The sequence below is a fragment of the Brevibacillus fluminis genome (assembly GCF_052072235.1).
GTDB lineage: Bacteria > Bacillota > Bacilli > Brevibacillales > Brevibacillaceae > Brevibacillus_D > Brevibacillus_D fluminis_A.
The window spans coordinates 1507501-1565171 of the sequence record NZ_CM125436.1 but is presented as its reverse complement, the minus strand read 5'-3'; the positions used below and the strand labels follow the sequence as shown (position 1 = coordinate 1565171).

The window sequence follows — 57671 nt, the reverse complement described above, 5'->3', positions numbered from 1 at the left end:
CCGGACTGGTCACCTTCACCACATCGCCGTGGCTGTTGTAAGAATAGAAGCCGCCCTTGCCGCTGCTTGCGTCGTTGCGGAACAACAGCTCGTTGCCCCAGACGTTTGTGGCTTTCACGACTCCATTCGCATTGAGTTCCTCGATCACCTTGCCGTTCAGATACACGTAGCGGGTTTCCTCGCCGTTGGCCTTTTTCGTGGCGCGCAGGCCGTCGTTGTTGTAGGTGAATTCTACGCTTGGCGTCGTGGTTCCCGTTGGTGTATACGACTTCAGTCGGTTGAGTGCATCGTACTTGTACGTGCCTGCCGTAGAGGCGGGCAGCTGCGTGGATTTCCACGTTTTGCGGTTGCCAAGTTGGTCGTAGCTGTAGGTTTTCTCCTCGCTGGCGAGCGTTTCCTTTTTCAGGCGGTCGACTTTGTCATAGTTGTATTGCGTCGTGACGCTGTTGCGGGTTTGGCTTGCCTGATTGCCGAACCCGTCGTAGGTATCGGTTTCGCGCCAGCCGTCGTTGTGGATGGTTTCCGTTACTTCGCCGAAGGAGTTCGTCGTCGTTTTGCGGGTGCCGCCCGGATAGGTGACCGTTGTGGTGGCGCCGGTCGGGCCTGTCGTGTAGGCATAGGTGGCGGTGCCGGCAAACAGCGAGCTGGTAACCGTCTGCATGCGTCCGGCGTTGTCGTAGGTGTAGTTGACGATGGCACTGTTGTTGTAATTGAGTGTATCCAGCAGGTCGTCGCCGTCGGTGTAGCCGAGCGTGTAGGTGCGGTTCCATTGGGTGAATTGCTTCATCCGCTGGAAGGCATCGTAGCTGTAGCTGATGCTGGTGCCGTCGCTGTTGGATTGGCTTACAAGCTTTCTTGACGTCGGGTCGTAGGTGTAGTTTTCCTGATAGACATTGACCTGCGACGGATTGGTGATGGTCAGCGAGTCGACTTCATAAAACGGCGTGTATTGGTACCGGTACGTATTGCCCTGCTTGTCTTTGTAGGTGGCCACATCGCCGCTGTTTTTGTAGGTGTATTCTTTCTTCAGGCTGCTGCCTGTGTTCGTTTCGCTCAGCAGCCACGACAGTTCGTTGTAATGATAACTGCTTGTGACCGTCCCGTTTTCCGTCACGGTGACCAGATTACCCAACGAGTCGTAATCGTAGTTGTAGACGTTGGCTTCCGGGTCGGTGATGGTCAGCGGCTTGCCGCGCAAATCGTACAAATAGCTCCAGACGCGGGAGTCGCCGGCGGCGTTTTGCATGGTTTTTTGCGTGACATGGCCAAAAGCATCCCGGCTGTACGTGGTTGTCAGCGTCTGTAGTGCATCTCCGGTTTTGTCTACGTTGCGTTCATTTTGGCCATAGCGGTCCATGATTGTGGTCAGTTCGCGGCCGTTCGGCGCTTTTTCCCGCGTAGCAGTTTCCGGCAAATAGGTGTCCGCGCTGTAAGAAGCGTTGACGCGCGCATATGTTGTCGTTCCGATCGGGTCGGTTGCGGCGGAGACGGCTCCGTCTTCGTAGTAACTGTAGGACGTTTTGCGATTTGCCAGCGCATACGGATAGACGGCGAGCAGGTGCATGGCGTCTGCTGCATACTCGTTCCACACCAGCGGGCGGCTGCTTCCGTCTGTGCCAACTTGCTGCTGCAGTTCAATTTCTCCATATGGCGTGTACGTCGTTTCCAGTCGGGATTGATCCGGCAGCGTCTTGATGATTTTCCGCGCGTTGTCCAGGTACGTGTAACGGGTTTCGCGGCGTTGGTTATCGCTGCTGATGAACGTTTCTTTCGTTTCGCGATCCAAAATGTCATATTCGTACTCGGCTCTGCTGCCATCCGGGTAGGTTCGGCTGAGCAGGTTGCCGACCCCATCGTAGTCGTAGCTGAATTGCAGTTGGCTGACTTGCCCGTTTGCCAGCTGAACGTTCATCCTCATGCTGGTTGGGTAAAGTCCCCATGCATCGTAGCTGGGGTATTGGCGCGTCAGCGTTTTGGCTTCCGCTCCCTTGCTCGTTTCCGTCACGGCCGATACCAGCTTGTTTTCATAGGCGTACGTGCGGACAAGCTGGTCTTGATAGCGCATGCCGGGATAGGAATCGGTTATCGTTTCCGTTTCGAGCAGTTGGTCCGCATTGTAGGTATAAAGTTCTTCGTGATAGTGTGACGAATTGTTTGCGGCCTGTTTTTTCAGCCGCATGAGTTTGCGATATTCCCCGGCCGCGACACTTTCGTACTCCCAGTTGGTCACGTTGTTTTTCGGATCGATTGCTTGGATTTGATCGCCGTATACATTGTACGCGAGCACTGTCTCATTCGCGTATTTTTTCAGCTCGGCGCTCGTCGGGCGCTGGCTCGTTTTGTGCAAGAGGTAATCGTAGACGCTTTGATTCAGCGATACGCCTGCGGGGGCGCTGGCCGGATCGAGAAATGTGTATTGATAGGACGGCTGCGTGTCGTTTCCTTGGTACATGTTGCTTACGTATGTGACGGGATTGTAGTGATACTGCTTGCTCCCGGCCGCAAGCTGCGTGTTGCCAGCCTCTTTTGCCTCCGTTTTCACCAAAATGAGCACGTAGTTCCCTTGGTCGTTGCCCTCGTATGTTCGCTCGATCGTGGGTGCCAGAGCCGAGCTTTCCTTCGACACGACTCGCTGCCCGTTTCTGTCGGCGGCACCGGCAAGCCGCGGAATTTTTGCTTTTGGCACTTTCCAAAATTCCTTGCTGATCATTTCATAGCTTTTGGTGAACAGGCGCTCGGAGGTGCCTTTATTCAGTGGATCGGCCTTCGGGCTGTACATGTAGTTCACCGTTGTCACGGGATTGTAGCTGACGTAGGAAAGCGCATGGTCGTCCTGATACAGCCGGACTACGCCGCGATTGAGCGGATTTTCCGCCGCAGCATTGTAGGCGCTGTATGAATAGGCCAACGATAGCCCTTGCAAAGGATACGTGACTTTTCGCAAGAGCAAATAGGAAAGTGTCGCCCGCTTTGCACGGTCCTGATCGACATAGTCCTGCGACTCGATACCGCCATAGTTGAGCGCCTCGGAAATTTCGTAGTGTTTCTCCAGGTTGAATTCCGCTTTGCCGATCACGTTCGGGTCGTGGTACTCGTATTGCGCCACCACTTGATCCGCTTGGCCGGATTGGTGCGAGACTTGCGTTACGTCCGAGAGCATGGCGTAGTTATTGTTCGTTCCCATGGTGAGACCATAGCGGACGTGCTTGACAATCGTGCCGTTTACCATCACTTTCGCGTCGGTAATGAACCCGGATGTTTTTTCCAGCAAAATTTTGCGGCCGATAGAATCGGTAATCTCGATCGGATCGGAGCTGCTGTCCGGCAGCTTGTACACGATGCGATCGCCGAACGGGTTGGTTTTCGTTACGATCAGGCCGGATGGCTCTTCCGTCCGCTGTTCGAATTCATACAAGTATCCGTCCTTTTTGAGCCGGATGCGATCGCCGTACCGGCTGGCAGTGAAGGAGATTCCTTGATAAGGGTAGTTCACCCAGCCGAGCGAGTATTGGTCAATCGGTGACCATTCCAGATTGGTCCCGTCGTCCAGCTCGATGAAATAACGGGAATCATACGTCGACAACAGCTCGTCCTTTTCCTGATAATACCCGGGTCTACTCCGCTCCACCGTTACCTGATGCGTCACGCGCTCGTATTTGGGCAGGTTGAAATCCCATCCGTTCGCAAACGGCGCATATTGATCCCGTCTGGCATTGAACGCTTTGTTGCCAACGGAATCGTTGTACCCCGGCTCGGTGATTTTGCTGTTCATGGAATGGTAGCGCCGTTGCAGGACAAAATCCATGCCATGCTTTCCTTCCAGCACAATATCCCGCTCGACCACATTTGCCGCCCGGTACATGTCGTCCACAGGCTTGGCGGTATTCCCTCTGAAATAATGCAATTTTTGGTCGCTCTGCGTATATTTGATGTCGGCGGGCGGCGTACTGGCGCCGTTTACCCCGTCATCGGTCCCGGGCGGCGGCGTTTCACCTGTGCCAGGATTCGGCTGATCGGGAGCCGGTGGGGTTACACCGCCTGTTCCTGGATCTGCCGGCTGGGCGGGAGTCGGTGGGGTTACGTCCCCTGTTCCTGGATCTGTCGGCTGATCGGGAGCCGGTGGCGGTACGTCCCCTGTTCCTGGATCTGTCGGCTGATCGGGAGCCGGTGGCGTTACACCGCCTGTTCCTGGATCTGTCGGCTGATCGGGAGCCGGTGGCTTTACCCCGCCTGTTCCTGGATCTGTCGGCTGGGCGGGAGCCGGTGGCGTTACACCGCCTGTTCCTGGATCTGCCGGCTGATCGGGAGCCGGTGGTGTTACACTGCCTGCTCCTGGATCTGTCGGCTGGTCGGGAGCCGGTGGCGGTACGTCTCCTGTTCCCGGATCTGTCGGCTGGTCAGGAGCCGGCGGCGGTACGTCTCCTGTTCCCGCAGCTGTCGGCTGGGCGGGGGCGGGCGGCGGCGTTACGTCTCCTGTTCCGCCGCCTCCTGTTTGATCCGGGGGCGGCGTGGTGCCATTATCCCCTTCCGCATTCCCCGGCTGATCCGGTGGCGGCGCGGTGCCGTTGTCTCCTTCCGCATCCCCCGGCTGATCCGGCTGCGGCGTGGTACCGTTATTCCCTTCCACATCCCCCGGCTGATCGGTTACAGGCGGCACATCTTCGCCCGCTCCTTCCTCCTCATCGATCTCGCCGGTCCATTTTTTATAGGTCGTGCTGATCAATGGCGCATATTGTTCCAAATAGCCGAACTGTTCAGGCGACAGCCCGGCGATTTCATTCATGACGTCTGCATCGCTCCAATTCAGCAGTTCAACAATTTCATCCTGCGACAGCAGGCGCTGCAGATTGGAATAAAAATAAGCGCAAATTTGCAATGTCGTGCGCTCAAACGCGCTGTTCATATCGATGACATCTTCTACCGGGAGCTGATCCCATGTCAGCTCGCGAATTTGCTCGTCGGACAAATCGGGGCGGAGCGACGGATCGCGCTCCTCATCCTGTGCGCCGGCCAGCTCGTCCGTCATCCATTCAACGGTTTCCGCGCTGCCGGACTCGTCGCTGCTTTGTTGCTCATACGGCATGTCCAGCTCTGTTGCCGACTCGCCGGCAAACATGCTCGTCACCACAAGGCTGATCAATAAATAAACCGTTACAATTTTTCTTATCATCCTATTTCCCCCAAAAACGGTTCTCGCCGATTGCTGCTTGCAAAACCTACTTCTTGATCTCGATCAAATTTCCGTTGTCATCGTATTTGCACTCGAATTTGATGACGCCATCCACTTTTACGTACTGCAGTCGATTGCGCGTATCATAGACATATTCGTACGTTCCCGGAACGGCGGCGTCTGCGAAGTCGAAGGTGAACAGCCCGCTGGTCACATCTTTGGTGGCCCCGGATATTTTGGCCTTCAATACGGTCACAGAGGCGTTGTTCACATCGTTTGCATTGCTGTGGCTGGTTGCTTTTCCGGTAAAAGCGATGGTCATTTGCGTCCCGCTATCCCGGGTCACGACAATTCCCAAACCGGCCGGCAGATTGTTGACCACCACACCGCCGGAGAGATCGGCGGCAAACGTGCCGTTCGTCAACGTGATCACCTGTTTCTCCGCAAAGCTGCCGTCATTGGCCGCAGCTTCTTTGATGATCAGGCTGCCCAGCGTTAACGCTGGGTCGGAATCGCGGAAATCAAACAGGAACGTCCCTGTCGTCATATTCGCGATAGCCCCGGTAATTTTGGATTGCAGGATGGTGACGGTTGCATTCGCCACATCGTTGGCGTTGCCATAGTTGGCAGCTTTGCCGGTAAAGGCGATGGTCAACTGCGTATTGCTGTTGCGCGTCACCGTGATCCCCAGGCCTGCCGGCAGATTGTTGACGATCACGCCACCGGACAGATCGGCGGCAAATGTGCCGTTCGTGACGAAAACGCTGAGCGTGTCCGTAATGCTGCCGTCATTGGCCGGCGCTTCTTGAATCACAGAGCTGCCCAGCGAGAGCGTCGGCTCCGGATCGAGGAAATCAAATGTAAAGTTGCCCGATGTGATGGCAAAATTGGCCCCGGTTATTTTGGCCTGTGCAATCGTGACGGAGGCGTTCGTCACATCGTTCGCGTTGGCATGGTTGGTCGCTTTGCCGGTAAAGGCAATCGTAATCTGGGTGTTGCTGTTGCGCGTCACCGTGATCCCCAAGCCTGCCGGCAGGCGATTGACGGTAACACCGCTCGACATGTCGCTGGCGAATGTCCCGTTTATCACCGTCACTTTTTGCGTGGCGATAAAGCTGCCGTCATTCGCGGCCGCTTCGGTGATAACGCCGCTTCCCAGCTGGAGGGAGATCGGATTGTACACCGTCGCCGTCAGTCTCGCATGAACGCTTCCGTTGTTGTAGCCGACGATTTTGACATAGTACGTCACTCCGCCGGTCAGCGTCGGATCGACTTGGGAAAAAGTCGTTCCGCTCGTATCGTCGTTGTACGCGATCTGATTGGTCAAAGCCGCATCCGTGTAGACATACAGCTGTGTGTCGTTTGTCCCGCCGCTGCTTGTCCCGCCGTAATAGCCGGTAAAGATGCTGTACGTCCCTGAGCTGGCCGGTTTAAAGGTAAAAACTTTGCTCGTGCCGGCCGGTGCATCGACATCGACTGGGGAATTGAGCGAAAGTACGGGCAATGGTGGCGTGTAGACCGCCGCTGTGAGCCGTGCGATGACTTTATGGTTATAGTTGCGAGGCGCGACTTTGACGTAATAAGTAACGCCGCCCGTCAACGTCGGCGCCACTTCCGAAAAGTAAGTTCCGTTCGCGTCATCGTTGTAAGCGATCTGATTCGTCAGGTTCCCATCGGTAAAAGCCAATGTCGTGTCGTTCACGCCGCTTGAACTCGTTACCCACAAATTGTATAATATGAAAAAATATACTTTTTCGCACACAAAAGCCCTCTTGACAAACGTCATCAGTCGACGCTCATCAAGAGGGCTCGCTCACGCCTGCTGCCCTTCAAACAACCTGAGCAGCTCCGCCTTCTCCCAGCTGACAAAATGATCCTCCCACAGCACCTGGACCCGGCCGCCATCTACATGCAAGACGACGCCCACAGCCCCGTCCAACACGAACACGACATGATCGCCCGCGTTGAACATACCATTACCCCAGCCTAAAGATGATCCCGTGACCACCCTTAGGGTACTCCCACTTGATGTTTTGGTGCGGGCAGCCGATTCGGCAGCTGCCGCACTCGTGACAGCCCTCGTAGCCGACATGCATCCGGACTTCCTCCCATTTGTATACCTCCGCCGGACAAAAGATCGTGCAAATTTTGTCCGGGCACTTGTCCATGCAGATGTCTGCGTCCAGCACATGCAAATGCGACTTGGTGTCGGCCTTGAAGCGGATCAGGTATTGCTTTTCCTCAATGGACTCGCCTTTTCCTTGCTCGCTCATCACTTCATCACCCTCCATGCTTTGAACAAGTCGCGCGCGATTTTGAATTTTTCGCCGGTGGTGCCGATATCACGCCAAATTTTGCGCTGCTTCTCCCATTTGGAGCTGCCGTCTACGGTAAACATCTGGCTTGCGGCCTTGTTCATCATCGGGATGTATTTCTCGAAATAATGCGGATATTTTTCGAAATGGTGTGTCGCTTCCTTGTACTTTTTCAAATCCTGGCCGACAAAGCTCTCCAGCATGCGCTCACGGTAACGGTCCAGCATTTCCTCGGAGAAATTGCTCGCTGCTTTCGCTTCCAAAATGGTTTCAGCGGCGAGCACGCCGGAAGCCATCGCCATATTCGAGCCTTCCCGGTGGATGGCATTGACCATCTGCGCGGCATCGCCGACGACCAAAACGCCATTGCCGACAACTTTTGGCATCGACTTGAGGCCGCCCTCGGGAATCAGGTGGGCCAAATATTCCTGCTGCTCGCTTCCCTGGATGTAGTTTTTGATCATGGGATGCTTTTTCACATATTCAAGCAGCTCATACGGCTTGATCTTGTGCTTGATCAGACCGGACAGCATCGCGCCTACGCCGATGTTGAGGCTGTCCTTGTTGGTGTAGAGCCATGCGGTGCCGAGAATGCCTTTGGTCGAGTCGCCGAAAATCTCCAGCGTGCAGCCTTGGTTTTCTTCGAGATTGAAGCGGTCCTCGATGATTTTTTTGTCCAGCTTGAGCACTTCCATGACGGCCAGGGCGACTTCATCGGGACGGAACTCCTTGTGAAAGCCGAGCGATTTGGCCAAGAGCGAGTTCACGCCATCTGCCAGCACGACTACGTCGGCGTACAGCTCGCCATCCGGCCGGTCCGTTCGCACGCCGACCACCTTGCCATCCTCGACGATGCACTCGAGGACGACGGTTTCGTTCACCAACAGCGCGCCTTGCTCCACCGCTTTGTCCGCGAACCATTGGTCGAATTTGGCGCGGAGCACCGTGAAGTTGTTGTAAGGCTCACGCCCCCATTCCAGCCCTTTGTAGCCAAAGGTGACCGCCGATTCCTTATCCAGCATGACAAAGCGCTGCTCGACGATCGGCCGTTCGACCGGCGCTTCCTTATAAAAGCCGGGGATGATGTCCTCCAGCGTCTTGCGGTACAGCACGCCGCCCATCACGTTTTTGGAGCCGGGGTACTCGCCGCGCTCCAGCAGAAGCACACTGGCCCCGCCCTTCGCCAGCGTATAGGCGCAGGCTGTTCCCGCTGGGCCTGCTCCGACGACAATCGCATCAAATTTTTCCGCCATACTGCACCTCTTTCTGCAAGACTTGGGCAAAGCATTGGGTCAAAAGCGGAACGATTTCGAATGCATCGCCGACGATGCCGTAATGGCACGATTGGAAAATGGCCGCATTGGGATCTTTGTTGATGGCGATGATCAAGCCTGAGTTCTGCATGCCGACGATATGCTGGATCGCCCCGGAAATGCCGATGGCAAAATAAATTTTGGGCGTGACCGTCACGCCTGTCTGACCGACCTGATGATGGTGCTCGATCCAGCCCGCCTCCACCGCATCGCGGCTGGCTCCAACTGACGCGCCGATCAGCTTGGCGAACTGGTCGATCATCTCGAAGCCTTCTTTGCCGCCCAGCCCTTTGCCGCCTGCCACGATGATATCGGCCTCGTCGAGCCGCACCTTATCCGATGCTTCCCTGACGATTTTGAGCACCTTTGTGCGCAAATCTTCCTCGCGAATATACAGCGATTCGGCGATGATGTCGCCCGTCCGCTTTTTGTCGGGCGCGAGCGCTTTCATCACTTTTGGCCGCACGGTCGCCATTTGCGGGCGATGCTTTTTGCACAAGATCGTTGCCATGATGTTGCCCCCGAATGCGGGACGGCTCGCCTCCAAAAGGCCGGTCTCCACATCCACGTCCAGCATGGTCGTATCTGCGGTCAACCCTGTCGCCAGGTCGGTCGCTACGGCGCTCGCCAAGTCTTTGCCCGTTGATGTTGCCCCATAGAGGAAAATTTCCGGTTTGTGCTTCTCCACGCAATCGATGACGGCTTTCATGTATGACTCGGTGCGATAGTCGTGATAGATCGGGTCATCGTACAAATAGACGATATCGGCGCCATACTCAATGACGACAGGTGCCAGCTTGCCAACCTCATCCCCGATCAAAATGCCTGCCAACGGGACATTCCTCTTGTCAGCCAGCTTGCGGCCCGCCCCCAACAGCTCCAGCGAAACAGGCGCGATCACGCCATCGCGCTGCTCGATAAACACCCAGACGCCCTTGTACGCTTGAAGGCTCATCGCGCCCCCTCCTTCATCCCGAACAGCTCTTTTTTCTCCCACAAAATTTCCAGCAATCGCGCGACTTGTTCCTTCGCTCCGCCTGCCAGCATCTCCCCGCCCTTCGGTTTTTCCGGCGGCCATACTTTGGCGACGATCGTCGGGGAACCTTTCAGTCCAAACAGCGTCCGATCCACATCCTCGAGGTCGTTGACCGACCAGACTACCGGCTTGTAGCGCGCGGCCCGCAGCATATTCGGCATGGTCGAGTACGGGATGTCGTTGATGTCTTTTTCCACGGAAAACAGGCACGGCAGCGTGGACCGGATCACCTCATAGCCGTCCTCGAGCTTGCGGTGAATGACACAGTACCCTTCTTCCTTGTTGACGGACTCCACCTTTTTCACGTTGGTCAACGGAGGGATGTCCAAACGGCGGGCAATCCCGGGCCCCACTTGGCCGGTGTCGCCGTCGATCGTCATTTTGCCGCAAAGGATCAGGTCGATCGGTTTGATTTTGCTGATCTTTTCCAGCGCCTTTGTCACGGTGTAGCTGGTCGCCAGCGTGTCCGCTCCGGCAAATGCCCGGTCGGTGACCAAATAGCCTTCGTCGGCGCCAATCTCGATGCATTTTTTGATCGCCTTGACCGCTGGCGGCGGTCCCATCGTCACGACGGAAACGGTGCCGCCATAGCGGGCTTTAAGCCGGACCGCCTCCTCTACGGCATGGGCATCATACGGATTCAAGATGGCGGGCGCGCTCGAACGGTCCATCGTGTTGGTTTTGGGGTTCATTTTGATGATTTTGGTATCCGGCACCTGTTTGATACAGGCAACGATATGAAGCATATGTGCATCGCTCCTTTCGCCACTGGTTCAGGCAAGGTTGTCTCTTTTTATTTTCTACTGTATGGGGGGGAAGGGGGGGTTATGACTGTTTTGCTTCCTTTTGGGGGCTGTGGTTGGCTTTGGTGGAGACGAGGGGCATAGCGAAAAAAAGCGGTGCTTCGCTGTTAGGCTGCCCGCAGGGAAGCAAGGGGTGTCCGGCTCCGCAGGCAAACGGAACCGCGCCCCAATGCCACTCGCTGCGCGGCGGAAGCGTCACAAAGACGATGTGGGGCGCGAAAGCCGTTCCGTTTGCCTGCTCCGCCTGGGTGGGCTGCCTAAAGGCTACGCTCCGCTTTTTTTCGCAATGCCCTTCGCTTTGGCGTGAAAAAAATACTTTAGTGGGATTTGGAAGTAAAACAAGAGGTGGGAATGGAGGAAAAAGAAAAAGACCAGACAAAAACAAATTCACCCGCCGTTTCGAGGGTGATTGTTTCGGTCTGGTCCGTAAGTTCCGGCGGACTGGCATGAGCTGCCCGCCACTGGAACCCCGACTTCCCATTTTCATCTGATGTGCGTGTTTACAAAAATCATGACCCATATTCACTATACAAAACTTCGTTTGAGTTTTCAATAGAATCTGATTTCTCAAGAAAAAGAAATATTTCGTTTGCGCTGTAAAAGGCAACCTGTCCGTTCAAACTATTTTATCCATTTTAGGGGTGGTATTTTTTATTCGAGAATGATAATCTTTATCATTATAAAAAACGAAATGGGAGGACAGACGATCTTGAATACGCAGACTGATACGCAGCTGGTTCAGAAAAGCCGTCCTTTTACCGCTGTGTCCATCATAATCGGAGGATGCGTCGCGCTTGCTTTCAGCCTGGCTCTTTCCATTTCTTTGGGGGCTGCCGACATTAGCCTGGGCACCGTCTGGGACGCGATTTTTCATTTTACCCCTGATGTCACCCAGCATCAGATCATTTATGAATTGCGCCTGCCGCGGGCGTTTGCCGGGATGCTCGTCGGTGCCGCCTTCGCTGTCGCGGGTTCGCTCATGCAAGGCATGACGCGCAATCCGCTCGCCGATCCGGGACTGCTCGGAATCAATGCGGGGGCCGCGTTTGCCTTGGCGATCTGCTTCGCCTTTTTCCGCAACCTCATGTTCAACGAGCTGATTCTCATCTCGTTTCTCGGAGCCGGCATTGGGGCGGGACTCGTGTATGGCATCACCTCTTTGGCAAAAGGAACGCTTTCTCCCGTCCGCCTCGCGTTGGCCGGCGCTGCGGTAAGCAGCTTGCTGGTGGCGCTTAGCGAAGGGATCGCGATCTCGTTTCACATTGCCCAAGACCTTGCCTTCTGGTATGCCGGAGGTGTAGCCGGGACCAAATGGGAGCAGTTGCAGATCATGACGCCGTGGATCATCGCCGGGCTGATCGGCTCCATTGCCGTCTCACGATCGGTGACGATGCTGAGCTTGGGTGAGGAAGTCGCTGCCGGGCTCGGACAGCGCACCGGCTTGATCAAGCTGGTCATCATCCTGCTGGTGCTCGTTTTGGCAGGGGCATCGGTTTCCGCTGTGGGCGCCATCGGCTTCATCGGCCTGGTCATTCCCCATGTGGCACGCTATTTGGTGGGCGTCGATTATCGCTGGATCATTCCTTGCTCGGCCGTTTTGGGCAGCTTGCTCATGGTGCTGGCCGACATCGCGGCGCGCATGATCAACCCGCCGTATGAGACGCCGGTAGGAACGTTGATCGCGCTGATCGGTGTGCCGTTCTTCCTCTATCTCGCCAGACGGGAAAGGAGAGAATTGTCATGATGATGCCGGAGATGGTGACCCGCAAAAAAACCGCGCGTTTTATCACAATCATGGTGATTTTCGCCGCGCTGATCGTACTCGCGTTCATCAGCAGCATGAATACCGGCTTTATTCGCCTCTCCCCGCTTGAAGTGATGCAGACGTTGTTCGGCGGCGGCACGGCTAAGCAGCATTTGATTTTGTTTGAATTCCGCCTTCCGCGCATCGTGCTGTCGCTTTTGATCGGCGCTGGCCTGGCGACTGCGGGTGCGATTTTGCAAGGCATTTCCCGCAATGCGCTGGCTGATCCGGGCATTCTCGGGATCAATGCAGGCGCGGGGCTGATGGTGATCGTCTATCTTTCGTTCTTCCCTGCCAAAGAATCGGCTTCCGTCGCGCTGATGCCGTTTCTTGCGTTGGTGGGAGCTGCGGCAACCGCCGCTATCATTTTTCTTTTGGCTTACAAAAAAGGGCAGGGCACGACGCCGGTCCGCCTCCTTTTAGTCGGGATCGCCATCGCAGCAGCCATCTCGGCCGCTACCGTCGTCCTGTCCTTGCGGCTCAATCCGCAAAACTATCAATTTGTCGCCACTTGGCTGGCGGGCAGCATCTGGGGCTCCAACTGGACGTTCGTTTTGTCTTTGCTGCCGTGGATTGTGGTGCTGATTCCATTCGCGCTCATGAAAGCGCGTGTGCTCAACATCCTCAATCTGGGCGACCAGCTTTCAACCGGACTCGGCACGTCCATCGCGCGCGAGCAAATCTGGCTGATCGCGGCTGCCGTCGGACTTGCCGGCTCCTGCGTGGCTGCCGGTGGCGGAATCGGCTTCGTCGGCTTGATCGCGCCGCATATCGCGCGGCGCCTGATTGGGTCTGCGCATCAATTCCTGCTTCCGATTTCGGCCTTTGCCGGCGCCTTGCTGCTCCTGGTCGCCGACACGCTGGGCCGCACCATCATGCAGCCAACGGAAATTCCCACGGGGATCGTCGTCGCCGTCATCGGCGCTCCGTACTTCTTGTATTTGCTCGCCAAATCGAAGGCATGATTCGATAAAACCATCCGAAAGGCAGGAGACTGATTGATGAGCGATCAGCGACTTTACACAGAAGGACTGCATATCGCCTATTCCGAGCGCACCATTGTGGAGAACCTCAACCTCTCGATCCCTGCGCATAAAATTACCGCACTCGTCGGTTCCAACGGCTCGGGCAAATCGACGATCTTGAAAACGATGGCCCGCATCATGAAGCCAAAAGGCGGCACCGTCTTCCTCGATGGCAAATCGATCCACAGCCAGTCCACCAGGGAGGTCGCCAAACAGCTTGCCATTTTGCCGCAAAATCCGACTGCGCCGGAAGGCTTGACCGTATCGGAGCTGATTTCCTACGGTCGCTTTCCGCACCAAAAAGGCTTCGGTTCGCTGAGCGCCGCGGACAAAAAAATCGTTCAGTGGGCGGTGGAAGTGACCGGCTTGAGCCGATTTTACGATCATCCGGTCGACCAGCTTTCCGGCGGCCAGCGCCAGCGCGCATGGATCGCAATGGCATTGGCGCAGGAGACCGATGTGCTGTTCCTCGATGAGCCGACCACCTTTCTCGACATGGCCCATCAATTGGAGGTGTTGCAGCTGCTGCAGCAGTTGAACCAAGAGCAGCAGCGCACGATCGTCATGGTCGTCCACGATCTGAACCACGCCACCCGCTATGCCCAGCACATGGTGGCGATCAAGAAAGGAACGGTGGTCGCGGAAGGTTCTCCTGCGGAAGTCATGACCCAGCATGTATTGCGCGAGGTCTTCAACATCGAAGCGGACATTATCCCGGACCCACGCACAGGTGTGCCGCTGTGCCTGCCCTATGAGCTGGCGCATTCTCGAATAAAGTGAATGAAATCCTAATCTTCATACACGTTCCTCGCTCCCATCTTATATTTTCAATGATTCATTTTGGTTTGATCGGCGCATCTATTCAGCTTTCTTCAATAAAAAAAGCTATTTGAATGGGGCGCCGAAATAGACATGCCAGCCAAATGGCTGACCCGTCCCACCTCGCAGCCAAGCGACAGCATCACAATTGATTGACGGTTAGATTTGTAGCCTGGACCACCTGCGCAGTCCCCGTCTGGAAGCAGTAAAAAACCTGTCGGATTCGTCCCTGACAGGTTTGAAAGGTTTGCGATTCAATTTTCGCGAGACCATGATCAAAACTCGATTTCACCTGTGACCCGAAGGGCTTGCAGCGTAATGAACAGTTGATAGTGCAGCACGGGATTGCGCAGATCCTGGCCAAGCAGTGCTTCCACCTTTTGAATGCGGTAGCGCAGCCCGCTCATCGATAAAGACAGGTCACTTGCTGTCTGCTCCAGGTTTCCTCCGTTTTCCAAAAAGACGTAGAGCGTTTTGATCAGTTCCGCGTATTTGTCGCCGCTTCCATACAACGGACCTAACAACTGCTGCGCCAGCTTTTTGATAGCGCTCTCATTTTTGCTGTTGATCAACAGCCCTACGACGCCCAACTGTTCGAACAAAACGGTTTTTCGCTTTTGCGGAGTGGTCATCCGTAGGGCAACGATCGCTTCATCGTAAAAGTCTGACGCCCGATCGATCTGTTCTGCGCCCGAACTGATGCCGATCTGAAAGCCGCAGCGCGGAAATGTTTCCGATAGGTAGCCGTTAAACCGGGACATGCAGGAGAAAATATCGCGGATCTCAAGTGAAGCGGTTTGCACCAGCAGGACGATGTTGCCTGCCCGCTGGCCGATCAGCACGTTCCATTTCTTTTCCTTACAGTAGTGGAGCGTCGCTTCCATGACCTCATTATGGAGGAGCAGTTCGTTCTCCATTTGCATCGCGTGAATTTTCAGAACCAGTATATGGTACGGCTGGTCGAGATCGAAGTGGAGGTAGCGGCCGCGCTTGAGAATTTCCTTTTTCGAGGCGAATTGCCCTTGCAGCACCTGCTCCAGAAAATGCCCTTTCATCCGCTCCTCAGCCTCGAGGCTGGTCTTCTCATTCAACAAGTATAGCGAGCAGACGATCGCGATGCGCTCCAGAATCATCTGGTCAATCTTTTGGTAATCGTTTCTGTTTTTCACATAGATGAATGAGCAGTAGCCGGAGATGTTTTGGCGCAGCAGGATGGGAGTGATCAGCCGCGAATGGGCGTTGGCTACGATTTTGCTTGTCAGCGGAAATGACCCGCATTCGGTTTTTTCCCGCAAGCGGAGCCGATTTTTGTTCGTGTTCCGAAAGCTGTTGAAATCATCGTCAATCGCCGTGAACTCGTCGCCCGAGAGACCAGCGTAAGCGAACGGGCGAAAATGGGCATCTTCTATGATCAGGGGAATCCCGGTCGTCTCGTAGACGACATTGGCAATCGACTGCAGGTCATTTCCGTTGCTGATTTCCTCTGTCAGCTTTTTGTGAATGTCGGAGATGCGGGAGAGCGTGTTGCGTTCTTCCAGCAGCTTTTCATAGGTGATCTCCAGCTCCTTCACAATCGGCGTGTCCGCAAAGTATTGCAACAGGTCGTCCACTTCACCGTTCCACAGCGACACCGATTTTCCCACCCAGCGGCACTCGCTGTCGCCCATTCCGGAACAGGAGAGTTCCTTCAAGATCACGGTGTGGTTGCAGATGGCGGAAAGGTAGCCGCTCGCATAGCCGACCAAGGAATAGCAGACCGGCGTGTCGGAGATGCCGAACCGGGCCACGTGCTCTTCCGCTTCATAGGAATTGATCCAGCCCCCTTCCATATGAACGGATTGCACCGTAGAATCGCTAGCTCGCTCGACATGCAGAAAGGTGGTCCTGACTTTGGCGTGCCCCTTGATCATGTGCAGCGCCGGGCCGGTAAAGATCACGTCCTCCACGGAGGGCAGGTTCATGTTCATCGCCTTTCTCGCATCCTTCACGCCCAGATCCCACCCATAACGGATGAGAAAGCCCTTCATCCTCTCCAAGCCGAGATTGGCGATCAAATCCCTGCGCAGTGTGCCAAAGGCCGATGCGGAAACGACGATGACCCGTTCATCATTCATGCAAATCGTTCCATTCTGATCCGATACAGACAGATGATCATGTAAGAGATTTTGCTTGGCCAATCGTCTTCACAGCCTTTCAGAGTCGTCATCGATTCTACTAGTCTGCGATTTCTAACACCATGTGCCCAAGCGGATACGTTCGACAAGCGAGGGCATACCCTTCTTTGCGCGCTTCGGGCGGAAGCATTTCATGCGATGAATTCCCCAGCCTGTATTCGCCTTCCAGTACCTTTATTTTACACATGCCGCAGCCCCCGCTACAACATCCATACGGAATGGCGATGAGGTGACGCCTGGCAGCCTGCAGGAGATTGCACTCTTTGTCACATGTGAACGTGTTTCCGTGCAAGGTAATCCGAAACATCGCTCTTTCACTCCTTTCATCCGTTTGCGAGAAACAGGAAAATCGGACTGAACTTTGTTAATACGCCTCCAAAAGACAGTCCGATGGTTTGATTTAAAAAGCTGTACTTCAGCTGAGCGCGAGGCAGACGGTTTTGGCTTCCGTAAAGAATTCCAGGCTGTGGTGGCCGCCTTCGCGCCCGATTCCGCTCTTCTTGAAGCCGCCGAATGGCGCGCGCAGGTCGCGGACAAACCAGCAGTTCACCCAGACGGTGCCGGCCCGTACCTTATGTGCGACCCGGTGTGCCCGCTGCAAGCTTTCGGTCCAGACGACAGCATTGAGGCCATACTCTGTGTTGTTGGCGATCTGGAGCGCTTCTTCCTCCGTGTCAAACGGGATCAGCGTAACGATCGGGCCGAAGATCTCTTCCTGGCAAATGCGTGCCTGCGGATTTTCCTGGATGTAAATGGTCGGTTCCAAATAATAACCGTTGCTCAAATAGTGCGGCAACTCGGGTCGCTTGCCGCCGAACACCAGCTGCGAATGTTCCGCTTCCGCAATGTTGATGTAGCTCGTAACTTTGAGGTAATGCTCCTCGCTCACAAGCGGCCCCATATTGGTGCTGGAATCTTGCGGATCGCCGACTTTCAGCATGGAAGCTGCAGACCGGAAGCGCTCTACGAACTCGTCGAAAATACTGCGCTGGATAAGAATGCGCGAACCGGCAAGACAGACTTGGCCGGAATTCAAAAAAGCGGCGCGGATTGAGGTCGGAATCGCTTTCTCCAGATCGGCGTCCTCGAACACGATGTTGGCTGCCTTTCCGCCCAGCTCGAACGAGACGCGCTTTAAGGTATCGGCTCCGTTTTTCATGATTGCCTTCCCGGTCTTAGTCTCCCCGGTGAAGGAGATGAGGTCGACCTCTGGGTGCGTGGTCATGAATTCGCCGGTGGAGCCCGGCCCAAAGCCTTGCACAATGTTGACGACACCATCGGGAATCCCCGCCTCCTTGGCAATTTCGCCAAGCAGCGAAACGGTCAGCGGCGTTGGCTCCGCCGGCTTGATGACCGCGGTGTTTCCGGCAGCGAGGCACGGCCCCAGCTTCCACGTGGTCAGCATGAAGGGCAAATTCCACGGCGTGATCAAGGCTGCGACGCCGACCGGCTCATAGCGGGTGTAGTTCAAATACGCTTCTTCCATCGGGTATGTTTCACTGCCGTGCTGCTCCACAAAATCGGCGAAAAATTTCAGATTGTGGGCAGCACGGGGAATTTCAAATTCGAATGCGACCGGATAAGGCTTCCCTACATCCAGCGCTTCCAGCCGCGCAAGCTCTTCCTGCCGCTCCATGATGATCTCGGCCATGCGGCGTACTTTCGCGCAGCGCTCCTTGATCGTCATCGTCCGCCACGGCCCTGTTTCAAAAGCGCGGCGGGCAGCTTGGCACGCCCGATCCACATCTTCCCTCGTCGCTTCGTGAACGTCGGCGATGATCTCCTGCGTCGCCGGGTTATGGACAGGAAACGTTTTGTTAGCCGCCGAGGGGACGTACTCTCCATCGATGAACAGCTTGACCTCACGCCTTTGCGCGCTGGTTTCTCTCATCATCTCTCTCACTCCCGTTTGTTTGATTGACGCTTTTTCACCGATTCCCCGGCAATCCCCCAATGTTCCGGGGGCATCTCGTTGATCATCACGCGGATGGTCTCGATCGGCACCTCCAGAACGTGGGCGGTCGTCTGTGTGATTTCATAGATCAGCGTCTCTTTCTTTTCCGCAGAACGTCCTTCCAATAGATTGATTTGAATAAACGGCATCGTCAGACCACCTTTTTTCAGTTGGTAAACACGACAGTCACGCTGCCCATTCCGTCGATGCTCACGGTGACCGTATCGCCCGCCGCAATCGATGTCGCTTCGCACAAGGCCCCGCTCAGCACGATTTCGCCCGGCCGGATCGATTGGCCGCTTTCCGCCAATTTGTTCGCCATCCAGGCAATCGCTCGGGCGGGGTGCCCCATCACGCTGGCGCCAGTGCTGGTCGCAATGACCTTTCCGTTCTTTTGGAACACCATCCCCGAAAGCCGCATGTCTATCTCATCTGGCTTGACGTGCACCTCGCCGAGCAGATAACGTGATGAAGACGCATTATCCGCGATGACATCGGCAAGCGTGAAGGAAAAATTGCGGTAGCGGCTGTCGATGATCTCCAATGCCGGCATCACGCAGGCGGTCGCCGCCAGCACTTCGGGCACCGAGACGCCAGGCCCTTTCAATTCGCGGTGAAAAACGAACGCGATCTCCGGTTCGATTTTGGGATGGATGAATGGCGCTAGCGTGACCGGATTCCCTTCTGAAAGGCGCATGCTGTCCAGCAAAACCCCGTACACCGGTTCATGAACGCCCATCATCTGCTGCTTGGCCTGACTCGTCAGCCCCAATTTCCATCCGGTGACCTTGGCAGCCTCCGCTTTGCATTTCAAAGCAATCAACCGCTCCTGAATCCGATAGGCCATGTCCGCATCAAGCTCCGGGTACAGGTCGACAAACTTGTCAACCTCAAAGGCTTCCTTTTCCGCCCGAAATAAGACGGTTGCTATGCTCTCGATACTCTCCTTTTGACGCAACGATGTTCGCCCTCCTGTTCGCGTCATGTGTTCCTTTCAGCGCTTCGCTCGCTCGGTGTTCTGGCGAGTTTTGCGGCGATTTCGACAATCATGTCCTCCTGGCCGCCGATCGCCTTTCGCTTGCCCAATTCGACCAAAATGTCGCGTTCATCCACGTTAAATTTGCGGGCGGCATCCTGAGTATGGAGCAGAAAGCTGGAATAGACGCCCGAATAACCCATGATCAGGCTTGCGCCGGTGATTTCCTGCGGCCGGGGCATGAATTTGGCGACCACCTGATTGGCCGCGTCCATGAGCGGATAGAGCGCAACTCCCGTATCATAACCGAGCCGGTCAAACACGGCTGCCATGACCTCTGTCTGCGTGTTACCGCTGCCAGCACCGAGGCAGCGAAGACTGCCATCCACATAGGTGGCCCCTGCTTCCACCGCAGCGATCGTGTTGGCCATCGCGAGTGACAGATTGTTGTGCCCATGGAAGCCGATTTCGCAATCCAGCGTCTGGCGCATCGCACCGATTCGCTCCTTCACCTCGTGAGGCAGCAGGGCCCCGGCCGAGTCGACGGCGTAGACGATCTCGGCCCCGTAGCTCTCGAACAGCTTCGCCTGCTCAACGAGCTTTTCAGTGGGAGCCATGTGCGCCATCATCAAGAAACCGACTGTTTTCAGACCGAGCTTGCGCCCAAGCTCGATATGCTGCTTCGCCACGTCCGCTTCGGTGATGTGCGTGGCGACCCGCACCATTTTGGCGCCTCTGCGGGCCGCTTCTTCCAAATCTTCTTTTAAGCCGATCCCGGGCAGCAGGAGCACGGAAATTTTCGCCAGCTGGCACGATTCGGCCGCAGCGGAGATGAGCGCCATTTCATCGACAGCAGACAGTCCGTACTGCAGCGAGGAGCCGCCCAGGCCATCGCCGTGAGACACCTCGAAATACTCGATCCCCGCCTGATCAAGACCGCGCGCAACGTCTCTGACCTGCTGCTCCGTAAACGCGTGCTTCATCGAATGGCTGCCGTCGCGCAGCGTCACATCAACCAAATGAAGCCTTGCATGTGTTGCGTCCATCGCTTTATCTCCCCTCGATTCCTATGTGTGAAAGAGCAACCGCTTTTTGGCCATCTCTTCGCCGACCTTTGTCGCTGCAGCCGTCATAATGTCGAGATTGCCGGAGTACGGCGGAAAAAAGTCTCCGGCCCCCTCCACTTCAAGAAAGACGGTGATGCGGTTCCCTTCAAAAATCGGTTCGCCGATCAAACGGTAACCAGGGACATACTGCTGAACCGAGGCGACCATTTGGTGGATGGAGCTGACGATTTCCGCTTCTTTTCCTTTTTCCGCCACCAGTGCATGAATGGTGTCCCGCATGAGCAGCGGCGGTTCGGCAGGATTCAGGATGATGATTGCCTTGCCCTTTTTCGCGCCGCCGATAATCTCGATGCCTCTCGCGGTTGTCCGGGTGAATTCGTCGATGTTGGCCCGCGTGCCCGGCCCCGCGCTTTTGCTTGCAACGGCTGCCACAATCTCGGCATAGTCGACGGCAGAGACGCGGTTGATCGCATGCACGATCGGGATGGTCGCCTGTCCGCCGCACGTAATCATGTTGACGTTCGGCGCCTCTACATGCTGGCCCAGATTGACCGATGGGACGACAAACGGGCCGATCGCAGCAGGTGTCAGATCGACAACCTGCTTGCCGATTTCACGCAAGGCCTTGTCATGTCTGAGGTGCGTTTTGGCCGATGTCGCGTCAAAAACGATGTCAGCTTGCTCCGGGTGTTCCAGGAAGCCGGAAATTCCGTTGTCGATGACGGGATAGCCGCGTTCTTTGGCCCGCTTCAGGCCTTCCGACTCAGGGTCTATCCCGATCATAACGCCCATCTCGAGCCAGTCGCTCCGCTCGATTTTGTACATCAAATCGGTTCCAATGTTGCCTGAACCGAGAATGGCCGCCTTCATTTTTTTCATTCAACCCTTCTCCTTCCTTCGCCAAACGAAACGGACACGCAGCCGATGTGTGCGAACTCGGCGGTATACGTCTCCCTCGCTTTCACGGGAACTGCAGCCGTCAGTGCACCGGACAATACCACTTCGCCCGCTTTCAGCGCGATGCCGAATTCGCCGAGCGCATTGGCCAGCCAAGCTACAGCTCGCAGTGGATTGCCCATCACCGCAGCGCCTGCCGCCGTGGCGATTTGTTGGCCGTTTCGCGAAACCACCATCCCGATGTGCGCCAGATCGAGGTTTGCGAGTTCAGTCGACTTTCCGCCCAGGATCGCACGGGCGGAGGAGCCGTTGTCCGCGACCGTATCCGCGAACTTGATTTTCCAGTCTTGAATCCGGCTGTCGATTAGTTCAAATGCAGGCACGACATAGGCGGTGGCCTCGATCACGTCTGCCTCTGTGATGCCGGGACCTTGCAGATCGCTTTTCAACACGAACCCGATCTCTGACTCGAGCTTCGGCTCGATGAATCTGTCGATGTCGATCGTATCCCCGTCCACATGCATCATCGTATCCAGCAGATGCCCGTAATCAGGCGTCTTGACACCGAACATCTGCTGCATGGCCTCGCTGGTCAGGCCAATTTTCTTCCCGACGATTTTGGCGCCTTGTGCGACTTTTTCCTGAATTTGCGCGATTTGAATCTGGTATGCATCCGTAACCGAAATCGCGGGGTACGCCGTGGAGAGCGGCTCGATCGGCACGCGGCTGCGCTCCGCCACAAGCAACCGGCCCGCGATTTCGCTATGCTTGATCTGCTTCATCGCTTTACCCCATCCTTCTATGTGAGCGCTTTGGAGAACGACTCCACCATTTCCCTGCGATGATAAAAGATGCCCGCCGCGATCTGGTCTTCAGTCCAGGTGATCGTCGGGAAATCGGCGTAAGAGATGTAACCGCTCGCGAACGCCTCATTGCGGTTGCCGGACGGATCGAAGAAATACACAGTCTGCCCGCGGGTGATGCCATGGCGCGTCGGCGTAATTTCAACGGTCACCTTGTTTTTGGACAAGATGTCGGCCGCCTTCAGCACTTCATACCAGTTGTCGACGTAGAAGCCGGCGTGGTGGAACTTCTTATCCGGCCCTTTGACAAAAGCGAGGTCATGCGCTTTGTTCGTTGCCGACAGGAAGCTGCCGATCATCGTTTCGCCGTCGACCGTGACGACTTTTTCGCATTGCCGGAAGCCGAGGGCTTCGACGAAGAAGCGGGTGACCGTCTCGAGATCATGGCCCGTCAGGAGGGCATGGTCCAGACGATGCGGCGCGATGCCGCGCAGCGTGTCCGGCCACGGAGCGGGATTGAGTACACCAACCGCGGTGCCCACATGCTCGATCTCCGTATACAGCTCGACATGGTGGCCGGTCGGAATCTCAAAGCGAACGGCTTCCCCTTCCGCAAGCCGACTGCCCCGCGACACCCGTTTCAAGGTGCAGCCGAATTGCTCGATGTTCTTTTCCAGCTTCTCCAGGGCGTGAATATTGGACACTTTAAATGCCATGTGGTCCATGCCCGGGGAGTCCGCTTTTTGCAAAATGATGCTGTGGTGGTCGTATTCGTCCCACGCCTTCAAATAAACGCGTGATTCATCCCGTCCCATCTCTTCCAATCCGATGACCTCGGTGTAGTACTTCACGGATTCCTCCAAATCCATCACCCGAAGCTGCAGCCGACCTATGCGAAGAATGCTCACATCCATCTCCCCTTAATCATGTGATAATTCGTAAATTTACCGCTCCTGCCGGTCTCCAAGCAAAGCCAGGGCGGCCAGGCAGCAAAGCTGATCCTGTTCTTCCGATCCGCCGCTCACGCCGATTCCGCCGGCAAGCTTGCCTTCGCTAAAGATCGGATACCCCCCGCCGAACACTACAAGGCGAGGCGTGTGGACAATCCCGACCTTCAGCGCGGGATGCTTCTCGATCATCGGGTACCACTCGTGGGTCGGGAAGCCAAACGCCGCAGCTGTATATGCTTTGTTTTGCGCGATCTCGATGCTGAGCAGCGGGGCGTTGTCCATCCGCAAGAACCCGATGAGATTGCCTCCATCGTCGGCGACGGCAATGTTGACGGCAATTTGCAGCTCCTTGGCTTTTTCTCCAGCCGCCGCAATCAGTTGCTTTGCGCATTCGCCGGAAATCGTTCGTTTTTCAAGAAACACGTTACCCCCTCCTCGCTTTGTGTCCTGGAAACCGGATCCAGCCTGCTGAGCCATTTGATGATGACCGGATCGCGGTTGATTTTTGCGTGTGGTTTGCTCCATTCAATCTCCAGCATGGGCGAGCCATCCGCCTGCTTGCCAACCCAGGCCGTCGTAATGCGCACATGGCGGCCGACACGCACCTCTACCTCATAGCTCCCTTCGCCGGGCAAGGCAACGTGTGGCTGCACAATGACCTGCGTCCGCGTTTCCGCGTTTGCGCGAATGCTGACAGTTTGCTGTTTCACCATCCCTCTGCTCTCATAAAAGTCGCCGAGATAGAGCGGGATGAGGTGAACGGCTCCTGCCAGCAGCGATTCCCGGATGATGGTGGAGCTTATTTTGCGGCCTGCCCGCTTCACCTCCGGGATGGTGCTCGCGTGAAAAAACCCGCTCCCATCGCGCTCGATTGTGCTCATGTTCCCCTTTCCCAGATGCCCATACGTAAAATCAAACCCGGCTACGACATGCCTCGCTCCCATCCCGACCACGTACTGCTGGACAAATTCATGCGGGGTAAGCGCGGCAAACTGCCGGTCAAAGCGAATGACATACAAAAGATCGACACCTGTTTGCGCAAGCAGCGCTTCTTTTGCGGCAAATGGCGTCAAGCAGCTCACCGCGCCCCGACCGATGACTTCCCTTGGATGGGGATCAAACGTCAATACGGCAAGCTTGATGCCGTGCAGGTCGGCAAGTTCTCTGGCTCTGCCGATCACTTGGCGGTGCCCAAGGTGCACCCCGTCGAAAAAGCCGAGCGCCATCACGCAAGGTTCAGGAGGTGCTGGAAGCGCACCTGTGCCATGGGTGATTGAGACGGTTATCATCGGCTTGGCGCGTTTTCCGGAAGCTCCGCCAGATCGCGGTACTTCCCCTGATAGAACAGCAATGGTTCCCCATCTACCAGCCGAAGGTCGGTCACTTCCCCGATGAACAGCGTATGGTCGCCTGCCAGATGTTCGGCAACCACATTGCAGGTAATCGTGGCAATCGTATCTTTCAGCACCGGAATGCCGTCGACATGTTCAAAAGCTACCGTTCCCCCGTCTTTTTTCTGGCCCGCAAACAAGGCGGATACGTCTTCCTGGTGCCGGGCCAAAATGTTCACCGCATACCGTTTCGCCTGCTTGAGGCGCTGATGCATCTGCGCATGCACGCCGACCGAGACAAGCACCAGTTTTGGCTGCAGCGAGACGGACAGAAAGGCGTTTGCCGTCATTCCGTACGGCTCGCCGTCCACCTCTGTCGTGATCACGGTGACGCCACTGGCGAACTTGCCCATCGCATTGCGGAACAGCCGATCATCCATCAGCGCACCAGCTCCTCTTTTTGCACGTTGACCCAATCGCTTGTCGTCCAGCCGTGCAGGTCGTAATCGCTCATCGCTTGCTCGACAAACGATGTGAATGCGCGCGATTGCCCTGTCGCATCAGCCAGCTTCAGCGTCTCCAGGCGGATGTTTTCCTGATTGCCGGCGTAGTTCACCTCATAGAGCTCGTGGCGGCCGCCGAACTCCGTTCCAATCGCGTCCCAGACGAGCTTCATCAGCTTCACGCGCTCTTCCGCGCCTACTCCCGAACCCCGATAGTACGTATCCAGGTACTGCCGGATTTCCGGATTGAGGAAGTCGCTTGCGCTAGACGGCAGCTGAATCAAGCCGCCAGCCACCACCTGTTCGAAAATGCTTTTCACCTTGAGCCAAACCATCGGCGCCAGCACCCGATATGCTGCGCCGGCATTTCCGTTTGGAATCACGATTCCGTTTGGCCCTGGCGATGCATCCGTGCACATGGCCGTGGAGAGCGCCCAGAACATGTTGCGCCAAGCGAGCACTTCCCCGATCTGCGCCTGTACGCCGCGGAACTGGTTGGTTCCGGACATCTCCGTCGCTTTCATCAGCAAGCCGGACATGAAATCGAGCTTTACTGCAAAACGGGTGCAGCCGTGCAGCGTGAACCGGTTGAAGAAGCCAGTATGGACGAAGAAGCCATTGGTCACCTCGACATTTTTGTACGTCAGCACGTTTTCCCAAGGGATAAACACGTTATCGAGTACGATTACCGCATCGTTTTCGTCAAAGCGGCTCGATAGCGGATAATCGAACGGCGTGCCGGTTTTGGCCGCCGCCAGCTCATACGATTGGCGGCTGATCATTTTGAGCCCAGGCGCGTTCATCGGCACAAAGAAGATGAGCGCGTGGCTTTTGTCCCCATCGCCCAATTCGGTCGGGCCATAATTGGAGACAAAGTTGTAATGGGTCAGCGCTGCGGCGGTTCCAACCATTTTGGCACCGCTTACAATAATTCCGTCGTCGCGTTCGGCTACGGCGCGTACGAACACATCCTTGTTTTCGTGCAGCGGCTTGGAGCGATCGACCTGCGGATTGATGATCGTGTGGTTGCAGAAGGGAATCTCTTTGGTCGCCTTCTCGTACCATCTCCGCGCATTCGCTTCAAACCCTTTGTAGTAGTCGGCAAAAGCCCCCAGGTGAGCGGTGAAGGAAGCTTTGTAATCCGGCGTTCGCCCCATATACCCATAGCTCATCTTCGACCACTCGGCAACCGCATTTCGGGATTCCAGTAATTCCTGTGCAGACGAAGGCGCTTTGAAATACTTGTGGGTAAGATTTCCGCTTTCCGTCTTCGTTGTCAAAATCTGCGCTTTCTGCGGATCATGCAGCGCGTCATACATACGGGCGATCGACCTTGCCGAATTCTGGTAGGCGGGATGTGATGTGACATCGTCAATCTTTTCCCCGTTCAGGTAGACAACCCGGCCATCCTTGAGACTTTCCAGATACTCTTTGCCATTCATCATCGGTTTTAGCCTCCTCCAATCGTTGCTCGGAAAGAAACGAGCGTGAATGATGCTTGCTTCTTATCCCTAATAGTAATGGTCGGAAAAAGTGGAAACTACGGCAGTAAACGACTGAAAATTCATTCTTCTTAGACAGTTTTTGTCGGTCAGATCGAACTGAAAAAGAAAGAGACCGCTCAAGTGAGCAGCCATCATCTGTCGGAATCGCCGTTGCAGCGGCGTGCTTATCTGGCAGGCACCAGCCTGATGATCTTGTCGTCCCCTTGCCTGACCACCCCTCGGCTATCCCGGTTGTTCGTCAAAAAGTAGAGTGCGCCGTCCTTTCCCTCATAGACATCGCGAATCCGGCCATTCTGGCCTCGGTAGAGGGACTGGATCGAAAGGATCTTTTGCGGATCATTCCTGTCGATAGTAATAAGCAAAATCTGTTCCCCCCGCAAATTGGCGACAAGCAGCTGACACCTGCCTCAATGAGATTGCTCTCATCATGGGCGACAGCACCGTGCTCCGAGCTGTATAACCTTCCGTTCTCTGGGCTCCCGGCCAGACCTTGCGAATTGCGCGGTCGTCCAGTCTCTCCGGAAGCCGGACATCCGTGAGCCCGTGCTCGTGGGGAAATAAACGAAGAGACAGCCTGGAGCATCCGCTGCTTTCGGCAACTGTTCCAGGCTGTCTCCTTTTCCCCGTGACAGAGTCATCCTACGTCCGCATAACGGGCCGGTATGATGCGAAAGAGCTTCACATAAAGCACAGCGCTAACGATCGTGCAAAGAAAAATGAAGCCGAACACCCCGCTTGGCGGCAGCCACTCCGACAAGATGACCGTCAGCGGCGCGAGAAAGCGCCCGATCGAAAACTGCAGGCTCGACGCCCCCATATACCGGCCCCGCGCCTCCTCGGGCGCATATTTGCTGACGAAGCCTTGCGCTACCGGCGAACGCAGCACTTCCCCAACCGTCAGGACGATCATGAAGCAAAGCAGCAGCCAGACATTCGTCGTGAGCCCAACGAGAAACATGCCCATCCCGAACAAAAGCGCAGACAGGATGAACATATCCCGGTCGCTCCACCGCTCGAACCATTTGGTAACCGGTACGGAGCCCAGGACAAACATGAGACCGTTCAAGCCGAGAATCAAACCGAACACTTCCGCGCTGGTGAGGGAAACCGACCATCCCGAAACCGCGATCAACGCCTGTGTCGGCACGAATTCTTTCACATAGACGGCCAAATACAAGTCCAGCTGCATGAACGCGATGGTGACCAAAATGCCTGCCACAATATACGTGGCAAACGCTCTGTCACGGAAAATCACGCCGTAATTGCGCCACTGCTCCTTCAGGGCGGAAGCAAAGCCTGTTGGCTCCCCTTCCCGCATCGCTCGCGCGGGCAGCGTTTCTTTGACGATGAATAAGATTGCGACCGCATAAAGCAGTGTGACAAGGGTGCATGTCCACAACAGCCCGCTGCGATAGTGAAAGAAAAAGATCGAGCCAAGGGCAGGACCGAATACGGCGCCAATATTCGTCGCTGTGACAAAAGTGGCGAACACAAGCCGCCTGTCTTTGTCGGTTGTCAAATCTGCCACCATAGCAGAGCTGGCGGGGCTGTAGAGCGAACCTCCCACACCGATGCCAATAAACGCCAGATAATCCGTCCACGGGGAAAGCGAGCAGGCGAACAAAGCAAACATCCCGCTCTGCAAAAATGCCCCCATCAGCATGACAGGACGTCGGCCGATCCGGTCAGCCAAAAAACCGCCTGTCAGGTTGCCGAGAATGCCCAAAAGCGGCGGGACAGACATGAGCATTCCAGCCACATGTTTGCCGAAAGCGGCGCTGAAGTAGAGCGTGATAAACGGAAAATACATCCAAAACAACGTATGAAAGAGCGTTTCCCCGATCAACCTGGTTTTCAGGTTCAGATCCCATGAACGCCAGTGCAAAGCCATTCACCTCCCCATCTCGAGTTCTTTGCCGGGCTTTCTCACTTTATCCGATTTTCCAAAAAGGGATAGACTTTACGAATCGTTTGATCAGCGCGGTTATTCCCGCTCACCTGTGACGTTTTTCATTTATAGCGAGCGTCTTTTTTTCGCTTCGTTTGAATTTCGCCCATTAAGATAACGAATCGTTTACGCGATCCGCTTTTATGCTATGATTTTTTCAGGAGGGTTGCTATGGACGAAATCGATCGCAACATTATCAAGCTGCTTGAAGAAAACGGCAGGCTGTCGCATGAAGAGATCAGCAAGCTGCTGCATATCTCTCGCCCTGCCGTCCATCAAAGGGTCGGAAAGCTGGAAAAAAGCGGGGTCATCAAAGGGTATCGGGGCATCATCGATTGGAGCAAGCTGGACGAAAAAATCAAGGCTTTGATCTTTGTCAAAGCAAAATGCCAAAACTTCCGCGAAATCGTGGAAACCATCGTCTCGCTGCGCATAGCGGGTGTCACCATCCTGGAATGCCAGCGCCTGTCAGGCGAATGGTGCATGATGCTGAAGGTGCGCGTTGCGGCTCCGGAAAACATCACCGCGCTGATCGATGAAATCGTGAAAATGCCGGAGGTCCGCGAAACATCCACCACGTTTATACTCGCGACGAATTATGAGAACGGCATTCTTTGTACATGAGCAGGCCGGTCGCACACCGGCCCTACCAACGTACAATATCCATGAAAGGAGTATCGGCATGACGAAATGGAATAAGCCAGAAGAACACACGCTTGCAAAAGGTTCGAAATATTCCGTGATTATTATCGCTTTATTGTCCGTTTACCTGTTTTGGGGAGGCACGTATTTGGGAATAAAGGTCGCTGTCGAAACCATGCCCCCTTTCATCATGGCGGGGATTCGCTTTTTTGCCGCAGGCTGCGTCCTTTACGCGATTGCACACGCACAGGGCCACAGTCGCCCCAGCTTGACGGAATGGAAAAACGCGGGCATCGTCGGCGCACTGCTGCTGCTTGGCGGCAACGGTGCCGTGGCCTGGGCGGAACAAAAAGTCCCCTCCGCCATCGCGTCTCTTCTAGTTGCGACCGTCCCGCTGTGGATTCTGTTGTTTCAATCGGTAGGAACAAACCGGCTAAAGCCGTCAAAGGGCGTCGTCGCGGGCATGGGATTAGGGTTTCTGGGCATCGCCGTGCTGGTGCTGCAGCCGGGCGGTACTGGCACCCGCGCTATGGATACGCTTGGCATTTTGGCACTTTTGTTAGGCTCGATTTCGTGGTCAGCCGGCTCCTTGTATTCCCGCCGCGCCCAACTTCCCGCTTCCCCGCTCCTATCAACCGCGCTGCAAATGATCGGGGGCGGCATCTTGCTGGCCATCGCTTCGTTTTTTCTCGACGACTGGTCTTCCTTCCACATCTCGTCGATTTCGCTCCGCTCTTATCTGGCCTTTGCCTATTTGATCGTGTTTGGTTCCATCATCGCGTATACGGCATACATCTGGCTTTTAAAAAACGCAGAGCCGACATGGGTGTCCACTTATGCCTTCGTCAATCCCGTGGTCGCCGTGTTTCTCGGCTGGGTTGCGGCCAATGAACAGCTGACGCCCCGCGCCTGGATCGCGGCCGCGATTATTATTGCCGCTGTGGTCATCATCACGCTTTTTCGCAGCAGCAAGGCAAGCGCCGGTAAAAAACAGACGGTTTCGGCTGATGCTGATGTACAGTGATAGAGTGTTTGAAATGTACAGTATTTGCTTATTGCTGGTCAAGCATCAAAATATATTCTTCAACCTCTTCGCCACGTGTATCAGAAAATCCCTTGTCTTCACCCGAAATCGTAAAACCACATTTTTGTAAAACGCGGATTGAGGCGATATTGTCTTTGGCAGCACGTGCATAAAGGGGGCGCACATCTAATTGACGCAAAAACTGTGAAAGTGCACTGGTTGCAATACCGTTCCCCCAGTATTCCTTTCCGATCCAATAACTTACGGCCGGCACACCAAACTGTTCAAAGTTCGAGATGTGGCCAGCGATATGATCTTTGAAGAGTATCGTCTTTTTTTTGATCGTTTTGTCTTCAAAAATCTTGATCCAGTGGGCATTGAACGCATCCCGATCGGTTGGGTCCTTGGCAGTAAAAGCTGCCATATAGTTGGCTGCCGAGTCGAGTTGCTGAACGAAAAATACGGGGAGATCATCCTCTAAGACATCCCGTAACAGGACATCGTTTGCAGATGCATTTTTCAATAAAATCACCTCTTGTGATGAATTGAAATAATTGTAACAGAGATTTTGATAAACAAATATGGTTCATGTAACACATGATTACGTACATCACCATCGTAAAACAAGCAAGGGAGCAAGCGATCGGATGCTTGCTCCCTTATATGTGAACTTATTCGCCCAAATCGACGTTATGGTATACCTGCTGCACATCGTCCAAATCTTCCAGCGCATCGATCAACTTCTCGAATTGCGCTTTTGCATCTTCTGGAATTGTGATTTCGTTTTGCGCGAGCATGGTCAGCTCGGCAACGGTGAAATCGGTGATGCCTGCTTTTTTGAATGCTTCCTGGACAGCATGGAATTGATCAGGTTCCGCATAAACGATCACCTGGTTATCCTCTTCAATGATGTCGCGCACATCAACATCCGCTTCCATCATCATTTCGAGCACTTCGTCCGCACTTTTTCCTTCTACCCCGATGACCGCAGTCGCGTCAAACATATAGGCAACCGAGCCGCTGACGCCCATGTTTCCGCCGTTTTTATTGAAGGCGGCGCGCACTTCTGGCGCGGTGCGGTTCACATTGTTGGTCAGCGCGTCCACGATGATCATGGAGCCGTTCGGACCAAAGCCTTCATAGCGAAGCTCGTCGTAACTCTCTTCCGATCCGCCCTTCGCTTTTTCAATCGCACGGTCGATGATCGCTTTCGGCACGCTGTACGTTTTCGCGCGCTCCAGCACAACCTTCAGGGCGCGGTTCGATTCAGGGTCTGGCTCGCCTTGCTTGGCTGCCACATAAATCTCTTTCCCGAATTTCGCATAGATGCGGCTTGTATTTGCATCCTTGGATGCTTTCTTTTCCTTAATGTTGTTCCACTTACGACCCATAATTTCCACTCTCTTTCACTTGCGCAAAATGTAGGCAGAAGAAGCTGACCGCTTCTTTCACACGATGTTCATGGGCTTGGCCCTTGTGCCACACACCCACTCCTCGCTTCATACGTCACGTCCATCCACAAGTATCTATTATACCTCAATGCCACGGTTCATGTGCAAGAATCAAATCAGGAGAAATGCTCCCAATTCCCTATTCTATCATTTTCGGACACAATTCACAAAATGATGTTGAAGCTCCCACTCACTTCTTAGGCGCCGAAACCGCCGCTTGCTGCTTTTTCACCACAACCAGCGCATTGCTCAGATTGCGCCCCGCCTTGGTGACGTATGAGCCATTGTAGTACAGGCCGGAGGATGCGCCCCCGTCCAAAGCCATCGCGTCGGCCAAGCCCAGCTTCACGGCAATTTCAGCCAGCTCAAGGATGGTGACGTTGCTCACCGTGCCCATCACGATCGTCTTGTCCGCCTTCATCCCGATAAAGCTGCGCTGGCCTTTTTGCGTTGTGATTTTGGCTTCGGTGAACGATGACAGATCCACAGCCGATTTGCCGGCTGCGACCAGACGCGGTCCGACGCTGATCATGTGCACCGCTTTTTCAAAGCCAGGCGATGGCTGCAATCGGTATGCCGCCGTATCGCCGACGTGGAAGTTGTCGACGTCGCTTCGCTGCGAGCCGTACGCGACAACAAAGCCATTCGCCGGAATCGCGGCGCTGTCCTTGGTGATGGCGCTCACTTTGCCTCCGCTGACCGCGACAAACCGGAAGCCTGCGATGGACAGCGCTGTCGTCCGGAATGCGGGCGTGAACAGCACAGCCTCAGCCTGCGAGGTCGGCAAATGGTTGACGTTGAACGCTGACCAGCTTTTTTCCTGCGGTGTGCCGGCATTCAGCGTGCCGACCAGCGAATACGGGTTGCCTGCGGAAAAGATCAGCTCGTTTTGCGCGGTAATCCCCATTGCGACCGCCCCGCCGCGAAAATGCTGGACAGCGCCATTGATGACGATCCCGCCCATCGGCTGCAAATCTTTTTCATCGTACGGATTGAAATAAGTCCCGTTGATCGCCGCGAGCGCTTTGTGAGCTTTGGCCATTTGCGCCAGCTCCTGCGTCTTCCCCACTTTGTTTTGCGCCAAAACCGGGCGCAGTTCTACCGGCTCGGAGGCGGAGAACGAAACGTAGCTAACATATTTTTTGCCTGTCGCCAGCTGGACGCTGGCATTTTTTGCTCCGATGGCAAAACTTGTTTCGGCCGGCAGCGCAAGCAACACCACCAGCAATGCAACCATCCATTTTTTCATTGAAAAGCGACTTCCTTTCTTGTATGCGCTGACCTTGAAGGCGTCCCAACCTGAAACTCGTCAGTTCCGCACGATCTCCCCTTTTTCGACAGCGTTTTTGCTTTTCTATCCTAATTCCGGCTCGACATGTCTATTTCCTTTCCAATACTGACAAAATATTGCTGCTCACTCAAAATCGTATCCCTTTGCTTGTTCGCACAGCAAAAAGCCCTCTCCGCCAGCTTTGGCGAAAAAGGCTCTCTGGTCACGGCCTCACGTTCACATGATTGGCAATGGCCCACGGTCCAGCCGGCTGCACCGCATAGGTCGTCCCGATCGCAAGCGTGGCGCCCGCTTGCACGTCAAAAATTCCGCTCGCTCCCTTCCGGCTGTTCTCCCGGTATGTCGCGGTTAACCGGCGGCCGTTCGGCGCTGTCAGCACGATGCTGCGCGAGGCAAACACCTCGTCTTTCGGGTCTGTAGCCAGTACGACTTCCACAGCAGATGGCGTGAACCTCTTTACCGCCTTGATTGGCAGCGGGGCGATTTTGCCTGCGCGGAGGCTGTTGCGATCGATCGCGGCCCAATCGGAGGTGATGGTGTACGTGGTACCCGGTTTGAACACGACGCCGTCCGGCAGACGGAATTTGGGGGCTTGCCGACCGTCTGTCAACTGTGTTTGGGGAACGTACGATGCGGTGATGATCGTGTTGCCGCCCTTTGGAATCACGAAAAGCTGCGCGTCTTGCAACGATGGGATGATCTGGTAGCTCTTCCCTTGAAAGCGGTTGTGATCATCCAGTTCAAAGCTGAAACCTCCACGCTTGCCCGGCGTATCCGCGATCACATTTTGATAATCGGTGACACGCTGCGTAAGGAAGCTTTCGATCTCGAATGTATCGTACGACACTTGCTTCACGCCTGCGAAAGGAAGCTTGAGCGGATTGGCATCAAAGCTGGCGGTCGTGTTGCCTTTATAGGTCAGAATGTAGCGATGGCCCGTTTTTTGTACGGTGGTCGGGATCAGGTACGTGGCTTTGGTTCCGGACTTGAGCCGCGGCACATCGCGAATCGACAGTCCGGCGGTGAACGCAAAATTGTTGCGGGCATGCCGGAGCACCAAATCCTCCGGCGGCAGCGGCTTTTCAAAGGTCAGCTGCAGCGTGATCGGATTGAGCGCTTTGGCGTGGACGATGATTTGCGGGGAGGCGAGCTGTTTTGGCCCTTTTTGCGCGGTCGCGCGCGTCTTCTCTCCTGCCGCTTGCTCCGGTTTGGCGGGCGTGGCTGAACGGCTGCAGGCGATGAGCGTCAGGACAAGAAGGGAGCTGAGCCATAGCCGATGCTTGTTCATGGTGCTCATCCTTTCTGGAAAAAGTGACGGACATGCTGCCGTTAGCTTTTCCCGGAGAGGGAGCAATCATGAGCCGCGCCGCCAAGCGTCTTTGCTGATCAAGCGGGGGCACCACGGCCGCATCTTTTTCGCGATGAAACGAATTTTCTTTCTTTTCGGTACAAAGACACTGGTGAAAGTTAGGAAAATTCAGTATAATTCGTACATTATTCCCTGTCATTTTTTCCCGAATCATCCAATTGTTCGACAGGAAAAAAGGAGTGATCACACTTGTTCAAAACCAAAAAGACGAACGGCTGGTTCAGTGCCCTGGCGCTCTCCGTCGGATTCGCGACCGTTCTGACCGCATGCAGCCAGTCAGCCACCAGCAACCAACAGACACAGCCAGCTCCCCCGCAACCGAGTGCCGAGACCCCTCCCGCACCAGAACAAGCAGCCAAACCTGCACAAGTCTTGCGTGCCAACAACTTCTCCGAACCGACGAACTTGAATCCGAACGCTGCGACCGACATTTACTCCAACAACGTGCTGCTCCAGGTTTTCGAGGGATTGACCCGCATCAACAAGGAGGACAAGCCGGAAAACGCGATTGCGCAGGACATCAAGGTGTCCGATGACTTGACCACCTACACGTTCACGCTGCGTGACGCCAAATGGTCCAACGGCGATCCGGTAACCGCCCACGACTTCGATTACGCATGGCGCTGGGTGCTGAATTCGAAAAACGGATCGGAATACGCCTATATGCTCTATTACATCAAAAACGCCGAGAAGGTGTTCAAAGGCGAGCTGCCTGCCGAGCAGCTCGGGGTAAAGGTCATCGACGACAAGACGCTGGAAGTGAAGCTGGAAAATCCGACGCCGTTTTTCCTGGAGCTGACCGCTTTTTCCACTTATTATCCGGTTCACAGCAAAACAGCCAAGGCAAACCCCGACTGGTACAAAAACGCCGGTCCCGACTTCATCAGCGACGGCCCGTTCAAACTGGCTGACTGGAAGCACAAGGACAAGATCGTGCTGGAGAAAAACGAAAACTATTGGGATGCACAAAACGTCAAGCTGGACAAAATCGAGCTGAACATGATCAACGACACCAATACCGAGCTGTCCATGTTCGAGGGCGGCGAGCTGGATATGGCAGGCGCGCCTGTAAGCAGCATCCCGTTTGACGCAATGACGGCGCTGAAGGAAAAAGGCGTGCTGCACATCAAGCCGAAAGCGGCGACGTACTGGTACGAATTCAACGTGGACAAAAAGCCGTTCAACAACAAAAAGATTCGCCAAGCCTTCGCCTATGCCATCGATCGCAAGTCCATCGTGCAAAACATTACACAAGGCGGCGAGCTTCCGGCCACCGCGATCGTCCCGCCAACCATGTTCCCTGAAAACGAACAGGGGCTGTTCAAGGACAATGACGTGGAGACCGCCAAAAAGCTGCTGGCGGAAGGCATGAAGGAGGAGGGCTACGCGAGCGTTGACAAGCTGCCGCCGATCACACTCTCCTACAATACCGATGACGCGCAGGCCAAAATCGCCCAAGCCGTGCAAGACATGTGGAGCAAAAACCTGGGCGTCTCCGTCAAACTGGAAAATCAGGAATGGAACGTGTACTACGATGCGATCAAACAGGGCAACTACCAAGTGGCGCGGATGGGCTGGACCGGGGACTTCAACGATCCGATCAACTTCCTGGAGATTTTCAAAACGAAGGGCGGCAACAACCATACCAACTGGGAGAACAAGCAATACACGGAGCTGTTGAACAAATCCGCGACCGTGCAAGACCCTGCCCAACGCAAAGCGGTCTTGCAAGATGCGGAAAAAATCTTCATCGACGACATGCCGGTGCTGCCGTTCTATTTCCGCGGCTCCATCTATACCCAAAGCGAGAAGCTGAAAGATGTCGTGATCTCCGGCATGGGGAATGCCCAGTACAAATGGGCCTACTTTGAATAAATCCTCGCCAGGCAGTTAATTGAAAGCCGTGCACGCTCGTCGCCGTGCGCGGCTTTTTCCATTTGCCCCCGCATACACTTAGGATGGCAGGTCACATTGAGAACGTTGCTTACGAAAGGAGCGAATGGCCGTGAAGCGCCCCAATATCCTCATCATCCTGACCGATGAAGAACGCTTTCCGCCCGTCTATGAATCGGCAGCGCTCGCAGAATGGAGCCGCACGCAGCTGCCCGCCCACGCTTTTTTGCGTCAGCATGGCCTGGAATTTTGCCGCCACTACATCGCCGCCTCCGCTTGCTGTCCCTCGCGCGCGAGCCTTTTCACCGGACAATATCCGTCCTTGCATGGTGTCAGCCAAACGCCTGGCGCTGCAAAAACCTCGTTTGATCCCGACCAGTTTTGGCTTGATCCCAATACGGTTCCAACCTTGGGCGATTACATGCGGCTCAACGGCTACCGGACCTACTATTTGGGCAAATGGCACTTTTCCAACGCTGATATGATCCGCCCGGGCAGCCACCTGTCTTATCCAAGCTATGATCCTGTTACCGGCATACCCGATCCCGAGGCGGAACAGCTTTACCTTCATGCCAATCGGCTGGATGCGTACGGCTTTTCCCATTGGATCGGCCCGGAGCCGCACGGTAAAAATCCGCACAACTCCGGCTCGTCTTCCGCGATCGGCCCGAGGGGACGCGACCAAACGTATGCATCGCAGTTCATCTCGCTCATCGATCAGCTTGAACAGGAGCGCGGGAGCGGCGCTGCTGGCCGTGCCGATGCACCGTGGCTGATCGTCACCTCATTCGTGAATCCCCACGACATCGTGCTTTACGGCGACTTCAGCGCGATGTCTCCGCTGTTTTCCTTTCCCGTCGCGCCTTCGATCCCTGACGTTCCGTATCCGCCTACCTATGGGGAAACATTGGCTGACCGCCCGCGCTGCCAGCGAAGCTACCGCCGCCTCTATCACCGCGCCTTCCAGCCGATTTCCGATGAACGCTATTACTTCCGCCTCTATTACCAGCTGATCAAACATGCCGATGACCAGATGATGCGCGTGCTCGATCGCTTCCGGCGCTCCTCGTTTTATGACGAGACGCTGATTGTGTTTACCGCCGACCATGGCGATTTGCTCGGGGCCCATGGCCGACTGCATCAAAAATTTTACTGTGCCTACGAAGAAGCGCTGCACGTTCCCTTGATCGTCCACCAGCCGAAGCTGTTTCCGGTTCCGCGGCAAAGCGAGCTGCTGACCAGCCATATCGACATTGTTCCGACCATCCTTGGGCTTACAGGTGCAGATGTTTCGAGGCTGCAAGCGGCACTGGGCACGTCACACACCGAAACGCGGCCGCTCGTGGGCAGAAATTTGGCGGATGCCTTCCTCGGCAAGCAAACCGTCGACCGCTCCTGGGAGCCGATTTACTTCATGACATCGGACGACCCGACGAGCGGGCTCCACCAAGTAAGCTTGCTCGGCGTGCCTTATCCGTCGGTGAAAGGGCCAAAGCAGATCGAGACCGTCATCGCGTGGCTGCGCACATCGGCGGGCGAGGAGCTGTGGAAATACTCTCGCTATTTTGAACCCGACCAGCCCGATTGCGAGGAATACGAGCTGTACAATCTGACGGCTGACCCGGAGGAACGGATCAACCTGGCCCATCCCGACTGGATGGACAGTACCTCGTGGCAAACCCAGCAAATGATGAAGGCGCTCTTGCAGGAGCAAGCGCGGCAAAAGCGCCTTACCCCATGATCCGCTGAGGTGCAGTAAACTTGTCCGCTGCGGCGCAATTTTCCATGTGCTCCCTGCCCTTCCATTGTTCCCCGTGAAACCATTCAACCGATTTCAATTGAAAAACCGGTTCCGCCATCGCGGGAAACCGGTTTTTTTCGTTACTTTGCGTATTTCAGCACGGTTCTCACATCATCCGCGACTTTTTGAACCGGAACACCCGTTTTCTGCATATTCGCCCGCAGACGATCGATGGCTTTCAGTCCTTCCGCATGCGTGACGACGAGCACGCGAACATTGCCGCCTGTAAAATGCTCAATTTCGCGCTTGGCCTTTTGTACATCGTTCATCGGATTATGCCGCGCTCCCATCGTGCCGGACATGCTGCTGCTGCTCGCATGCTTTCGCCCGGTTCCGGAATTCCCCGCCGTGTTGCTGAGCACCTTGCTCTGCAAATCATCGTAATGGGTCGCCCGAATACCCGCTCTTCCCGTCTCCCCCAATATCACGGTGTCATCGATGACGAACACTTTCATCCCGTCGATCCCGGCACTTCCAAGTACCGACTCAAGTTTGGCCGAGATGCCGCCGGTATGGAGTCCAGAGCTGCCGATTCGGCTGAGCACCGAGCTGCCCATGCCGCTATAGGTACTGCCGTGTTGGTTCGTTGTGACTGTTTTTTGCCCATCGTAGCTTGGAATCACCGCTGCATCATGAAGTGGCCTGGTCGTCTGCGCCTGCATCGACTGCGTCCGCGTTCCATTGTTTGCCTGCGGCGCACAAGCCGTTACGATCAAAACGCTCGCCAATGAAACGACCGCCCAGCCTTGCCATTTCCTCATGGTCATTCGCCTGCCTTCCTTTTTTCTTAGCATCACCTGCGCGTTTTGTTTTCTTTCAGGATGTTTTTGGATTCCAGTATGTTTAAGATTTGGCTGATTTGAGCAAACCACTTCTAGGAGGTGGATTCAGTTGGCGAACAAGAATGATCAAATTGATGAATCTACGTTATCCAGGCGCAAGTTTTTGCAAAACGCTGGTTATACCGTTGGCGGACTGATCGTCGGGGGTGTGGTAGGCAGTCTGCTCCCGCGAAAACAAACCAACAATGCGGCCCCGCCCGCACCCCAACCGGCGGCCCAGCCTGCCAACTACACGCAGGCAACCATGTTTTTCACACAGGAGCAGTTCAAGATCGCCGAAGCGGCAAGCGAGCGGATTTTTCCCCAGGATGATCTTGGACCTGGTGCCAAAGCGCTTGGCGTCGCCTTTTTCATGGACCACCAGCTGGCCGGCGAATGGGGCTTCAATGCCCGCGATTACATGGAAGCGCCATTCTTCAATGGCGAAAAAGTCCAAGGATACCAAGGCCGGCTGAAACGGCGCGAAATTTTTACGATCGGCCTGCAAGAAATCCAGAACTACAGCAATGCCAAGTATAAAAAGAATTTTGCCGATCTTGCCCCCGAGGAGCAGGATGCGGTCCTGACAGCGTTTGAAAAGGATGAAGTGAAGCTGACGACGATTTCCGCCAGCGGTTTTTTCCAGTTGCTGCGCACAAGCACGCTTGAAGGCGTCTACGCAGACCCGCTGTATGGCGGCAACAGCAACATGGACGGCTGGAAGCTGAAAAATTATCCGGGCAACCAAATGTCCTATGCGCAAGTGATCGAGCAGGACGCTTTCGCCAAAATGGAACCGAAAAGCTTGAAAGACCATCTTTCCCACTAACAAAGAAGGACAGCGAGGTGAAACCATGGCAAAAAAATTGCCGAAAGTGGATGTAGTTTTGGTAGGCGTCGGCTGGGGCGGCGGCATCATCGCGCAGGAGCTGACCAAAGCCGGCTTGAATGTGCTCGGGCTTGAGCGGGGGAAGGAACGAAAAACCGAGGATTATTTCATGGTGCATGATGAGCTGCGCTATGCCTTGCGCTATGAGCTGATGCAAGACTTGTCCAAAGAAACGATCACGTTCCGCAGCAATGAAAAAGTGCGTGCGCTGCCGATGCGTTCCTACGGTTCCTTTTTGCTGGGCGACGGACTCGGCGGCGCCGGCGTGCACTGGAATGGCCAGACGTACCGCTACCTCCCCTATGATTTCCAGATTCGCAGCAAAACGACCGAACGATATGGCGCGGCCAAAATCCCCAAAGAGATGACCATCCAGGACTGGGGGATTACCTATGATGAGCTGGAGCCGTACTATGATAAATTCGAGAAACTGTGCGGGATTTCCGGTGAGCCGAATCCGCTGGAGCAGCAGCTCGGGACAAAGCGCTCCGCACCGTACCCGACCAAACCGATGAAAATGGCGCCTGGCATGAAAATGTTCGCCGATGCAACCAAAAAGATGGGGCTGCATCCGTACATGATGCCCTCGGCCAACCTGTCGGAGCCGTACACCAACCCGGACGGCGTCTCCCGCGCCGCTTGTCAATACTGCGGCTACTGCGAGCGCTTCGGCTGCGAGTACGGGGCCAAAGCCGACCCGGTCGTCACCGTCATTCCAGTGGCCAAGAAAACGGGCAAATTCGAAATCCGCACCCATTCCCAGGTACGTCGCATTTTACATACAGGCGGAAAAGCGACCGGGGTATTGTACACCGATGTCGCCACCGGCCAGGACATCGAGCAGCCGGCTGATATTGTCGTCCTTTGCAGCTATGTGTTCAACAACTCCCGCCTGCTTTTGCTCTCCAAGCTGGGCACACCGTACGATCCGGCGTCCGGCAAAGGCGTCATCGGCAAAAACTATGCGTACCAGGTGCTCAAAGGCGGCGCAACCGGCTACTTTGACAAAGAGTTCAATCTGTTCGCAGGCGCTGGTGCGCTCGGCATTTGTCTTGACGATTACAACGGCGATGCGTTCGACCATAAAGATCTCAAATTTTTGCACGGTGGCAATATCTCCTATTCGCAAACCGGACGGCGCCCGATTCAAAACAATCCGGTGCCAAAAGGAACGCCAAGCTGGGGCAAGGATTTCAAAGCAGCCTCGATCAACTATTACAACCGTTCGCTTTCCGTAGGCGGACAAGGAGCTTCCCTCTCCTTCCGCCATCATTACCTCGATCTGGACCCGACGTACAAGGATACGTTCGGCGATCCGCTGATCCGCATCACCTTCGACTTTGAAGAGCAGGACCGCGAGCTGGCCCGTTTCCTCGGTACCAAGTGCGAGGAAATCTTGAAGGAGATGGGAGCCAAAACGATCGATGCAACCAAGGAGCTTGGGCCTTACGACATTACCCCTTACCAATCTACCCACAACACCGGAGGGGTAATCATGGGAACAAGTCCCGACACGTCTGCGGTCAACACATGGCTGCAGATGTGGGATGCGGAAAACGTGTTTGTCATCGGCGCTTCCGCGTTCCCGCAAAACAGCGGGTACAACCCGACCGGTACCGTGGGCGCTTTGGCGTTCCGAACAGCGGAAGGCATTCTCAAATATCGCCAAGGCAGCGGCGGGTTGTTGACATAAGCGCGCGTGCCTGAAACATGGAAAAAGCCCCGCGAACGCACGGGGCTTTTTGCTCTATTCCAATGTGAGGACGACGCGGCCGTTGATTTGGCCGTTTACCATACGGTCGAAGACTTCATTGATGTTGTCCAGCGGCTGCGTCTCGATAATCGCTTTCACTTTTCCGCGTGCCGCAAAATCAAGCGCCTCTTGCAAATCTTTGCGCGTACCGACGATCGAGCCTTTCACGGTAACGCCATTCAGTACGGTATCAAAGATCGGGATCGGCAGCTCATCGTTCGGCAATCCGACGACGACCAGGGAACCGCCGCGGCGAACGGATCGGTATGCTTGTTCAAACGCCTTTTTCGTCACCGCGACGCTGACTGCGCCATGGACGCCGCCCACCGCTTGCTCGATCGCTGCAACCGGATCGACGTTGCGGCCGTTGATCGTAATATCCGCGCCCAGTTCTTTCGCCAACTCCAGCTTGTCATCCTGAATATCGACAGCCACGACATTCATGCCCATCGCTTTGGCATATTGCAGCGCGATATGGCCCAATCCGCCGATGCCGTAGATCGCAACCCATTCGCCCGGTGCGACATTCGCAACTTTCAGCGCCTTGTACGTAGTCACGCCTGCGCAAAAAATCGGCGCCACTTCTTCAAAGCTCAAATTGTCCGGCACTTTCGCGACATACGCGGCAGGCGCCTTGCAATATTCGGCATAACCGCCATCGACGGAATAACCGGCATTTTGCTGGCTTTGGCAAAGCGTTTCGCGCCCGCTCAAGCAATACTCGCACTCGCCGCATGCAGAGTACAACCATGGAATCCCCACGCGGTCACCCACCTTGAGCGAGGTGACGCCAGGACCGACGCGCTCGATCACGCCTACGCCTTCATGGCCAGGAATCAACGGCAGCTTCGGCTTGACCGGCCAGTCGCCATGCGCCGCATGCAAATCGGTGTGGCAGACGCCGCACGCTTTGATTTTGACCAAAATTTCACCATGCTCCAACTCCGGAATCGGCACTTCTTTGATCTCAAGCTTTTCATGGAACTGATTGACAACCGCTGCTTTCATACTCGCGTTCCCCCTACACACTTTGATTTTTTTGTCATGCTAACGCTTACATTCGCAATAACCGTGCCATCCTGGAATCGGCATGGTTGTCGTCGTTTCCTCTCGCAGCTGGCCGATTTTTCGGCCCGATGGGACATTTTTGCGGCGATGCGGCCGCTTTTTTGTCCTTTTGCCTCAAAACGCTTTCCTTTACAATGGGGGTACAAGGATAAGGGAGGGGCTCGGATGCAGATTTCCAAGTTTATGACACCCGAAATCATTTTCGGGGAGCAGTCGATCAGCCAGGTCGGCGAAAGCATGAGCAGGCTGGGCGCGAGCCGGGTTTTTCTCGTGAGCGACCCCGGTGTCGTCGGGTACGGTTGGGTCGAGCGCGTGATCGCACATTTGCGGGAAAGCGGCCTTGCGTATCAGCTGTGGACGAACGTGACGCCCAATCCGAAAGATTACGAGGTGCATGAAGGCGTTGCCCTTTATCGGGAATCCGAATGCGACGCAATCGTGGGAATCGGCGGCGGCAGCGCAATCGACGCGGCCAAAGCGATCGCGCTCTTGGGCAGCAACGGCGGCAGCATCCTCGATTATGAAGGAGTCGACCGCATCACCCGTCCGCTGCCGCCGATGGTGATGGTTCCGACGACGGCCGGCTCCGGCTCGGAAGTGTCCCAATTTTCGATCATCGTCGATACAGCCCGGAAGGTCAAAATGGCGATCATCTCCAAATCGCTCATTCCCGACATCGCCATTATCGATCCGCAGACGCTGATGACCAAAGACAGCCGCCTGACCGCCAATACCGGCGTCGATGCGCTGACCCACGCGATTGAATCGTACATCTCGCTTGCGGCCAACCCGCTTACGGAGATTTATTCCTTGCAGGCGATGCGGCTGATCGCCGCGAACCTGCGCCCATCCGTCGCCAGCCGCTATAACCCGGAGGCAAAAAAAGCAATGGCGATGGCCAGCTTGCAGGCCGGCATCGCTTTCTCCAACGCCATTTTGGGCGCGGTGCATGCGATGTCCCATCAGCTCGGCGGGCTGCTCGACACGCCCCATGGCGAGGTCAACGCCGTGCTGCTCCCGTATGTGCTGGACTACAACTATATTGCCGCACCCGAAAAATACCGGCAGATTGCCGAAGCGATGGGCGAAAACACGGCGGGACTCAGTCTGGCGGAATCGTCACGGCTCGCCCAGCGCGCCGTCACCCAGCTGCTGCGCGACCTCGATGTGCCTCTCACGCTCTCCGCGCTCGGTTCTTTTGAGGAGCATCTCGACATGCTGAGCGAAAACGCCGTGCGCGACGTCTGCATGGCGACCAATCCGCGGGATATGACGGCAGAGGATGTCAAAATGATTTTCCAAAAAGCGTTGTAGGGGGCACCATGAACACCAAACAGGAACTGCTCGAAAAGCTCACCGGCATTCAATCGTCACGACGCAGCTACTACAAGGAGCTGACGGTGGTCGTCGACGAGATGAAGCAGAAAAACAAGCAGCTCGAGGTCATCAACCATTTGACCAAAATCCAGATCAACGCCACCTGGCCGGACGTCAGCGAATCGATCGCCCGCCAGCTGACACAGCTGTTCTCTTTTGCGACTTTCATCCTCACCCTGCACGAGGGCGGAGTGCTGCGCTGCTACACCGCGAGCAAGCCGTCGAATCTACCCGATGGGAGCTGGGAATGCGGAAGCTTTATTTTGCCTTTGGAGAAGAATCTGGCATTAGAAGAAAATGATCTGGACAAGCGCTTCGCCGAACGTTTTCCCGATCATACAGCCAGCTCCGCCCTTTTGATCAGCCAGCGCAATCAGGCGCTCGGCTTCCTGACGCTTTTGCATGACAAAAAGCAGGGGCTGTCGCCGGAAAAGCGCCAGCTGTTCAGGCAAATCGCCGAGCATGCCGCTGTTTCCGTCGAAAATATGCTGCTTTACAATGATTTGCGCAAAAAAGTCAATCTGGAAGCACAGCTCGTCCAATCGGCCAAAATGGCGGCCTTGGGCGAAATGGCCGCAGGCGTCGCCCATGAGCTGAACAGCCCGCTCACCGCCATCCTCGGCAATATCCAGCTGTTGCAGCGGGAGCAGGAGCTTTCGGATTATCAGCAGATGATGCAGGACATCTACCAGTGCGGCGTCCGCTGCAAAAAAATCATTCAAAACCTGCTGATTTTTTCCCGCCAGGAAGAGTTTCATTTTGAGGACGTCCATATTAACGAGCTGGTCGAAGATGCGCTCGGCTTGATCGGCTACCAGCTCGCCGTCTCCGGGGTTGTCGTGCGCAAGGAGCTGTCGGACAAGCCGCTCTTTGTCAGGGCGAGCCGTCATCAGATCGAGCAAATCATCATCAACCTGCTGCTGAACGGCCGCGATGCGCTTCAGGATACGCCACAGCCGGAGCTTGCGGTCGAAACGTCGCTCGTGCAGGAGGATGGCCAGGACTGGGTCGGCCTGTCGGTCACGGACAACGGCACCGGGATCGATGCCGAGCTGCTCGATCAAATCTTCCAGCCGTTTTTTACGACCAAAGCGACCAGCAAAGGAACCGGACTCGGCCTATCGGTCAGCCTGGGCATTGCCGAGTCGCACGGCGGCAGCCTCCGCGTGGAAAGCATGGCGGGCTCGTTCAGCCGGTTCACACTGCTTTTGCCCATCCTAAGCTGAAAGGAGGATCATCATGAACAGCAAACAGGTGCTCATTGTGGATGATGAGGTAGAAGTGACATCGTTTTTTACCTATTTCCTGAAGCGCAAGCGCTGTCAGGTGACCACGGCCCATTCCGGAGCGGACGTCAAGCGGCTGATTGCCGAAGGCAGCTTCGCTTTTGATCTGGCTTTCGTCGATCTGAAGCTGCCGGACGCCAACGGATTGGATCTGCTGCAGGCGATCAAGCACGCTCGTCCCGAGTGCGACGTGATCATCATGACCGGCTACAGCACGATCAAAACAGCCGTCACCGCGATGCAGCGCGGCGCTCGCGACTATTTGGAAAAACCGTTCGACAATCTCGAAGCATTGGAGCGGATCGTGCTGCCGATCCTCGACGAGCCGACTGAGCCTGCCGATGATCTGTCCCAAATCGCCGCGCATTACGGCATTCTTTATGCGCCGAACAGCCCGATGGCGCGGTTCATGCCGCTTGCCGCCAAGCTAGCCAAAAAAGCGATCAACGTGCTGATCGAAGGGGAAACAGGCACCGGCAAGGAGCTTTTGGCCCGGTTCATCCACGGGGAGAGCGTGCGCAGCCAGCATCCGTTTGTCGGCCTCAACTGCGGGGCCCTGCCCCAGACCTTGCTGGAGAGCGAGCTATTTGGCCATGAAAAAGGCTCGTTTACCGGAGCGCTGAAGGAACGGCGCGGCTTTTTCGAGCTGGCGCATAACGGCACGCTGTTTCTCGATGAAATCGGCGAGGCTCCGCTGATGATTCAGGTCAAACTGCTGCGCGTCATGGAAACGGGTGAATTCAACCGCATCGGCGGCGAGGAAACGCGCAAAAGCAACATCCGCTTCATCTCCGCGACCAACCGGAATCTGGAGACGGAGGTGGAGCGCAAGCGGTTCCGTTCCGACCTTTTGTATCGGCTCGAAGGGGTCAAACTGACGCTTCCGCCGCTGCGTGAGCGTCCGGCGGATATTGCGGTAATCGTCGCGGATTACTTGGAGAAAAAGTTCGCAGGCGCCTGCCGGCTCGGAAGCGACGCACTCGCCTTGCTGCAGCGCTACGAATGGCCCGGCAACGTGCGCCAACTGCTGAACGTGATCAACCAGTCGGTCGCCATTCACGAATGTCCGGTGCTTGGCGCAGAGCATCTGCCCTCCTTCCTCCATAGCCATACGGCCGCTGCACTCGATTCGCGGGGCGTGCAGACAGCGTATCCGCCCCCTTCCCCCCCTGCCCCCGCGTCAGCACGCCAGCTCACCGACATCGTGGACCAGGAGGCCGAGCGATTCGCGCGCACGATCATCAATCATGTCGATCGCGTGGAAAATCTGCCGTTTGACGAGATCATGGCACGGGTCAAGCAGTTGGAGCGCGAGGTGGGGCGCGGCATCATCGAAAAAGGCTTGGCCGAGACAAGAGGCAATCGGGAGATTTTGAGCCGCAAATTAAATATCACCAAACGAACCATCCGCTACATATTGAACGAAAAATAAGCTACTATGCTCCCAAATCAACACGTTTGGCGAAATGCTGATCTTCTCCCTGTTCCATGAAGGGATGCACGCCGGCTATATTATGGCTTTGAAACGCGCGATCCAGGAACAAGCGAACTGGAGAATTTCATTGTTGAACGCAAAAAAACAGCCGCTCTTGTAAAACCAGGAGCGGCTGTTTGCTTACTCATTCGGGCGTAACTTCTTTTAATTTTGGCAAAGCGGCTTTCTTTTTGGCTTGCCCGACCACTTGCACGATCGTGTAAATCACGAGGAACAACACCATGACGCCCGATGCTGCGCGGTATGTCAGCGCATAGCTGGAGTGAGACGCAATGATCCCGAGCGCCATGGCCCCGATCGCAACGCCGAAATCAAGCGAGTTGAAATACATGCTGTTGGCGATCCCGTGCTGCTCGGGCGCAGAAACGCGCAGCATCCACGCCTGCAGTGTCGGCTGAATCGCGCCGAAGCCCAGTCCATACAGCAGAGCCGAAACAATCAGCATCGGCAGCGTCGTGGTAAACGACAGTACCAGCAGGCTGGCGACGACAAACACTGCGCTTGGAATGAGCACCGCGCCATGCCCTCTTTTATCAAAAATACGGCCGGAAATCGGTCGAACAATCAGAATCGTGATCACGTTAAACAAGAAGAACAGCCCGACATTGGCCAGGTGCACCTCTTTCCCAAACAGCGCCAAAAAGCTGAGCAGGCCGCCGTACGTGACGGAAAGCAAGAAATTGAGCAGCGCGGGAAACAGCAGCTTCGTATTGAAGCCGGGCTTTTTCTCCCCTGGCTTGCGGGCAGCCGGCTTTTTTTGCTCCGGCGGCAGCGAGCGCGTACTGATCAAAAGCGGAACGATCAGCGCGGCTGCGGCAGCACCGAGATAAGACAAAGGCGCAAACCCATAATTCGCCAGCATCGACAGTCCGATCATCGGGCCGAACGACATTGCCAGGCTCATCGACAGCCCGAAATATCCGATGCCCTCCCCGATCCGGCGCGCCGGGATGATCTGCGACACGATCGTCGGCATCAACGTACTCGCCATCCCGAACCCGATCCCGAAGCAGATCCGCAGGACAAGCACGCCCCCAATCGTCGTCGGATACGAATAAAAGGCGGTCGCAATCGCGGCGAACAGCAGGCCGCAAAACAAGAGCACGTTGCGGTGCACCTTGCGCATCAAGACTGCGGTGATGAAGCGGGTCACGATCGCCGCCAGCGCGAACATGCTGGTCACAAGGCTGACAATGAAGTCATCCGGATGAAACCGATCCTTCACATAGGTAGGAAAAGGCGATAACAGCATTTGCAAGCAAAGAAACAACAAAAAATTGCACAGTGTCAGCGTGATGAATGACTTGGTCCACAATCGCTGCGGTTTTTGCAGCGCATCCACATCGTATGCGTGTTCTGGTTGAGTAGGCATCGCTCTCACAACTCTCCTTATTCTTTCTTACGTCAAACGGTCGATATTTTCCCCTATTTGGCGCAGCAGCCGGTGCAACAGCTCCACATCGGCGGCGCTTATGCCGTGTGTCGCATCCGCGATCGTCTGCTTTTCAATCGGCACGATCTGCTCGATCAGCGCTCTCCCTTTTTCCGTGGAGAACACCAAAAAAGACCTTCGATCCTGCTCCCCGGCCTGCTTCACCACAAATCCTTTCGCCTCCAGCGCATCCAGAATGCGCGTGGTCGTCGGCCTGTCTTTGCCCGCACGCTCGGCGATCTCCTTCTGAATCATCCCTTCACGCTCCGACACCCGATACAAAACCGCCCATTGCTCCGGTGTAATATCGTGCTCCTTCAAGCGGTGCATCAAAAGGTTGGAGATTTTACGGTAAATGACGCCCATCAAAAAGCCTGTCGAATTATCCAAAATGCTGGTTTTCGGCGTTGTGTCAGTCAAGGTTTTTCCTCCATCCGCTCTTTTAGTTGCTTATGCAATTATATTTTAGACAACTAAAATTGTCAACAAACGCAAAAACCAGCCCGTCTATCCGGCTGGTTGGCTACATGATCATGGCTTGTTTCGTTACCCTCGCAAATCCCGCGGCTGGATAAATTTGAAACCAAACGGACAAACTGAGATGACGATTCGTTTGAGGGAGTGAATTCCATCATGATTCCACAAGACATCAAGCAGACGCTGCATGATCTGCGGGTAATCGGAGGCGGGCACGAAGTGTACGAATCAGGGAACGACCAGGAGATGCTGCACAATTTTATGGCTGCCAAAGGGATCGCGTTTACCGACTCGGCTGAGACAGACTGGCAAGCGATCCGCCACATGCTGGATCAGGAAAAAATGAAGATGAAAAAAGAGATGGATGATTATTACCGGGCGTTCATGTGGTGAAGTGCCGTGTGAAAACCGAAAGTAAGGCAGCCGCTGTGTTCCGTCGGCTGCCTTTTTCCTGTTCCTCATCTTTCGGTAGGAGTGGCGGTATGCTCCACAATCGCCGTAACCCTCCGTTCTCGTTCAAATTTCCATATTTTACAACCAAATCCCCTTATCGTCCAGTTCATTTTCACACACTGAGCGGTAAGGGGATTTTTCTTTCTAAAAAGTCTGTTTTACGCTTTGATCGTAATCGTTTTGACTGCCGTGAAAAATTCCATCGCAGCTCTGCCTTGTTCGCGCGAGTGGGAGCTGGACTCCTTCATTCCGCCGAATGGCGCTTGCAGCTCAACACCGGAGCTTTCGCCATTGATGCGGATCATGCCCGCCTCCATCTCGTGAATGTAGGTCATTACCTCATCGAGGCGATTGGTAAAGATGGATGCGGATAAGCCGTAGCGGGCATCATTGGCAATCACCAGCGCCTGCTCCAGCGAGTCGGCTTTAAGGAGTGCCAGCACGGGCCCGAAAATCTCCTCCTGGGCAATATACATGGACGGGTCGACATTTTCGAATAAGGTTGGCTCGACATAGAAGCCGTGCGCATATTCGCCTTCGGTCAGCTGCTTGCCGCCCAATACCAGCGTCGCACCTTCGCTGACGCCTTTTTCGATCGCGGCCAAAACGCCTCTCAACTGATTTTCGGACGCGACAGGTCCCATGTACGTGTCTTTGTCAAGGCCATTGCCCGTTTTGATCTGCTTCATTTTCTCGATGACTTTTGCCCGGAACTCGTCGTACACATCTTTTACGACAATCGCCCGGCTTGTCGCGGTGCATTTTTGTCCCGATGATTTCATGCTGCCGGATACCGTCAGCTCGGCAGCCAGCTCCAAATCGGCATGCTTGGTGACGATCACCGGGTTTTTGCCGCCCATTTCCAGCTGATACTTCGCGCCGCGGGCCAGCGCCTTCATGGCGATCTGTTTCCCGACTTCGTTGGAACCGGTGAAGCTGATCGCTTTCACATCAGGATGCTCGCACAAAATAGTGCCGATCAGCGAGCCGGAACCGCTGACCAGATTGACCACCCCAGGCGGGATGCCCGCTTCCAGGAAGCATTGCACCAGCTTGACGGCGGTTACGGTCGTTTCCAGCGCCGCTTTCATCACGACGGTGTTGCCGTAGATCAATGCCGGCGCCATTTTCCAGATCGGGATGGCGACAGGAAAATTCCACGGGTTGATCAATCCGACGACGCCGAGCGGCACGCGGCTTGTAAACAAGAGCGCATCCGCGTCGGCGGACGGAATCACTTCTCCGTTTGCCCGCTGTCCTTCGCCCGCATAGTAGCGCAAAATCGCTACGCCGCGTGCCGTTTCACCGATGGCTTCCGCCAGCGTTTTGCCCATCTCGCGCGTCATCGTCTCCGCGATTTCCGCTGTGCGGCGCTCCATAATATCCGCCGTTTTGCGCAAATACTCGCCGCGCGCAGTCCCCGAGAGCTTGCGCCACGAAGCGAATGCTTGCTTGGCTGACTGAACCGCTGCCTCTACCTCGCCTGCCACCGACATTTGCACATAGCCGACGATGTCGCGGGTATCGGCCGGATTGATGCTTGGATGCACCTTGCCTGATGTTGATTCTACCCAGCGACCGTTGATCAAATTTTTATAGACAACCGTGCCCGTTTGCAACGTCACTTCTTTCACCCCTACCTAGGAAATGGCTTGCGGTTTTGCTACTTGCGGTTCTGGTATTTGCTCGGCAATCGCTTTCCCGATCTCGATCGATGCGGTCGCAGCCGGCGATGGCGCATTGCAGACATGGATGCTGCTCGCGCCGCGAATGATATGGAAATCATCGACAAGGCTGCCGTCCGGCTTCAGCGCTTGTGCGCGTACGCCCGCCGGCGCCGGCTCCAGGTCCTCGCTTCTGATTTCCGGGATCAGCTCTTGCAAGCTTTTGACAAAAGCGGCCTTGCTGAAGGAACGGATGTACTCCTCCATCCCTTCCTTCCAAAATTTCCCTGCCAACTTCCAGAAACCGGGAAATGCCATGACTTCAGCCAAATCCTTCAGGTCGATGTCGGTTTTTTTGTATCCTTCGCGCTTGAGGCTCAAGACCGCGTTCGGCCCCGCCTCAACGTGACCGCCGATCATGCGTGTATAGTGCACGCCCAAAAACGGGAACGCCGGGTTCGGCACCGGATAGATCAGATGCTTGACCAAATAGCGTTTTTCCGGTTTCAATTCGTAATACTCGCCGCGGAACGGGACGATTTGCAGATCCGCTTTTGCCCCGCCCAGCTTGGCGATACGGTCGCTGTGCAGCCCTGCGCAGTTGATGAGAAAGCGCGTATGGAACGTCCCGCGGGTCGTCTCCAGCTCCACTTCTCCCCGCTTCTCCCGAATGTCCACGACTTTGGTGGAAAGCCGCAGGTCGCCGCCTTGCCGCCCGATGATCGCCGCGAACGTTTCGCACACCTGCTTGTAGTTGACGATGCCGGCCATCGGCACGCGAATGGCACCCAGCCCGTTGACGTGCGGCTCGATTTCCTTCAGCTCTTCGGCACTGATCTTCTGGATGGCGAGCCCGTTGGCCAGACCGCGCTCATACAGATTGTCCATGAGCGGAAGCTCCGCCTGCTTCGTCGCGACGATGACCTTTCCGCAAATATCGTGTTCGATATTGTTCTCCTGGCAAAACTGCACCATGGAATTGCTGCCTGCCCGGGCGAATTTGGCCTTGAAGCTGCCCGGTTTGTAATAAATGCCGGAGTGAATCACACCGCTGTTATGGCCGGTCTGATGCTTCGCCCAGCCATCTTCCTTTTCCACTACCAGAATGCGCGCATGGGGATATCGCCGCCCCAGCTCCATCGCTGTCGAGAGGCCAACAATCCCTCCTCCCACAATCGCGAAATCATACATACATCTCACCCGCCCTTCCCCCTGCTCCAGCGGCAGGGGGGTTTGTCTCGCTCAGAAGTGATTTCACCTTACTTGGCAAACTCGCCGCGCTGTCTCAGCAGCTCGCGGAACAAGTCTGGATTTTTCTCAAATGCTGCGCGTCCGTGCAGCCAGAATGTATTGTTCAGCATCACCAGATCGCCGATTGGCAGCTTCAATGCGATGGTGCTTTCGCTGTTTTCCATCGAATCGGACAGTTCTTTCAAGTATACCGCTTGCTCGACGTTTTCCGGATACGCAAATTGGTCGATGAAGCAGATGCACGTAGCGTTGTTTTGTTGGAAGAATGTCGGGCGATGCACCACTTGCTCGACGTTTTTGCTGGCTGGCGCACGGTAGGTGAACTTGTGCGACGCGAGCGGATGCTTGCTGAATTTCTCCAGCTCCTCCCAATCGTCCAGGTGCAGCAGACGAGATTCGCCACCGACTGCATTGACTTCTTGCATCTTCATCATGAGCAGCCAGTCTGTCGGCTCATCGACGAACGTTCCATCCGTATGCAGCGTGAACAGGCGGTACGCCTGGCGGAGGTACGAATCGCTGTTATCCGTATCTTTTACCGTGAAGCGTGCAAAATAGGTGCCTGTCATCGCATCGAAGTTCGGGCTGCCGACAAGATGCGAGATCGCGGTCGAGAACAGAACGAAGTCTTCCGTGTCAGTCGTTTGTCCCTGGACACCGATGGTGAAACCACCTGTTTCGCGCTCCTGCAAAATTCCGCGCAGCGTGTCCTGGAACGATTGCCCCAACAATTCGCGCAATTTGCCTGCCACCACATAGCGCATGAATGGCACATAGATCAAGCGCTGCGAATCTACATCCGGGAATGCGGCGATCAAATCGCGGATCACGTCGTTCGCAAGCTCGATATGATACATGCGGCTGTGCTGCGGATGCGGTTTTACCTCGAATTTTTCCTGCTTTTGCACATACTTCTTGGCATTGGTTTCTTTTACGATGGTCATTGTTTTTTCCCTCCGATTAGATAAATGATTGATCTCTTTTCCCCGAATCAAGTAAAAAAGCCAGCCGAATCATCAAGGCGCATGCCTAAACGATCGGACTGGCTTGTATCTACTTACCCGCTCCGATTCCTCGGAGTCGCATAGATTTTGCAGTCAATGTTTTACTTGTCGAGTTCAAGAACAATTCACTGATCTTGAAAGAGGCAATCTTTCTAGGAGTGAATTTGGATTGTAAGCAAAATACTAAACGTTTTGATCCTTGCTGTCAATAGGTCGTTTCCTTACTTTTCATTCTATTTGCACATCTGTTTCGATTTGTTTGCGATTCAGTAGAAAAATAGACGTCCGCATACAAGCATCCGTCCATTCGCATGGCGATTCTGTGCATATACATATTGTACATTCTACCTATGGGAGTGGTTACCTTTGAGAAATAAGAAGAATAACGATCTCATAAACGTAAAGGGGCGGTTGGTCTCTTCATGCGCCCGGGAAAGCAGCTCCTCCTCCAGCGAAGAATGCTGCCGCCCCCGGAGACGCAGGAGATGCTGCCCGAAACAGAAATGCGCCCGGCCATTGCGCCAGCCATGCATCCCTCCACAACAGCAGCTGCCGTCCAACATTTATCCTTATCCGCTGCCGATTCCAGTTCCCACGCCGCAGCGGCCGATCGTCAGCCCGTTTACCCAAGGGCCAGCACAGCCATGCCAACCACAGCGCCCGATCGTGAGCCCGTTCACGCAAGCGCCAGCCCGGCCGTGCCCGCCAAAACCGATCGTCAGTCCATTCAACCGTCCACCCGTTCCACCACCGATTGTCAGCCCGTTTAATCAAGCCCCTTCCAACGTTTGCGACGCTTGCTGCGCCACCTGCTTCCGTTGCGCCACCACCGGTAACCGCAGATCGTGCAATTATTGCAGACGCCACTGCTGCGGCCATTAACGTTTTGGCTTTTTGGCAGCAGCGTAATGCTGGCTGTGCGAGATTCTCCTAGATACACCCAATCCTTTGGCCTTGCTCGAAGCACTCGTGTTTCGGGCAATTACATAGAAGAAAGCCGCAAAAATTGGGAAATCATTGCAATGAACCCATATTTTTTTCCTTTTCAACCGCCCCGTCATTCGATATGCTATTTGGGCCGAAACCTCCTCGCAAGCTGGAGGTGCGGGGGACGCTTTATTACGGCCAAAAGCGCTATGCGCCCGGCTGTTGGGGTGAATCGCTAGTAAAACGCGTAGGTTGAATCCTTAATCCGAACCCGACAACTAACCTCGTAGGATCATACAAAAGGAGCTGATTGATTTGAAGAAAATCTTCACAAAATCGTTGTTCGCTTTAGCCATGGGAATTGGCGTCACCAGCTTGTCCACTTCCGCATTCGCGGCAACGGCTGCGCCTGTTTCTGTACAAGCCCAAGCGCATGCCAACCAGTTGTTCACGTTTGCACAAGGAACGTTTGGTTACCAATCTCCGGCCGCATACTCTGGCGTGTATGTTTATGTGCCGGGTCAAAACGGACCAATCTCTTGGGCGGATTTTGAAAAAATGGTGAATTCGAATCAATTCAATTTCCAGAAATTTCAATATCCAACACAAGGCATGGTGCCGGCCAAGCAGCCAGTCCCTTACCAGCCGACTGCTCCGGCGAAAAAGCCTGTGAATCCGCCTGGCACAAAGCCAGCGAACAACCCAAGCCAAGGTCAAGCGACCAGCCCAAGCAACAACCAGAATCAGACGCAGCAAAACCAAACCAGCGCTTCTGCGTACGCGAACCAAGTGCTGACACTGGTTAACCAGGAGCGTGCAAAAGCGGGCCTCAAAGCGCTGACGTTCGACGCCAAGCTTTCGACCGTCGCGTTGGACAAAGCGAAAGATATGGCGAACAACCATTATTTTGACCATACGAGCCCAACCTATGGCTCTCCATTCGACATGATGCAGCAGTACGGCATTCAATTCCGCACAGCCGGCGAAAACATCGCCATGGGACAAAGAAGCCCACAGGAAGTCATGACGCAATGGATGAACAGCCAAGGACACCGTGAAAATATTTTGAATGCCAGCTATACGAAAATCGGCATCGGCTATTACAACGGCTACTGGGTGCAAGAGTTCATCGGATAACCGTACAAGATCAGATCATACGGCTGTCAGCTTTGCTGGCGGCCGTTTCTTCGTGTATGTTGGCAGAAAGGCTGGTCAGTTGTATCTGCTTCATAGTAAAATACGATTCAACTTCAGCAGAACCGTCAGCATCAGCGATTTTTTCGTTATGAAGGGGGAAACGCTTTTGAAAACCGCAGACTTATGTGATAAGCATTCGGAACATTTGCACATTTGCACCACTACGTTTCGCTCGTTTGGCAGTATTCCCGCCTTTTATGGACCGATTCGGACCGTCAAGGTAAAAGACGACAATGTGCTTGTCCTGCAGGCGCTGGAGGACATCCCTGCCGGCAGCGTGCTCGTCGTGGATGGCGAAGGGTCCCGGCAATGCGCCCTTCTCGGCGACCGGCTCGCAGGCATTGCGGCAGACCGCAAGCTGGCAGGCGTGATCATCCATGGCTGCGTTCGTGACGCGGCGCAGCTCGCCCAGACCAACGTGGGAATCTTTGCGCTCGGCACCATGCCGAAAAAAAGCGCCAAGAACGGCTTGGGCGAACGAGATGTGCCGCTCTCATTCGGCGGCATCACGTGGACACCCGGACACTTTGCTTATGCGGACGAAGATGGCATCGTCGTCTCGGAGACAGCCCTGTCGCTGTAAAGAAACACGGCAAGCGCGGGCCGCACCATGCCTTCGCTTGCCGTGATTTATCCGTTCCGCTGTTTTCCCCTCTCCACCACTTTGAGCAGGAGCAGCTTTTCAGCGAATGTGCCGTTCGTTTCGGCTTTCCTCTGGCGCAGCTCCTCAAGCTTGCCGCGCGAGGCACCGTGGCCGTTTGCCAGCGCATAGATCACTTCCAGCATATCTGCCAGCTCTTCCAACCGTTCCGCATCATGGCTTGCTGCCAAATACTCCTGCCACTCCTCCTGCAATTTTTTGCGTAATTCGCGATGGTAGGCAGCATCGTCCAACATTTTGATCGAGCAGGTTTTCCCATTCTCCTCGATGATCTGTGGAATCCGGTCTCGGACCAGTTTATTGTATACATGGGTTGTCATCTCTTGAAAGCGGCCGGTAATCTCCTCCCGCAGGCTGTCGAGGTCAAACGGCTTCCGATAGATCGTGCTCACGCCCAGCTGCCTTTAGCCGATTATCAAAACAGTTTATGCAGCTTGTCGTTCAACATATTGTGTAATATTGGAAACGCTTGTTCATAATCATTTTGATAAACAGAAAATGTCTCACTGGCTTCAATATTAAACCCACTTTTCAAATACAGTGAAATTGCCTTGTAGCTCCATGTTTGAGTATGTAAATAGATATCTTTATCACCGTCGAGATCTTGTAGGTTTCGTATGCATTTAGCCACTAGGGCTTTCCCAATTCCCATACCCTGATATTCCTGCTGGACTGCAAACCAATGAATTGACAAATCTCGTCTTTCTGCGGTGTAATTCCACCAGCCAGTTATCGTCCCGATTGGTTTTCCTTCTGAATTTAGAACAAATAATAGTCTTTTCTTTAGTTCTTCAAAATGTTGTAAATATTCATTTTTAAAGTAGTTGAGGCTTTCTTCAACACTATCAAACTCACCTACCGAAGCTTCTATTTCAGCCCAATCTACTTCCTTACCAGATTTATATCTACAAAATGAGAAGCCCTGGGGTAATTCATGATGAACCAAAGGAGTTCCCGCTACTCTTTTCATAATGACATTATAATAAGGAATCGATTTATCTAACATAAACATCCCCCCACCTGATGGGCCTCTGTTACTTATTTCGATTTTACATTGATTGTCTTCTCAAAGCTTAGTTTGAATCAAATTGAGCAAATGTAATAGAAAATCATGATAATAATTTTCAAAAAACCCTTTCAGATCATAACATTAAACTTTACGCTACATTTGTTAAGTGCATATGGTAGCATACTCGCGATGGTGGAATTCACGATATTCTTGCATTTCTTAATGAAAAAATGTTACTAGATGAGCTCCGTAATGTAAAAGGCAAAGAAAAAAGATTCATAAAAGGTTTTGGTAGAAATCTGTTTTATGAAGTTCGTGTATCGTTCTACTGGAGAAACTTGCTTAGCGGCATTTCCTTTCTACCTTCTGGGACTATCCTGCCCGCTAGCTTAAACGTGGCCACCAATCTATTACCACTTCACTATCTTTGTACAATCGATTCCATTCTTCAAGATTTCATTCTGCCGTTCGTTACAGCCGCTTTTTGACATACAAAAAAACCATCTTCATCAAGATGGCTTCCGGTTGTACCTTCAAAACTGGATACGCAAGTCATTGCTATGGATTGTTGTGGATAAGCCCTCGACCGATTAGTATTCGTCAGCTCCATGCGTTACCGCACTTCCACACCGAACCTATCAACCTCATCGTCTATGAGGGGTCTTACCAGATTGACTCTGTGGGAAATCTCATCTCAAGGGGGGCTTCACGCTTAGATGCTTTCAGCGCTTATCCCGTCCATACATAGCTACCCAGCTGTGCTCCTGGCGGAACAACTGGTGCACCAGCGGTATGTCCACCCCGGTCCTCTCGTACTAAGGGCAGCTCCTTTCAAATTTCCTACGCCCGCGACAGATAGGGACCGAACTGTCTCACGACGTTCTGAACCCAGCTCGCGTACCGCTTTAATGGGCGAACAGCCCAACCCTTGGGACCTACTTCAGCCCCAGGATGCGATGAGCCGACATCGAGGTGCCAAACCTCCCCGTCGATGTGGACTCTTGGGGGAGATAAGCCTGTTATCCCCAGGGTAGCTTTTATCC

51 protein-coding genes, 1 rRNA gene, 1 pseudogene and 1 riboswitch (2 of these 54 only partly in view) are annotated in these 57671 nt (G+C 54.8%); of the genes and pseudogenes, 15 read left to right on the top strand and 38 right to left on the bottom strand.

The genetic code is table 11. The features are described 5' to 3' along the window. The 7 genes from ACTID9_RS07980 to ACTID9_RS07950 form a co-directional block, all read right to left on the bottom strand. Nucleotides 1-5170: the 5' portion of an RHS repeat-associated core domain-containing protein gene (locus tag ACTID9_RS07980; RefSeq protein WP_441070678.1), read on the bottom strand. 902 nt of this gene lie to the left of the window's left edge; the window shows 5170 of its 6072 coding nt (coding positions 1-5170); the start codon lies at nt 5168-5170; its stop codon lies beyond the left edge, outside the window. A gap of 46 nt (nt 5171-5216) precedes the next feature. Continuing rightward, on the bottom strand, nt 5217-6872 hold the full coding sequence (locus tag ACTID9_RS07975) for a hypothetical protein (RefSeq protein WP_441070677.1): 1656 nt from the start codon (nt 6870-6872) through the stop codon (nt 5217-5219). 111 nt (nt 6873-6983) lie between these two features. Continuing rightward, nucleotides 6984-7142, bottom strand: coding sequence for a hypothetical protein (locus tag ACTID9_RS07970; RefSeq protein WP_441070676.1), 159 nt, complete (start codon nt 7140-7142; stop codon nt 6984-6986). Nucleotides 7143-7146: 4 nt separating this feature from the next. Continuing rightward, complete coding sequence (locus ACTID9_RS07965; RefSeq protein WP_441070675.1) at nt 7147-7443, bottom strand: ferredoxin family protein; 297 nt, start codon at nt 7441-7443, stop codon at nt 7147-7149. Further along, nucleotides 7443-8738 (bottom strand): FAD-dependent oxidoreductase, encoded by a 1296-nt coding sequence (locus tag ACTID9_RS07960; RefSeq protein WP_441070674.1) that lies wholly within the window; start codon nt 8736-8738, stop codon nt 7443-7445. The genes ACTID9_RS07965 and ACTID9_RS07960 overlap by 1 nt, the downstream gene beginning before the upstream one ends. Then, a complete protein-coding gene (locus ACTID9_RS07955) occupies nt 8722-9753 on the bottom strand; it encodes an electron transfer flavoprotein subunit alpha/FixB family protein (RefSeq protein WP_441070673.1) in 1032 nt (343 codons plus the stop codon). The genes ACTID9_RS07960 and ACTID9_RS07955 overlap by 17 nt, the downstream gene beginning before the upstream one ends. Then, on the bottom strand, nt 9750-10580 hold the full coding sequence (locus tag ACTID9_RS07950; RefSeq protein WP_441070672.1) for an electron transfer flavoprotein subunit beta/FixA family protein: 831 nt from the start codon (nt 10578-10580) through the stop codon (nt 9750-9752). The genes ACTID9_RS07955 and ACTID9_RS07950 overlap by 4 nt, the downstream gene beginning before the upstream one ends. 748 nt (nt 10581-11328) lie before the next feature. Here ACTID9_RS07950 and ACTID9_RS07945 point away from each other — a divergent pair. From ACTID9_RS07945 to ACTID9_RS07935, 3 genes are read left to right on the top strand one after another with little or no spacing between them, the layout of a single operon-like run. Further along, nucleotides 11329-12381 carry a FecCD family ABC transporter permease gene (locus ACTID9_RS07945; RefSeq protein ID WP_441072495.1) on the top strand — a complete coding sequence of 351 codons (1053 nt, stop codon included), beginning with the start codon at nt 11329-11331 and terminating at the stop codon, nt 12379-12381. After that, a complete protein-coding gene (locus tag ACTID9_RS07940; protein WP_441072493.1) occupies nt 12381-13406 on the top strand; it encodes a FecCD family ABC transporter permease in 1026 nt (341 codons plus the stop codon). The genes ACTID9_RS07945 and ACTID9_RS07940 overlap by 1 nt, the downstream gene beginning before the upstream one ends. Nucleotides 13407-13442: 36 nt before the next feature. Continuing rightward, nucleotides 13443-14246 carry an ABC transporter ATP-binding protein gene (locus ACTID9_RS07935; protein ID WP_441070671.1) on the top strand — a complete coding sequence of 268 codons (804 nt, stop codon included), beginning with the start codon at nt 13443-13445 and terminating at the stop codon, nt 14244-14246. Nucleotides 14247-14560: 314 nt separating this feature from the next. Here the strand turns inward: ACTID9_RS07935 and ACTID9_RS07930 are convergent, their stop codons facing one another. The 16 genes and pseudogenes from ACTID9_RS07930 to ACTID9_RS07855 form a co-directional block, all read right to left on the bottom strand. Further along, nucleotides 14561-16462 carry a XylR N-terminal domain-containing protein gene (locus ACTID9_RS07930; RefSeq protein ID WP_441070670.1) on the bottom strand — a complete coding sequence of 634 codons (1902 nt, stop codon included), beginning with the start codon at nt 16460-16462 and terminating at the stop codon, nt 14561-14563. Nucleotides 16463-16499: 37 nt separating this feature from the next. After that, on the bottom strand, nt 16500-16766 hold the full coding sequence (locus ACTID9_RS07925; RefSeq protein ID WP_441070669.1) for a 2Fe-2S iron-sulfur cluster-binding protein: 267 nt from the start codon (nt 16764-16766) through the stop codon (nt 16500-16502). Nucleotides 16767-16874: 108 nt separating this feature from the next. Beyond that, on the bottom strand, nt 16875-18350 hold the full coding sequence (locus ACTID9_RS07920) for an aldehyde dehydrogenase (protein ID WP_441072491.1): 1476 nt from the start codon (nt 18348-18350) through the stop codon (nt 16875-16877). A gap of 8 nt (nt 18351-18358) precedes the next feature. After that, a complete protein-coding gene (locus ACTID9_RS07915) occupies nt 18359-18562 on the bottom strand; it encodes a 4-oxalocrotonate tautomerase family protein (RefSeq protein WP_441070668.1) in 204 nt (67 codons plus the stop codon). 17 nt (nt 18563-18579) lie between these two features. Next, complete coding sequence (locus ACTID9_RS07910) at nt 18580-19371, bottom strand: 2-keto-4-pentenoate hydratase (RefSeq protein WP_441070667.1); 792 nt, start codon at nt 19369-19371, stop codon at nt 18580-18582. A 23-nt stretch (nt 19372-19394) separates the two neighbouring features. Then, nucleotides 19395-20435 carry a 4-hydroxy-2-oxovalerate aldolase gene (gene dmpG, locus ACTID9_RS07905; RefSeq protein ID WP_441070666.1) on the bottom strand — a complete coding sequence of 347 codons (1041 nt, stop codon included), beginning with the start codon at nt 20433-20435 and terminating at the stop codon, nt 19395-19397. Nucleotides 20436-20456: 21 nt separating this feature from the next. Further along, nucleotides 20457-21335: an acetaldehyde dehydrogenase (acetylating) gene (locus ACTID9_RS07900; protein ID WP_441070665.1), complete on the bottom strand. Its 879-nt coding sequence runs from the start codon at nt 21333-21335 to the stop codon at nt 20457-20459. Beyond that, nucleotides 21332-22135 (bottom strand): 2-keto-4-pentenoate hydratase, encoded by an 804-nt coding sequence (locus ACTID9_RS07895; protein WP_441070664.1) that lies wholly within the window; start codon nt 22133-22135, stop codon nt 21332-21334. Before ACTID9_RS07895 ends, ACTID9_RS07900 begins: the two co-directional genes overlap by 4 nt. Before the next feature lie 17 nt (nt 22136-22152). After that, a complete protein-coding gene (locus ACTID9_RS07890; RefSeq protein ID WP_441070663.1) occupies nt 22153-23070 on the bottom strand; it encodes a catechol 2,3-dioxygenase in 918 nt (305 codons plus the stop codon). A gap of 30 nt (nt 23071-23100) precedes the next feature. Beyond that, a complete protein-coding gene (locus ACTID9_RS07885) occupies nt 23101-23583 on the bottom strand; it encodes a GlcG/HbpS family heme-binding protein (RefSeq protein WP_441070662.1) in 483 nt (160 codons plus the stop codon). Further along, entirely contained in the window at nt 23481-24395 is a 915-nt protein-coding gene (locus ACTID9_RS07880) for an adenylyltransferase/cytidyltransferase family protein (protein WP_441070661.1), read from the bottom strand. The genes ACTID9_RS07885 and ACTID9_RS07880 overlap by 103 nt, the downstream gene beginning before the upstream one ends. Further along, nucleotides 24392-24877 (bottom strand): flavin reductase family protein, encoded by a 486-nt coding sequence (locus ACTID9_RS07875; protein WP_441070660.1) that lies wholly within the window; start codon nt 24875-24877, stop codon nt 24392-24394. The genes ACTID9_RS07880 and ACTID9_RS07875 overlap by 4 nt, the downstream gene beginning before the upstream one ends. Next, nucleotides 24877-26385, bottom strand: a complete 1509-nt coding sequence (locus ACTID9_RS07870) for a 4-hydroxyphenylacetate 3-hydroxylase family protein (RefSeq protein WP_441070659.1) — start codon at nt 26383-26385, stop codon at nt 24877-24879. The genes ACTID9_RS07875 and ACTID9_RS07870 overlap by 1 nt, the downstream gene beginning before the upstream one ends. Nucleotides 26386-26609: 224 nt before the next feature. Further along, nucleotides 26610-26807, bottom strand: a complete 198-nt coding sequence (locus ACTID9_RS07865; protein WP_441070658.1) for a PQQ-dependent sugar dehydrogenase — start codon at nt 26805-26807, stop codon at nt 26610-26612. 86 nt (nt 26808-26893) lie between these two features. Beyond that, nucleotides 26894-27028 (bottom strand): annotated as a pseudogene (locus ACTID9_RS07860) (hypothetical protein); the annotation flags it as partial. 51 nt (nt 27029-27079) lie between these two features. After that, nucleotides 27080-28330 carry an MDR family MFS transporter gene (locus ACTID9_RS07855; RefSeq protein ID WP_441070657.1) on the bottom strand — a complete coding sequence of 417 codons (1251 nt, stop codon included), beginning with the start codon at nt 28328-28330 and terminating at the stop codon, nt 27080-27082. 234 nt (nt 28331-28564) lie between these two features. Between ACTID9_RS07855 and ACTID9_RS07850 the strand changes: the two genes are divergently transcribed. Next, nucleotides 28565-29017, top strand: a complete 453-nt coding sequence (locus ACTID9_RS07850) for an Lrp/AsnC family transcriptional regulator (RefSeq protein WP_441070656.1) — start codon at nt 28565-28567, stop codon at nt 29015-29017. 58 nt (nt 29018-29075) lie between these two features. Beyond that, nucleotides 29076-30059 carry a drug/metabolite exporter YedA gene (gene yedA, locus ACTID9_RS07845; protein ID WP_441070655.1) on the top strand — a complete coding sequence of 328 codons (984 nt, stop codon included), beginning with the start codon at nt 29076-29078 and terminating at the stop codon, nt 30057-30059. 28 nt (nt 30060-30087) lie between these two features. Here the strand turns inward: yedA and ACTID9_RS07840 are convergent, their stop codons facing one another. From ACTID9_RS07840 to ACTID9_RS07825, 4 genes are all read right to left on the bottom strand, one after another. After that, nucleotides 30088-30582 carry a GNAT family N-acetyltransferase gene (locus ACTID9_RS07840; protein ID WP_441070654.1) on the bottom strand — a complete coding sequence of 165 codons (495 nt, stop codon included), beginning with the start codon at nt 30580-30582 and terminating at the stop codon, nt 30088-30090. A 148-nt stretch (nt 30583-30730) separates the two neighbouring features. Further along, nucleotides 30731-31450 (bottom strand): YebC/PmpR family DNA-binding transcriptional regulator, encoded by a 720-nt coding sequence (locus ACTID9_RS07835; RefSeq protein WP_441070653.1) that lies wholly within the window; start codon nt 31448-31450, stop codon nt 30731-30733. A gap of 250 nt (nt 31451-31700) precedes the next feature. After that, complete coding sequence (locus tag ACTID9_RS07830; protein ID WP_441070652.1) at nt 31701-32759, bottom strand: phosphodiester glycosidase family protein; 1059 nt, start codon at nt 32757-32759, stop codon at nt 31701-31703. A 244-nt stretch (nt 32760-33003) separates the two neighbouring features. Next, nucleotides 33004-34089: a hypothetical protein gene (locus ACTID9_RS07825; protein ID WP_441070651.1), complete on the bottom strand. Its 1086-nt coding sequence runs from the start codon at nt 34087-34089 to the stop codon at nt 33004-33006. A gap of 270 nt (nt 34090-34359) precedes the next feature. On the opposite strand from ACTID9_RS07825, the gene ACTID9_RS07820 reads away from it, so the two are divergent. Both ACTID9_RS07820 and ACTID9_RS07815 read left to right on the top strand, forming a co-directional pair. Further along, complete coding sequence (locus ACTID9_RS07820) at nt 34360-36045, top strand: peptide ABC transporter substrate-binding protein (RefSeq protein ID WP_441070649.1); 1686 nt, start codon at nt 34360-34362, stop codon at nt 36043-36045. Between the two features lie 124 nt (nt 36046-36169). Next, complete coding sequence (locus tag ACTID9_RS07815) at nt 36170-37804, top strand: sulfatase-like hydrolase/transferase (RefSeq protein WP_441070647.1); 1635 nt, start codon at nt 36170-36172, stop codon at nt 37802-37804. 140 nt (nt 37805-37944) lie between these two features. Here ACTID9_RS07815 and ACTID9_RS07810 read toward each other — a convergent pair whose 3' ends face one another. Continuing rightward, nucleotides 37945-38631, bottom strand: coding sequence for a hypothetical protein (locus ACTID9_RS07810; RefSeq protein ID WP_441070645.1), 687 nt, complete (start codon nt 38629-38631; stop codon nt 37945-37947). Between the two features lie 124 nt (nt 38632-38755). On the opposite strand from ACTID9_RS07810, the gene ACTID9_RS07805 reads away from it, so the two are divergent. Together ACTID9_RS07805 and ACTID9_RS07800 are read left to right on the top strand one after the other, a co-directional pair. Then, complete coding sequence (locus ACTID9_RS07805; protein WP_441070643.1) at nt 38756-39514, top strand: gluconate 2-dehydrogenase subunit 3 family protein; 759 nt, start codon at nt 38756-38758, stop codon at nt 39512-39514. 25 nt (nt 39515-39539) lie between these two features. Beyond that, nucleotides 39540-41267 carry a GMC family oxidoreductase gene (locus ACTID9_RS07800; protein WP_441070641.1) on the top strand — a complete coding sequence of 576 codons (1728 nt, stop codon included), beginning with the start codon at nt 39540-39542 and terminating at the stop codon, nt 41265-41267. Between the two features lie 54 nt (nt 41268-41321). On the opposite strand, the gene adhP is transcribed toward ACTID9_RS07800, so the two are convergent. After that, the gene (gene adhP / locus ACTID9_RS07795) at nt 41322-42335 is read right to left on the bottom strand and encodes an alcohol dehydrogenase AdhP (protein WP_441070639.1); all 1014 of its coding nucleotides are present in this window, start codon (nt 42333-42335) and stop codon (nt 41322-41324) included. A 225-nt stretch (nt 42336-42560) separates the two neighbouring features. Between adhP and ACTID9_RS07790 the strand changes: the two genes are divergently transcribed. The 3 genes from ACTID9_RS07790 to ACTID9_RS07780 are packed head-to-tail and all read left to right on the top strand — an operon-like array spanning nt 42561 to nt 46490. Continuing rightward, nucleotides 42561-43709 (top strand): iron-containing alcohol dehydrogenase, encoded by a 1149-nt coding sequence (locus ACTID9_RS07790; protein WP_441070638.1) that lies wholly within the window; start codon nt 42561-42563, stop codon nt 43707-43709. 8 nt (nt 43710-43717) lie between these two features. Further along, the gene (locus tag ACTID9_RS07785; RefSeq protein ID WP_441070637.1) at nt 43718-44998 is read left to right on the top strand and encodes a sensor histidine kinase; all 1281 of its coding nucleotides are present in this window, start codon (nt 43718-43720) and stop codon (nt 44996-44998) included. A 13-nt stretch (nt 44999-45011) separates the two neighbouring features. Further along, nucleotides 45012-46490, top strand: a complete 1479-nt coding sequence (locus tag ACTID9_RS07780; RefSeq protein ID WP_441070636.1) for a sigma-54-dependent transcriptional regulator — start codon at nt 45012-45014, stop codon at nt 46488-46490. 187 nt (nt 46491-46677) lie between these two features. Here the strand turns inward: ACTID9_RS07780 and ACTID9_RS07775 are convergent, their stop codons facing one another. Both ACTID9_RS07775 and ACTID9_RS07770 read right to left on the bottom strand, forming a co-directional pair. Further along, nucleotides 46678-47925 carry an MFS transporter gene (locus tag ACTID9_RS07775; RefSeq protein ID WP_441070634.1) on the bottom strand — a complete coding sequence of 416 codons (1248 nt, stop codon included), beginning with the start codon at nt 47923-47925 and terminating at the stop codon, nt 46678-46680. A gap of 27 nt (nt 47926-47952) precedes the next feature. Further along, nucleotides 47953-48405, bottom strand: coding sequence for a MarR family winged helix-turn-helix transcriptional regulator (locus tag ACTID9_RS07770; protein WP_441070632.1), 453 nt, complete (start codon nt 48403-48405; stop codon nt 47953-47955). 213 nt (nt 48406-48618) lie between these two features. On the opposite strand from ACTID9_RS07770, the gene ACTID9_RS07765 reads away from it, so the two are divergent. Next, on the top strand, nt 48619-48855 hold the full coding sequence (locus tag ACTID9_RS07765; RefSeq protein WP_441070631.1) for a hypothetical protein: 237 nt from the start codon (nt 48619-48621) through the stop codon (nt 48853-48855). A gap of 218 nt (nt 48856-49073) precedes the next feature. Here the strand turns inward: ACTID9_RS07765 and gucD are convergent, their stop codons facing one another. The 4 genes from gucD to ACTID9_RS07745 all read right to left on the bottom strand — a co-directional run bounded on the left by gucD (nt 49074) and on the right by ACTID9_RS07745 (nt 53565). Further along, the gene (gucD, locus tag ACTID9_RS07760) at nt 49074-50540 is read right to left on the bottom strand and encodes an alpha-ketoglutaric semialdehyde dehydrogenase GucD (protein ID WP_441070630.1); all 1467 of its coding nucleotides are present in this window, start codon (nt 50538-50540) and stop codon (nt 49074-49076) included. Between the two features lie 15 nt (nt 50541-50555). Then, nucleotides 50556-51770, bottom strand: coding sequence for an L-2-hydroxyglutarate oxidase (gene lhgO, locus ACTID9_RS07755; RefSeq protein WP_441072489.1), 1215 nt, complete (start codon nt 51768-51770; stop codon nt 50556-50558). A 68-nt stretch (nt 51771-51838) separates the two neighbouring features. Further along, nucleotides 51839-52774: a glutarate dioxygenase GlaH gene (gene glaH / locus ACTID9_RS07750; protein ID WP_441070629.1), complete on the bottom strand. Its 936-nt coding sequence runs from the start codon at nt 52772-52774 to the stop codon at nt 51839-51841. Between the two features lie 629 nt (nt 52775-53403). Further along, on the bottom strand, nt 53404-53565 hold the full coding sequence (locus tag ACTID9_RS07745; protein WP_441070627.1) for a hypothetical protein: 162 nt from the start codon (nt 53563-53565) through the stop codon (nt 53404-53406). A 335-nt stretch (nt 53566-53900) separates the two neighbouring features. Further along, nucleotides 53901-54069, top strand: a riboswitch (cyclic di-AMP (ydaO/yuaA leader). 7 nt (nt 54070-54076) lie between these two features. On the opposite strand from ACTID9_RS07745, the gene ACTID9_RS07740 reads away from it, so the two are divergent. Next, complete coding sequence (locus ACTID9_RS07740) at nt 54077-54898, top strand: CAP domain-containing protein (protein ID WP_441070625.1); 822 nt, start codon at nt 54077-54079, stop codon at nt 54896-54898. Between the two features lie 148 nt (nt 54899-55046). Then, nucleotides 55047-55541, top strand: coding sequence for a ribonuclease E activity regulator RraA (gene rraA / locus ACTID9_RS07735; RefSeq protein WP_441072487.1), 495 nt, complete (start codon nt 55047-55049; stop codon nt 55539-55541). 47 nt (nt 55542-55588) lie between these two features. Here rraA and ACTID9_RS07730 read toward each other — a convergent pair whose 3' ends face one another. The 3 genes from ACTID9_RS07730 to ACTID9_RS07720 all read right to left on the bottom strand — a co-directional run. Continuing rightward, nucleotides 55589-55939 (bottom strand): nucleoside triphosphate pyrophosphohydrolase, encoded by a 351-nt coding sequence (locus ACTID9_RS07730; RefSeq protein ID WP_441072485.1) that lies wholly within the window; start codon nt 55937-55939, stop codon nt 55589-55591. 95 nt (nt 55940-56034) lie between these two features. Then, nucleotides 56035-56625, bottom strand: coding sequence for a GNAT family N-acetyltransferase (locus ACTID9_RS07725; protein ID WP_441070624.1), 591 nt, complete (start codon nt 56623-56625; stop codon nt 56035-56037). A gap of 573 nt (nt 56626-57198) precedes the next feature. After that, nucleotides 57199-57671 (bottom strand): 23S ribosomal RNA (locus tag ACTID9_RS07720); it runs 2456 nt beyond the window's last position.

Excerpts from the sequence above, each read along its gene's own strand:
- ACTID9_RS07970 (WP_441070676.1), bottom strand. The coding sequence starts at position 7,142 with ATGTTCAACGCGGGCGATCATGTCGTGTTCGTGTTGGACGGGGCTGTG.
- ACTID9_RS07965 (WP_441070675.1), bottom strand. The coding sequence starts at position 7,443 with ATGAGCGAGCAAGGAAAAGGCGAGTCCATTGAGGAAAAGCAATACCTG.
- ACTID9_RS07960 (WP_441070674.1), bottom strand. The coding sequence starts at position 8,738 with ATGGCGGAAAAATTTGATGCGATTGTCGTCGGAGCAGGCCCAGCGGGA.
- ACTID9_RS07955 (WP_441070673.1), bottom strand. The coding sequence starts at position 9,753 with ATGAGCCTTCAAGCGTACAAGGGCGTCTGGGTGTTTATCGAGCAGCGC.
- ACTID9_RS07950 (WP_441070672.1), bottom strand. The coding sequence starts at position 10,580 with ATGCTTCATATCGTTGCCTGTATCAAACAGGTGCCGGATACCAAAATC.
- ACTID9_RS07945 (WP_441072495.1), top strand. The coding sequence starts at position 11,329 with ATGGGAGGACAGACGATCTTGAATACGCAGACTGATACGCAGCTGGTT.
- ACTID9_RS07940 (WP_441072493.1), top strand. The coding sequence starts at position 12,381 with ATGATGCCGGAGATGGTGACCCGCAAAAAAACCGCGCGTTTTATCACA.
- ACTID9_RS07935 (WP_441070671.1), top strand. The coding sequence starts at position 13,443 with ATGAGCGATCAGCGACTTTACACAGAAGGACTGCATATCGCCTATTCC.
- ACTID9_RS07925 (WP_441070669.1), bottom strand. The coding sequence starts at position 16,766 with ATGTTTCGGATTACCTTGCACGGAAACACGTTCACATGTGACAAAGAG.
- ACTID9_RS07920 (WP_441072491.1), bottom strand. The coding sequence starts at position 18,350 with ATGAGAGAAACCAGCGCGCAAAGGCGTGAGGTCAAGCTGTTCATCGAT.
- ACTID9_RS07915 (WP_441070668.1), bottom strand. The coding sequence starts at position 18,562 with ATGCCGTTTATTCAAATCAATCTATTGGAAGGACGTTCTGCGGAAAAG.
- dmpG (WP_441070666.1), bottom strand. The coding sequence starts at position 20,435 with ATGGACGCAACACATGCAAGGCTTCATTTGGTTGATGTGACGCTGCGC.
- ACTID9_RS07900 (WP_441070665.1), bottom strand. The coding sequence starts at position 21,335 with ATGAAAAAAATGAAGGCGGCCATTCTCGGTTCAGGCAACATTGGAACC.
- ACTID9_RS07895 (WP_441070664.1), bottom strand. The coding sequence starts at position 22,135 with ATGAAGCAGATCAAGCATAGCGAAATCGCGGGCCGGTTGCTTGTGGCG.
- ACTID9_RS07890 (WP_441070663.1), bottom strand. The coding sequence starts at position 23,070 with ATGGATGTGAGCATTCTTCGCATAGGTCGGCTGCAGCTTCGGGTGATG.
- ACTID9_RS07885 (WP_441070662.1), bottom strand. The coding sequence starts at position 23,583 with ATGGCTCAGCAGGCTGGATCCGGTTTCCAGGACACAAAGCGAGGAGGG.
- ACTID9_RS07880 (WP_441070661.1), bottom strand. The coding sequence starts at position 24,395 with ATGATAACCGTCTCAATCACCCATGGCACAGGTGCGCTTCCAGCACCT.
- ACTID9_RS07875 (WP_441070660.1), bottom strand. The coding sequence starts at position 24,877 with ATGGATGATCGGCTGTTCCGCAATGCGATGGGCAAGTTCGCCAGTGGC.
- ACTID9_RS07870 (WP_441070659.1), bottom strand. The coding sequence starts at position 26,385 with ATGATGAATGGCAAAGAGTATCTGGAAAGTCTCAAGGATGGCCGGGTT.
- ACTID9_RS07850 (WP_441070656.1), top strand. The coding sequence starts at position 28,565 with ATGGACGAAATCGATCGCAACATTATCAAGCTGCTTGAAGAAAACGGC.
- yedA (WP_441070655.1), top strand. The coding sequence starts at position 29,076 with ATGACGAAATGGAATAAGCCAGAAGAACACACGCTTGCAAAAGGTTCG.
- ACTID9_RS07835 (WP_441070653.1), bottom strand. The coding sequence starts at position 31,450 with ATGGGTCGTAAGTGGAACAACATTAAGGAAAAGAAAGCATCCAAGGAT.
- ACTID9_RS07830 (WP_441070652.1), bottom strand. The coding sequence starts at position 32,759 with ATGAAAAAATGGATGGTTGCATTGCTGGTGGTGTTGCTTGCGCTGCCG.
- ACTID9_RS07825 (WP_441070651.1), bottom strand. The coding sequence starts at position 34,089 with ATGAACAAGCATCGGCTATGGCTCAGCTCCCTTCTTGTCCTGACGCTC.
- ACTID9_RS07815 (WP_441070647.1), top strand. The coding sequence starts at position 36,170 with ATGGCCGTGAAGCGCCCCAATATCCTCATCATCCTGACCGATGAAGAA.
- ACTID9_RS07810 (WP_441070645.1), bottom strand. The coding sequence starts at position 38,631 with ATGACCATGAGGAAATGGCAAGGCTGGGCGGTCGTTTCATTGGCGAGC.
- ACTID9_RS07800 (WP_441070641.1), top strand. The coding sequence starts at position 39,540 with ATGGCAAAAAAATTGCCGAAAGTGGATGTAGTTTTGGTAGGCGTCGGC.
- adhP (WP_441070639.1), bottom strand. The coding sequence starts at position 42,335 with ATGAAAGCAGCGGTTGTCAATCAGTTCCATGAAAAGCTTGAGATCAAA.
- ACTID9_RS07790 (WP_441070638.1), top strand. The coding sequence starts at position 42,561 with ATGCAGATTTCCAAGTTTATGACACCCGAAATCATTTTCGGGGAGCAG.
- ACTID9_RS07785 (WP_441070637.1), top strand. The coding sequence starts at position 43,718 with ATGAACACCAAACAGGAACTGCTCGAAAAGCTCACCGGCATTCAATCG.
- ACTID9_RS07780 (WP_441070636.1), top strand. The coding sequence starts at position 45,012 with ATGAACAGCAAACAGGTGCTCATTGTGGATGATGAGGTAGAAGTGACA.
- ACTID9_RS07775 (WP_441070634.1), bottom strand. The coding sequence starts at position 47,925 with ATGCCTACTCAACCAGAACACGCATACGATGTGGATGCGCTGCAAAAA.
- ACTID9_RS07765 (WP_441070631.1), top strand. The coding sequence starts at position 48,619 with ATGATTCCACAAGACATCAAGCAGACGCTGCATGATCTGCGGGTAATC.
- lhgO (WP_441072489.1), bottom strand. The coding sequence starts at position 51,770 with ATGTATGATTTCGCGATTGTGGGAGGAGGGATTGTTGGCCTCTCGACA.
- glaH (WP_441070629.1), bottom strand. The coding sequence starts at position 52,774 with ATGACCATCGTAAAAGAAACCAATGCCAAGAAGTATGTGCAAAAGCAG.
- rraA (WP_441072487.1), top strand. The coding sequence starts at position 55,047 with ATGAAGGGGGAAACGCTTTTGAAAACCGCAGACTTATGTGATAAGCAT.
- ACTID9_RS07730 (WP_441072485.1), bottom strand. The coding sequence starts at position 55,939 with ATGACAACCCATGTATACAATAAACTGGTCCGAGACCGGATTCCACAG.
- ACTID9_RS07725 (WP_441070624.1), bottom strand. The coding sequence starts at position 56,625 with ATGTTAGATAAATCGATTCCTTATTATAATGTCATTATGAAAAGAGTA.